Raw genomic sequence first — 57,671 nt, forward strand, 5'->3', positions numbered from 1 at the left:
CTTGTCAGTGGCAAACATCTCATTGGGATTATCCGGCTGTTTGGGCAAGTTGAAAGCCGAATACTTACTGACTTGGGCTGCCTTGCTGGTCGTGGTAGTCGCCGTATTGGGAGACGGCTGCTGGCCTGTCACCAGGACCGGCTCAGGGGTCAGCTCATCAACAGGCACCCATTCACTATCCTTCAGAGCCACCCACTGGTAGTAATAGGAATTGGTCTCGGAACAGATGCCATCAGGATTATCGCTAGTGCTACCGCGCACATTCAGCCAGTACACGAAGAAGGATCGTGCCGGGGCTGTGCCCGGAGCAGTGCCGGCGATTGCCCCAGTAGCAGTGCTCTTATAGTCAGGAAAACCATAGTCGGTTACCATGCCCCAGTTGGCCTGGCTGCCTCCATAAAGATCTGGGTTGCCATCCCAGCCTACCCAAGAATACGGGCCGCTACACTGAAGATCAGCGCCCTTGCCCAGGCATGTCTGCATATACAGGGTGAAATCCTTGCCATCTGCCGTTAAGGTTGAGGTGATATTGGATACCCTGTCCGGCGCATTAATCATGGTGTCAGGATTAAAATTGCGACAATTATCGATTCCAGAGCTCCAACTCCATGAACTACCTGGACGAAGACAGGATAGTGCGTCGTCCTGTTTGCCAACAACTGCGTAGATATTCACCGGCTCGCTGGCCCCACCAGGCTGGTAATATGACGCATCAGCAGTATTCTTAAGCGCCAGATCACCCTCGATGGAAACGGTCAGATAATCATATAAACCGGAATTGATTATCGTGTGCACGGTGAAATACTCATTCCTGTTCTGCGCCCACTTATAGGCTCCGGACCAGGGCTGATTCGAGGATGATGCCGAAGCTATGGTGTTCAGATACTTTATTCTGCGATAAAAGGAAGTGTCATCTGAGCCTTTGTACTGATAGACAAAGGCCAGATTACAGCTGCCCTTGGTGTCGGCACCGTTGGTAGCATCGGCGCAGGAAGGGTCGAACTCGTTGTGTTTCACGCGCAGGATGAAGTCCATGCGCAGCTCATCCTGATAGGAATCAAGCTTGTTGTTGTAGCCCAACATCCGATAAAGCAGAGGTTTCCTGCTGGCCGTCTCATCCTGCCCATCAATGGCATTGGCCTGACCAGCCGAAAGCGCGCTCAGCCCAAGCGGAACAATCATGGCCAACGTCGCCAGAAGGGTTACCAGAACGGCAATTATCGGACGGCTCACACCTTGTGAACCCTTAGCGCCCCGTTCCTGCAAACGCCTCAATACAATACCCCCCAGATCACAATAAAATCATGCTCTAGAACAAATCAACTCTGCTTTTGACTTACCCCAATTAAGGCAACTGCACATAGAGCACAACAATGCATCTAAATTTTTCTTTGCCTTTTCAAGGCTACAGAAATTAAGGGCAATATCTGGGATTCAAATCGGGTGTTTTGCAGCCGTTCAAGTTCTTGACGCTGACAGGCTCGGCAACCAGCCGACGAAAAGCGATAAGTTGCCTTCTCCCAGGCCGGTCCAAATCGGTAGCGAATACTGCTTTGACAATGGCATCAGCACAGGAATTAAAAAAAAAGACAGGGCCCGCGCTCATCTTCATAGAATTGGAAGGATGAGTGCGGGCCCTGGCTTATACTTTCGGGATCAGTGGCGGCTTTCCTGCCTGTTCCTCAGGCAGGCCACAAAGCCGACCAGGCCAAGGGCTATCAGCAGCAGAATTTTGAGCACTGACAGCGGCCATCCGCCGGTAAGCGGCAGGGAGGATGTCGAAGGCCGAAACTCCAGCGCGTGCGACACCGAAGCCGACTGGTTCCCGCCCTGGAATCTGCCCTGGGCATCAGAGCCCTCGGCATCATCGGAAAGCACCTGGGCAGAGAACCCACCCTGATTGATGCCCTCAGGAGGAACCGCCTGCCACGAACCCTGGTCCCCCACAACAACATCCGTGCCGCTGCCGCCGGGCCAAGTCACATGGACCACAGTTCCTTTGGTCTCGGGAACCTTCCTATCCCCGTCCACATACTTATAGGCCTTGCCCGCCACCTGGAAAACGTCGTACCGCTCCAAGGTCAACACCGTGGGCGTCATGTCGACCTTCCGCTCGATGGATGCCGGCCTTGAACGAACGTTCATCGGGTTGATCATCTCAACCTGGAAGGTATAGGTCTGCGTCTCGTCGCTGCCGTCGTAGCCAGTGAACTTACCGGCAGGGATATTCAGCGACCAGGACCAGGTGGAATCCGACGTCTTAGTGAGATTCATCGTGAGGCCCGTCGTGGAATCCGCGACGGAAGACGTGGTGCCCGCTGCCGCATCCCTCTGGAAAGTGTTGGCAGGAGTAGTCAGCAGACTGGTCCAGTCCGAGACAGCATTCTGCTTCAAGGAAACAGCCATCCTCGAATCAGTCATTCCCAATTTCCCCGATGACCAGGCCGTGTACACAGGAGATGCCACACCCTTGAACGTGACCACCGAACCCGCCGGCAGGTTTCCGTTGACCGTATGGGGCACCATGACCGAGAACTTGCTCGCGTCAGGCATGTTTTCGCCCGAGACAAAATAGGCCGTCCCGATATTCGAGAAGAACGAGGTCAGACCGAACCCGGAGGCGGACTCGATCACCCAGGCATGATACCGTCGGTACCCGTCGTACTTGTTGCCTGGATCCGGCGACGGATACTGCTTATTGGTGTCCTGTATCTGCCAGGATCCTCCCTGTTTGCTCTTGGGATCGACCTTGCACTCAACTTCACCAAGCCTGAACCCCCACGTGTCCGCGGTCTTCACTAAGTCTCCGCCGTTCTGGCTCTGCGCATCACTGATGGGATTGGCGGGATCCTCCCCGTAAAGAACAACCTTGTTTGGATGCGTAGCATCCTTGGAGGGCGTGCACTCACCACTGATTACTGGGTCAAGCTTGGAAGTATACACACTGCCCGAAGCATCCAAGCTGCCATCTGCATCATTCTGAATGTTGGTGATCGTCGGGTCCTTAGGGCGGGGCACATCATACTTATAGAAGGCACTATTAATCGTCCAGCCTGCAGCGATATTTCGTTCTATATCCGAGCTGTTCATGCCGTCACGTATTCCGACGAGACCCTTCTGATCAGGGTTGTAGACTTCTGGACCGACGGTACAAGCGCTGCCATCTCGATTGGTGGTAACAGGCCATGTCACCATCTTAAAATAGCCATCAAGATCCTGCTTGGCCTTGGCCTCCTTGAAATCAATTCCTCCATCAGCCTTCTGGGCGGGCATAGGATTGCCGTTCTTGTCAGTGGCAAACATCTCATTGGGGTTTTTCGGCTGTTTGGGTACGTTGAAAGCCGAATAATTAGAGGCTTGAAATTGCTTGCCTGACGTGGTGGTGACCGTATTGGGAGACGGCTGCTGGCCCGTTACCAGGACCGGCTCGGGAGTCAGCTCATCAACAGGCACCCATTGGCCATCCTTCAGAGCCACCCATTGATAGTAATAGGAATTAGTTTCAGAACATATCCCGTCCGGGTTATAGATAGTACTGCCACGATCATTCAGCCAGTACACAAAGAATGACCGTGCCGGAGCTGTGCCAGGAGCAGTGCCAGCGATCGCCCCAGTGCCAAGGCTCGAATAGTTAGGAAAACCATAGTCGGTTACCATGCCCCAGTTGGACTGATTGCCTCCATAGAGTAATGGATTGTTATCCCAGCCTACCCAAGAATACGGTCCACTGCACTGAAGATCAGCACCTTTACCCAGGCAGTCGCCCATAAAGAGTTTGATGTACTTACCATCAGCTGCTAACGATGTTGTAATATTCGATACCCTATCCGGGGCATTAATCATAGTTTCAGGGTTAAAAGTGGTACAGTCATCGATCCCGCTATACCAGTTCCACGAATTACCAGGGCTACTGCAAGACAATGCCCCGTTCTGCTGTCCAACAACCGCGTAGATATTAAGAGGTTCGACGGCCCCACCAGGTTGATAATAAGGTGCATCAGCAGAATTCTTAAACGCCAGATCACCCTCAATGGAAACGGTCAGATAATCATATAAACCGGAATTGATTATCGTGTGCACCGTGAAGTACTCATCCCTGTTCTGTGCCCACTTGTAGGCTCCAGACCAGGGCTTATCCGAGGATGATGCCGAAGCTATGGTGTTCAGATACTTTATTCTGCGATAATAGGAAGCGTTATCTGACCCCTTGTACTGATAGACAAAGGCCAGCCTACAATTGCCCTGGGTGTCGGCACCCCCGGTACCATTGGCGCAGGAAGGGTCGAACTCGTTGTGTTTCACGCGCAGGATGAAATCCATGCGCAGCTCATCCTGCCATGCATCTACCTTGTTGTTGTAACCCATCATCCTATAGAGCAAAGGCTTCCTGCTGGCCGTCTCATCCTGCCCATCAATGGCATTGGCCTGACCAGCCGAAAGCGCACTCAGCCCAAGAGGCACAACCATGGCCAGCGTCGCCAGAAGGGCTACCAGAACGACGATGATCGAACGACGTACATGCAGTGATCCCCTATTGTTCCGTTCCTGCAAACGCTTCAATGCAATACCCCCCCAAACCACAATGAAATCATGCCCCAGACCAGATAGCACAGATCAACTCCGCTTTTGACTTATCCCCAATTAAGACAACTGCATATAGAGCACAACAATGCATCTTCAATTTTTCATTACCGCTCCAAATCGTACAGAGATAGAAGGCGTGATTTGGGATTCAGATAGGGTGTTTTGCGGCTTTCCAAAATCTTGACTCCACCAGGCCCAGCAATCAGCTAACGAGAAGCAACAAGCTGCCTTCTACGGAGGGCACGCTGCAGGCGCAAGTGACGCAACGGCAGCGTCACGGAAATTAAAAAAAACAGTGCCCGCGCTCATCTCCATGGAATTGGAGAGATGAGTGCGAGCCCTGTCTTATGCCGCGAGGGTCAGTGGCGACTCTCCTGCTTGTTCCTCAGGCAGGCCACGAAGCCCACCAGGCCAAGAGCTATCAGCAACAGGATTTTGAGCACGGAAAGCGGCCATCCGCCGGTAAGCGGCAGGGAGGAGGTCGAAGGCCGGAACTCCAGCTCCTGCGACACCGAAGCTGACTGGTTCCCGCCCTGGAACCTGCCCTGCGCATCAGGGCCCTCGGCATCATCCGAAAGCACCTGGACGGCGACATCCCCCTGCTTCATCCCCTCAGGAGGAACCGCCTGCCAAATGCCCTGGCCCCCCACAGCCACATCCGTGCCGGTATTGTCAGGCCAGGTCACATGCACCATGGTCCCCTTGGTCTCAGGAATCTTCCTGTCCCCGTCCACATACTTATAGGCCCTGCCGGCCACCTGGAAGACGTCATGGCGGTCAATGGTCAGCGTGGTGGGCGTCATATCGACCTTCCGCTCGATGGATGCCGGGCCCGAACGGAGGTTCATCGGGTTGACCATTTCAACCTGGAAGGCATAGGTCTGCGTTTCGTCGTCACCGTCGTAACCAGTGAACTTGTCAGCAGGAATGTTCAGCGACCAGGACCAGGTAGAAGCCGCCGTCTTGGTCAGGCTAAGCGTGAGGCCGGTCGTAGAATCTGAAATGGAAGATGCGGTGCCGACTGCTGCATCCCTCTGGAAAGTGTTGGCCGGAGTAGTTACCAAGCTGGTCCAGTCCGAGGCAGTGTTCTGCTTCATGGAAATGGCCATCTTGGAATCAGTCATCCCCAGCTTCCCCGACGACCAGGCCGTATACACAGGCGACACCTCGCCCTTGAATGTGACCACCGAATCCACAGGCAGGCTCCCGTTGACCGTATGAGGCACCGCCACCGAGAACTTGGCCGCATCCGGCACGTTCTCGCCCGAGACGAAATAAGCCGTGCCAACATTCGAGAAGTAGGAGGTCAGGCCGAACCCTGACGTGGACTCAACCACCCAGGCGTGATAGCGCCTGTAGCTGTTGTACTTATTGCCGGGATCCGGCGACGGATACTGCTTATTGGTGTCCTGTATCCACCAGGACCCTCCCTGCTTGCTGCCAGTGTCGGTCTCGCAAACAGCTTCCCCCAGCCTGAACCCCCACGTGTCCGAGCTTTTCACCAGGTCATCGCCATTTGTGCCCTGACCATCTGCAATCGGATTGGTGGGATCCTCTCCATACAGGACAACCGTATTAGGATGCTTGTCATCCTTGGAAGGCGTGCACTCACCGCTGATTACCGGGTCAAGCTTGGTCGTATACACGCTTCCAGAAGCATCCAAGCCGGCATCCGCATCATTCTCGATCTTCGTGATCGTCGGATCATCAGGACGCGGCACATTATACTTATAAAAAGCAGTATCAATCGTCCAACCCGCAGAGAGATTCGTATCCTTTTGCGCGGCGGACATGTTATCGTCAATCCCCACAAGACCAGCGCTCTTGGGGCTGTACACCTCAGGGCTGACGGCTGTACATTCCGTGCCATCAGAATTCCTGGTGTCAGGCCAGGTCACCAGCTTGAAATAGCCGTCAAGATCCTGCTTCTCCTTGGCCTCCTTGAAATCAATCCCGCCATCAGCCTTCTGAGCAGGCATAGGATTGCCATCCTTATCAGTCGCAAAAAGCACGTTGGTGGTATTCGCATACTTTGGGTCGGTCGGATTAACGTTATAAGCGCCATTGGTATTGACCATGCCCTGCAGTCCGTAGGTGGTAGTCAAAGTGTTGGGACTCGGCTGCTGGCCTGTCACCAGGACCGGCTCAGGAGTCAGTTCCTTAACAGGCACCCACTGGCTGTCCTTAAGAGCCACCCACTGATAGTAATAGGAACTGGTCTCAGAACATATGCCATTGGTTTTGTTGCCTGGACCACGCAAGTTCATCCAATACACGAAGAAAGACCGTGCCGGGGCCGTGCCCGGGGCTGTGGCATTTATATTTCCAACCGTACCATCGCTATAAGCCGGAAAACCATAATCGGTCACCATACCCCAATTAGCCTGATGGTTTCGATAGAGATATGGGTTGCTGTCCCACCCAACCCAGGAATATGGGCCGCTGCATTGCAGGTCGTCTCCTCCGCTACCCAAGCAGTCACCCATATACACTTTCATCTGTTTATCCTTCGATAAACTCGCGGTGATATTTGAATATCTATCCTGCAAGTTGCTCATGGAGGCTGGATCGAAAGTTGAGCAGGTTTCGGTACCCCATGCCCACGAAGAACTACCGCAAGACAGGATGGTATTCTGATCACCAACGATAGCAAAGACATTCAAGGGCTCAGGGTGACCACCAGCCACGAACTTTGCGGGATCTTTAGACTTATCCGCAATGTTCATGTCGCCTTCGATGGATATAGTCAAGTAGTCGTATAAACCCGAATTGATTATCTTATGAACAGTAAAGCGCTGCAGATGATTATCAGCCCACGCTGTAGCTCCATCATATGCATACCCAGTTTTGTTATTTTCAAGATAATCATCTGGAGTTATAGTGTTTATATACTTTACACGATGATAATCTGCAGGGTTATCAGAACCAACATACTGATATACAAAAGATAAATTGCAATTTGACTTACCACCGGTGTCTGCCTTACCAAGGTCGACACAATCCGGCTTGAACTCGTTGTGTTTCACGCGCAGGATGAAGTCCATGCGCAGCTCATCCTGATAGGTATCGATCCTGTCGTTGAAGGCCATCATTCTATAGAGCAGAGGCTTCCTGCTCGCCGTCTCGTCCTGTCCATCAACGGCATTGGCCTGACTGGCCGACAGAGCACTCAGCCCTAGCGGGACAACCATGGCCAGCGTCGCCAGAATGGTTACCAAAACGGCGATGATCGAACGGTTCACGTGCAGCGATTCCTTATTGTTCCGTTCTTGCAATCGCTTCAATACGAAACCCCCAAATCCCGATGGAATCATCTGCTAGAACAGATCAGCTTTGTTTTAAGTTGTCCCCAATACCGCCGACTGTATCATAGAGATAAAAAAATCGCACCTTCGCGTTTCCTCGCATGCTTCAAGTGCGACCGGCACTCAGAACATGATCGTCGATGTGTCGCAACCGTTCACCACACGGAAGCTATAAGGATTTATCAGCCTCTAAAGTAGCCGTCCCCCAGCACCCAGCCGATGAGAATCGGCATGATGGCCGCCAAGGCCTTGCCCCTATGCGAAATGGCGTTCTTTTCATCCGAAGTCATTTCCGCCGAAGTCAGCGGCTGCTGGTCGCTGGCACGCCGAGGCTGATCAAGGGGCACGAAGATCGGGTCGTAGCCGAACCCATTATCCCCCCGTGCCTGGCGGATGATGCTTCCGGGCATCTCTCCGACCCTGGTCACTTGACGTCCACGGACGGCATACCCTGGCACATCCGGAACGACCAGGGCGGCAGCACAGACAAACCGCCCTCCCCTCTGATCGTCGGGAATGTCGTTCAGCTGGTTCAGCAAGAGCTCCAAGTTGGCCTGGTCGTCGCCGTGGCGGCCGCTCCACCTTGCCGAAAGGATCCCCGGGGCGGCGCCCATCACATCAACGATCAGCCCCGAGTCGTCCGCCAGCGCGGGCAGGCCTGACTCCCGAGCGGCCTGCCCAGCCTTGAGAAGGGCGTTCTCCTGAAAAGTGGTGCCCGTCTCTACCGGATCGGGCAGACCCAACTGGCCGGCCGAAACCAGCTCGATTTTCTGACCCTCATCGGCCAGGAAACCGCTGAGGATGCGACGAAGCTCACCGAGTTTGCCCTCGTTGTGCGTGGCTACAACCACTTTTTTGGCCTGCCCCATACCGATCCTCCTCGCTGAAATGCCTGCCCCGGGCGTCAGTCAGATGCCAGAGCCTTGCGCTGAGCAGCCTGCAGCTCCTTGTTCCCCTTGGTCGCCAGGTCCAGCAAGAGGCCGAGCTCCTGACGGGTGAGCGGGCGATGCTCCGCTGTTCCCTGTACCTCTATGAAGTCGCCGGTGCCGGTCATCGACACGTTCATATCGGTCATGGCCCTGCTGTCCTCCAGATAGGGCAGATCCAGCATGGGCTTGCCATCGATGATGCCCACCGAGACGGCCGAGACGCAATCCTTGGTCACCTTGTCGGCACTGCGGATGTGATGGTGGTCCTGGGCCCATCTGAGGGCGTCGACCATGGCCACATAGGCACCGGTGACCGAAGCTGTACGAGTGCCGCCATCGGCCTGAAGGACATCGCAGTCAAGCTGGATCTGATTCTCGCCCAAGGCCTTCATATCCACCACGCCACGCAGGCAACGGCCTATCAGCCGGCTGATCTCCTGGGTGCGGCCGCCGACCTTTCCTCGGACCGACTCGCGTGCAGTCCGGTCGCTGGTGGCCCTGGGGAGCATGGCGTACTCGGCCGTGACCCAGCCCAGGCCGGAGTCCTTGCGCCAACGGGGCAGCGTCGGCGTGAAAGAGGCCGTGCACATGACCCGGGTCTTGCCGCACTCGATCAGCACCGATCCCTCGGGAGCCTCCGTCCAATGCCTGGTGATGACGACCGGTCGCAACTCATCAGCCGCCCTGCCGTCAGGCCGCAGCACGGCACCCTCCTGGAGCATGTCCTTGATAGCAACCATCAGTGATGATCCTTTCCCGTTCCGCCCAGGCTCCCCTGGTCTGGTCCCTATTATTCCGTCAGCCGTCTACCGATCAATGGTCAGCGGTGTCTTGGCCGGCAGGATGCGATCAATCAGGAAGATGACCAGCGACAGGGCGAAGAAGACGACCAGGTACTCAGCCATGTTGACCGTCAACTGGGCCCATCCCAAGTGCCCGAGGTCCAAGAAGGCATAGGGATAAGGGTTACCGCCCGCCTCCGGTCCCGAATGGGGCCAGATGGCGGCCCTGATCAGCACAAAGGCTACATAGAAGGGGAAATAGATCAGCCAGGTCAGCACGTTGTGCCAGTGGAAACGACGATGAGGGTCGAACAAGAGGAAGTCCACCGATGCCAGGATGGGGCTGATGACGTGAATCATCCATGTGGTCCGGATGCCCAGGACCAGCTGGTAGTCCGTGCTGTTCAGCCCCAGAACCAGGATGGCCACCAGCCCGGTGATGACGATGTAGAGCGTCAGACATCCTTTGAGCCAGGCGGGAGGCTGGATGCCCTTGAGCAGGGTGGCCGCTCCGGCCCAGAGCATGACCAGACCCAGGGCGATATTGGTCTGGAAGGTAAAATAGACCCACTTGTTGCCGATTCCCAGCAGCCAGGCCTCGTAGGTGCCGCCCAGGCAGAAAAAGGCGATCAGCAATCGGTAGATGCCCACGACGAATCTCATGCGGATCAGCTTAGCCCGACCTTGGGAGGGCAGGGCGAGCCAGTAGGTCGGCAGAGGATTAGACTGGGGGCCAACCAAGGGCTTTTCCACCCACAAAGGGGAAGATATGAACGCTGAAAACAATAGCAAGGACACCGGAACCTCTACGGCTCTGATGACCGACATGTATGAATACACCATGCTGGATGCCGCCTTGCAGGACGGTACGGCCGGACGACGATCCGTCTTCGAGGTATACACTCGGCACCTGCCGGCGGGTCGCCGCTACGGAGTGGTGGCAGGCACTGGGCGGATTCTGGATGCACTGGCGGATTTCCACCTCAGCGAGGACGAGCTTCGCTTCCTGTCCGACCGTCACATCGTCAGCCAGACCGCCATTGACTGGCTGGAACACTTCCGCTTCACCGGAACCATCCGCGGCTACCGGGAGGGCGAGATATTCTTCCCCGACTCCCCCATCCTGCAGGTCGAAGGCGGCTTCGGCGAGTGCACCCTGCTGGAGACCCTGGTCCTGTCCATACTCAACTACGACTCGGCCGTAGCCTCGGCCGCCTCCCGCATGGTCACCGCGGCCAAGGGCCGGCCCTGCATGGACATGGGCGCGCGCCGGGCCAACGAATACGCAGCCGTGGCGGCGGCCAGAGCGGCCATAGTCGGCGGATTCCAAGGGACCTCAAACCTGCTGGCGGCCAAGCGATACGGCTTCAAGGCCATCGGAACCGCAGCCCACTCCTTCACCCTCCTGCATGACAACGAGCGCGAGGCCTTCCAGGGGCAGATCCAGGCCCTGGGCAAGGGGACCACCCTGCTGACCGACACCTACTCCATCGAGGAGGCCGTCAGGACAGCCGTCGAGGTGGCCGGACCTGAACTGGGCGGGGTCCGCATCGACTCCGGAGACCTTGGCTCGCTGGCCCAGCAGGTCCGCGCCCAACTGGACTCCCTGGGAGCCACCAAGGCCACCATCACCGTCACCAATGATCTGGACGAGTACGCCATCGCCTCCCTGCAGGATGCCCCGGTGGACTCCTACGGGGTGGGCACCATGCTGGTCACCGGTTCGGGAGCCCCCACTTGCGCCATGGTCTACAAACTGACCGAGCGCGAGAACTCCGACGGTGTCATGCAGGCCGTAGCCAAAAAGTCGGTGGGCAAGGCCTCGGTGCCGGGACGCAAGCTGGCCTACCGCTCCTATCACAACGGGGTGGCCGACGCCGAGCACGTCATCTCGGGTGCTGAGGATGCGCTGGCAGCCTTTACGCCCCAGCAGGACTGGCGGGATCTTCTGGTCACCTATGTGGACCATGGCCAGAGCAGGCCAGAGTTCCAGGGTGAGCAGGCAGTCCTGGATGCCCGGGAGCACCGGGCCAAGGCCCTGGAGGAGATGCCCATCAACGCCCTCAGCCTGATGAAGGGCGAACCGGTCCTACCCACCTTAGTGAGGAGCATCTGATGAACGCACAATCCGAAACCTACCAGCCTGACCCGAACCGATATGATTGCACAACCTACCGGCGCTGCGGCGACAGCGGTCTGAAACTGCCACCCATCTGCCTGGGCTGCTGGCACAACTTCGGCGACACCACGCCCTTGGACCGTATGCAGGAGCTATGCACGACGGCCTTCGACCACGGCATCACCCACTTCGACCTGGCCGACAACTACGGGCCTGGACCAGGCGCCGCCGAGCGCAACATGGGAATCATCCTGCGCCGGTGCTTCAGCCGCCACCGCCAGGAGCTGGTCATCTCCACCAAGGCCGGTTATGGAATGTGGCCTGGCCCTTATGGGGACTTTGGCTCACGCAAGCATCTGCTGTCCGGACTGGACCAGAGCCTGAAACGTCTGGGGCTTGACTATGTGGACATCTTCTACCACCACCGCCCCGACCCGAACACTCCCCTGGAAGAGACCATGGGCGCCCTGGCCCAGGCGGTCACCAGCGGCAAGGCCCTCTACCTGGGACTGTCCAACTATGACGGGCCGACCATGGCACGGGCTGCGGCCATCCTGACTGAGATGCACGTCCCCTTCATCATCAACCAGAACCGCTACTCCATCTTCGACAGAACCATCGAGGACAACGGGCTCAAAGAGGCGGTGCTGAAAGAGAAGAAGGGACTGATCACTTTCAGCCCGCTGGCCCAGGGGCTGCTGACCGATCGCTACCTGCATGGGATTCCCGAGGACAGCCGGATTCGTGCCGACGGCCGCTTCCTCAAGGAGTCTGCGTTGACCCCCCAGCGGCTGAAGGAGATTCAGGATTTGAACGATCTGGCCCACCAACGCGGCCAGAGTCTGGCAGAAATGGCTCTGGCCTGGCTGCTCAGGGACCCCGCTGTCACCTCGGTGCTCATCGGCGCCTCCAAGCCCGAGCAGATCCTGGACAATCTCAAGGCCGTCCAGTCGGCCGACTTCAGCCAGGAAGAGCTGGAAATGATCGACCGGATCGCCTTGGGCAAGCGGTCCTGAAGCAGCCTGGACCACTCAGTGGCGCTCAGTGGCCGCCGCCGGTCATCTGCTCGTAGATGCGCTTGCAGTCCGGGCAGACCGGGTATTGGGAGGGGTCGTGCTTGGGCACCCAGACCTTGCCGCAGAGGGCCACGACAGGCCGGCCGGTCAGCTTGGACTCGGCGATGCGCTCACGGGAGACGTAGTGGGCGAACCGGTCAGCGTCGCCCTGGTCGCTCAGCCGGGTCTTCTCGGCGGTCTCGGTGTCCGGACGGTCCAGCACGGCCGTGCCAGTGCCCTGGTCAGGGTTCTGCTCCCGCTCCGGATCCTCCATGCGAATGCTCTTGCTTACAGTCATGACATCCATGGTACGGCGGCGAGCTGCACGTTCGCTCCCTATGACGCGCTACGCTGAGAATCATGACTATCGCTGTATGCCCTGGCTCATACGATCCGGTCACCTCCGGCCACATGGACGTGATCGAACGCTGCGCCTGCTTCTTCGAGACGGTCCACGTGGTTGTGGCCGTCAATGCCGCCAAGACCCCCATGTTCAGCGAACAGGAGCGGGTGGCCATGATCCGCCGGGCCCTGGACGAGGACGGATACCCGAACATCACCGTAGCCTCTACCGATGGCCTGATCACCGACTACTGCCGTAAAGTGGGCGCCTCGGTCATCGTCAAGGGACTCAGGCAGAACGGGGACTATGAGGCCGAGCTGGGCATGGCCCTGGTCAATCGCAAGCTGTCCGGGGTGGAAACGCTCTTCCTGCCAGCCGATCCGGTGCGGGAGCATATCTCCAGCACCATCGTCAAGGACGTAGCCAGACATGGAGGGGACATCACCGGCATGGTCCCTGACAGCGTCGTGGATGCACTGATAGACACATTGCACAGGGACACACCGCACACGGAAAAGAGCCAATGATGAACGAGCAGACCCAGGAAAGGGACGATGACGAGCCTATCGACGACTCGACCAGAGCGAGCGCGCCCAAGCCAGCAGTCGACATGAAGGACCTGCCCGACCTGCAGGAGGACCGCAACGAGAGCGGGAACCCCCGATCGGAATTCACCACCGTCTATGACATCATCGATCGGATCCAGGCCATGCTGGATGAGGCCAAGGCCCCCATTTTCAGTCCGGGACTGGTCAAGGTTGACCGAGACGAGCTGACCGACGACCTCAACGAGCTCAAGAAAATGCTGCCAGTGCAGCTGGAGCGAGCCTCGGCGCTCATGAGGGAGGCGGAGCGTCGGCTGAATACGGCGCAGACCCAGGCCAACGCCACCATGTCCGACGCCCAGAGCCGGGCTGCAGACATCGTCAAGGAGGCCGGCGAGCAGGCCCGCTTCCTGGCCGGCCAGGAGAATGTGGTGGCCATAGCCCGACAAAAGGCCCAGACCATCATCGACACGGCCCAGGCCCAGGCAGACCGTCTGGTCCAGGGGGCCGATGGGTATGCCGCCCAGGTCATGGGCGAGCTTGACACCCAGCTGGGCAAGATGAGCCAGGATGTGCGTGCCGGCCTGGAGGTTCTCCAGCAGCGTGAGCAGGAGGCAGCGCGTAGCATGAACGCGTCAGTCTCGGACCAGGGAAAGGAGACGCAGGGATGAGCAGACCGGAAGATTCACCCTGGGCGGTTTCAGTGGCCCAGGTGTCGACTCGGGCAGGGCAGAGCACCCGAGTGGATCGCGATTTTCCAGCCCCGGAGGGCATCGGCGACCAGGTGGTGGGCATCCCGGCAGGAACACCCGTGCATGTGGAGGGCAACATCGACTCCCTGGTGGACGGCCTCTTGTTGCAGGCCCATATCAGCGTACCGCTGAAGACCGAATGCACCCGCTGCCTGAGGCCTGTCGATACCAGCATCCAGGACGATCCGGTGGTCTTCTTCCCCTACAAGGATCCCGAACCGGAGCCGACCCATGGCAAGGAGGAGATTCTGGCCGAGCAGGAGGAGGCCAGCGGCCAGACCTATCCTCTGGCCAGAGGGGGCGCCTTTATGGATTTGGAAGCCCTGCTGCGTGACACCCTGGTGGAGGCCCTGCCCCTGCAACCTCTGTGCCGACCCGACTGCCGGGGCCTGTGCCCCCAGTGCGGCATGGATCTGAACGATCATCCCGATCACCACCACGAGATAATGGACGACCGCTGGGCGGCCCTGGAGGGACTCAAGCAGCGTCTGGAGCAGGAGGAGAACCCCGGCAACGACGGCCAGGCTGGCGAATGACCGGAGGTTGCGGTAGACTGCTCTACGCTTAAGCTCGAAGTATTCGATCGAAACAGAGGACAATATGGCACTGCCAAAGTACAAGACCTCGCGCGCCAACACCCATTCCCGGCGCGCCAACTGGAAGACCCAGGCCGCCGCTACGGTGACCTGCCCCAACTGCGGGGCTCCTGCGCTGCCGCACATGGCATGCCCCAGCTGCGGCATGTACCGCGGGCGCGTCTACCGAGACGCCATTCGCTCGCAGTTCAGCAAGTGAGCCAATCGGCGATCGACACGCAATGAGAAAACCCCGGCCATCGACGGGTGGCAGGGGTTTTTCCATATCATCAGACGGCAAGGCCGAGAAAGCGAGAGGGGCCATGCAGACAGGGCACTCCAGGAAGGATCAGGAAGACCATATGCAGCAGGAGGAACAGGAGCAGGCGAATCCCGGCAACCAGGCGGCTGAGGAGCTCTTCCAGGCCTTGGGCGGCAGGATCAGCCCGGAGCTGCTGGTACACGCTTTGACCCATCGCTCCTTCGCCCATGAGCACCCGGGCATGCCCAACAACGAACGGCTGGAGTTCCTGGGCGACGCGGTTCTGGAATTAGTGGCCACCGAGACCCTATACCAGGTTCACCCGGACATGACCGAAGGCCAGCTGGCCAAGATGCGGGCCAAGGCGGTCTCCGAGGAGGCCCTATCGGCCATCGCCCGGGAGAAACTGCACCTGGGGCGGTATATTCTTCTGGGCCGGGGAGAGAGCGAAAACGGCGGGGCCGACAAGGACTCCATACTCTGCGACACCGTCGAATCGTTGATCGGATCGGTCTTTGTGGAGCACGGCATCGAGGGGGCCAGGACCACCGTCCATACCCTTCTTGACGACACCCTGGCCGAGGTGGCCACCGAGGGGCCGGCACTGGATTGGAAGACCTCAATCACCGTCAAGGCCCACCAGCTGGGCTTGGGCGAGCCCCGGTACGCTATGACGGTCTCCGGGCCGGAATACGCCCAGGTCTTCACCGCCGAACTGCGCCTGGAGGACAGCGGGACCGTGATCGGCAAGGGCCGGGCCAGCAGCAAGCGGAAGGCCCAGCTGGCTGCTGCCGCCCAAGGGTGGAATCGGCTGGACGACCAGGATCTGCTTGCGACCCTGCGCGCCGAGCAATCAGCCTGAAGTTCCTGTCGGAATTCCGGCATGCGGTACTGCGCCAACGCCCCGACCAGACCTCTGTTTAGACTATGGGCATAACCTGGAGGCACGCCGTCACGAACAGCACAGGTGCCTCCTCCTGATCGGGAATCGTCCGCCCACCCCGCCGACGCTCCGACAGGTTCGTATTTCGACATGCACGGCCGCAGGTCGGCGCGCAGTCTGGAGGTCGAGAGGAAACATGAGTCTGCCGACACCTCTGCAAGCATTCAGCTCGGTACCCAAGAACTGGGACCATGACGACAAGGATGTCCCCGCCCAAGGCGAGCCCATGACGGGAGCCCAGGCGCTGATTCGGTCCCTGGAGGATCTGGGGGTCACCCAGGTCTTCGGCGTTCCAGGAGGGGCCATTCTGCCCGCCTACGACGCCATCGACGAGCAGGTGCGCTTCAACTTCACACTGACCCGCCACGAGCAGGCCGCCGGCCATGCGGCCGAGGGCTATGCCGTCTCCACGGGCAAGGTGGGGGTCTGCCTGGTGACCTCCGGCCCCGGAGCCACCAACATGGTCACCCCCATAGCCGATGCCATGATGGACTCGGTTCCCCTGGTGGTGGTGACCGGCCAGGTGGGCGTGGACTCCATCGGCACCGACGCCTTTCAGGAGGCCGACATCGTGGGCATCACCTACCCGGTGGCCAAGCACTCCTATCTGGTGACCAAGGCCCAGGACATCCCCCGGGTCATGACCGAGGCCTACCACATCGCCCGTTCGGGAAGGCCCGGCCCGGTGGTGGTGGACCTGAGCAAGACGGCCCAGAACGGCAAAATGCTTTACTCCTGGCCCCAGGAGATGATTCTGCCCGGCTACAACCCGGTGACGCGGGCCCACGGGCACGTCCTGGACGATGCCGCCCGGCTCCTGGTCCAGTCGCACAGACCGGTCCTCTATGTGGGCGGCGGCGCAGTCCGGTCCGACGCCCGTCGGCAGGTCCAGGAACTCGTCCGAGCTACCGGTGCCCCCATGGTCACCACCCTGCCTGCGCGAGGCATCGTACCCGACTCCGATCCAGCAGTTCTGGGAATGCCCGGCATGCACGGCACGGTGGCCGCCAACGGGGCCATCCAGCACTCCGACCTGCTAGTGGCCGTGGGCACTCGCTTCGACGACAGGGTGACCGGCAGCCTGGAGGACTTCGCCCCGGTGGCTCGGGTCATCCACATCGACATCGACCCGGCCGAAATCGGCAAGAACCGGCAGGCTGATGTACCCATCGTCGGGGACGTGGGCCAGGTGCTGGACGATCTGATTCCGGCGCTCAAAGCAGCCCAACGCACCTGGGGCAAGCCCGACCTCAAGCCCTGGTGGCGGCTGATCGACGGCTGGCGGCACGACTACCCCACCACCTTTGAGCCCAGCCCGGACGGCACCCTGGCACCCCAGTGGGTGGTCCAGACCCTGAGCAACAAGGCCGATCCGGATACCATCTGGGTGTCCGGCGTGGGTCAGCACCAGATGTGGGCCAGCCAGTTCATCGACTTCGAACGCACCCGCTCCTGGGTCTCCTCCTGCGGACTGGGGACCATGGGCTACGGCCTGCCCGCCGCGATAGGAACAGCCATCGGCACCAGGGAAGAGGAGGATCCGCGGCCCGTCTGGCTGATCGACGGGGACGGCTCCTTCCAGATGACCTCCGAGGAGCTGGCCACGGCCGGGCAGGCAGGACTGCCCATCCGCATCGCCATACTCAACAACTCGGTCTACGGCATGGTCCGTCAGTGGCAGACCCTCTTCTACGGCAGCCACTACTCCCAGACCAACCTGGAGGACGGCGGCGCCAAGCCCACAGACGGCAACGGCATCCCCGACTTCGTCAAACTGGCCGAGGCCTATGGCTGCCTGGGACTGCGGGCCTTTACCCAGGAACAGGCCCTGGAGGCCATTGATAAGGCCAACGCAGTGACCGACCGACCGGTCCTGATCGACTTCCGCGTCTGGAAGGATGCCATGGTATGGCCCATGGTCCCGGCAGGCGCCTCCAACGACACCATCATCTACAAGCCGGGCGTGCAGCCCCTGGCCGGCATCCGTCCTGAGCAGGAGCAGCCCGAGCCGCATGAGCAGACCGGAGCCGACCGGGCAGCCATGGCCAGCGACGCCGCCGGTCGCATGAACAAGTAGGAAAGGGGCACCACATGGCCAATTATCCAGCATCCAAGCCCGGTTCCGAACGGCACACCCTTTCCGTCCTGGTCGAGAACCGCCCCGGCGTCCTGGCCAGGGTGGCCGGCCTGTTCGCCCGGCGCGCCTTCAACATCAACTCCCTGTCCGTCTCGTCCACTGAGCGAGACGACATCTCCCGGATCACGGTCACAGCAGATGTGGAAGCAGTCCCTCTGGAACAGATCATCAAGCAGCTCAACAAGCTCCTGCATGTCCTCAAGATCGTCGAGCTCAAGGGCGACGAGGCCGTGGAACGCGAACTGGTCATGATCAAGGTCAAAGCCAACGAACGCAACCGCTCCGATGTGCTGGAGATCGTCAAACTCTTCCGTGTGCGCGTGGTCGACGTCCATCCCGAGTCCCTGACCATCGAGGCCACCGGGGCCGAGGGCAAACTCGAGGCCCTGCTGCGGTTGCTGCGGCCCTTCGGCATCATCGAGCTGGTCAGGTCGGGCGCCGTGGCCGTGACTCGGGGACCCCGGGCCCTGAGCGAGAAGGTGCTGGGCTCCCAGATCACCGACCGCTGACTCATCCTGTAATCATGGAAGGCGGTGCGCATGACTGACGATGTGACGGCGGGAATGAGCCGGACCGGCCGAATCGAATGGGAGCGGATGGTATCCGGCCAGGTCTATCAGGACACCCATCCCGACATCGATCGCCAAAGGGAACGGGCCGAGAATCTCTTCCTTGAATACAACAGGACCGGCCCCGGACAGAAGCAGGAACGCCGACGGATTCTGGAAGACCTGCTGGGCCGGGTAGAGCAGGATGTCGTCATCAATCCTGACTTCAGATGCGAAGTCGGTTGCAACATACGAATTGGCAGCCAGACGCTGATCAATTATGGAGCCGTCATGCTGGACAACGCTCCGATCACCATAGGCAGGAACGTGTGGATAGGCCCCGGCGCAGGGCTCTTCTGCACCAACCATGCCCTGGACTATGAAGAGCGAAAGGCCGGCGCCTGCCAGGCCCGACCCATCGAAATCTGCCAGGGAGCCTGGCTGGGCGGCCACGTAGTCGTCCTGGGAGGAGTGCGGATTGGCCGTGGAGCCGTCATCGGAGCGGGGTCTGTCGTCACCCATGACATACCGGATCAGGTAGTTGCGGTCGGCAACCCCTGCACCGTCCTGCGACCTATCACCGATGCGGACGGAACCGGTTACCTGGACAGAATTCGTCAGCGTGACCAGGAGAACGACCAGGACCAATAAACCCCCTCCCTCTGGAAAGCCCACAGCTCATTCCATCCAAGGTTGGCGGTAGATTGGGGAATCATGCCCATCTATGATCTCGGTCTGGAACACGTCGCTCTATCCTTCGCCACCAAAACCATCTTTACGGATGTGACGCAGGGTATCTTCGAGGGTGATCGGATCGGCATCGTGGGCCGAAACGGCGACGGCAAATCCACCCTGCTGCACCTGCTGAAAGGCAGCCAGGAACCTGACCAGGGCCGGGTGACCATGCGCAATGGGCTCACCTTCGGCATGCTGGACCAGCGTGATCCTCTGAAGGACGAAGACACGGTTCGCAAGGCGGCCTTGGAGAATCGACAAGACTACGAATGGGCTGCCGACCCCAGATCCCGCGAAATCGTCGAGTCCCTTCTAGGGGGCATGGAGCTGGAGGCCAAGGTGGGCACCCTGTCCGGCGGTCAGCGCCGCAGGGTGGACTTGGCCCGGCTGCTCCTCCGGGATTGGGACATCCTGGCCCTGGATGAGCCGACCAATCATCTGGACCTGCTCACCATACACTGGCTGGCCGAGCATCTGAAGAACCGCTGGGCCAAGAATTCCGGAGCCCTCCTGCTGGTCACCCACGACCGCTGGTTCCTGGACGAGGTCTGCAGCTCCATGTGGGAGGTGCACGACGGCACCATCGACCCCTTTGAGGGTGGCTACAGTGCCTACATGCTCCAGCGGGTGGAACGCGAGCGCCAGGCGGATCTGGCCGAGACCAAGCGCCGCAACCTGGCCCGCAAGGAACTGGCCTGGCTGACCCGAGGCGCCCGGGCCCGCTCAACCAAGCAGAAGTTCCATGTCAAGGCCGCGCAGGAGCTGATCGCCGACGTGCCACCCATGCGCAACAGCCTGGAGCTTAAGCGGATGGCCACCTCCCGCCTGGGCAAGCAGGTGGTGGATCTGGTCGACGTGACCAAGATCTATCCAGGGGCCGACTCTGATGCCGACGGAAACCAGAACGACCGGGTCCCCTCCCCCCATGCCGAACGCCCTCTGATGGGATCAGTGACTGTGGCCGCCGATCCCGGCAAGGACCGTCCGGGCACTGCAGCGGCCGACACCCTGACCATCAGCGGGCACAAGGTCCTGGACGATGTGACCTGGCTGATCGGCCCTGGCGACCGGTTTGGCATCGTAGGCGCCAACGGAGCCGGCAAGTCCACTCTGCTGGGTCTGATCGACGGCAGCGTGGCTCCCACAGCAGGACACGTCAAGGTGGGCAAGACAGTCCGCTTTGCGGTGCTGACCCAACGTCTGGACGAGCTGGAGAAACTGGATCGCTATCGGATCAAGGAGGTCCTCAGCCGGTACAAGCCCACCTATCTGGTGGAGGGCAAGGAGGTGTCCCCGAGCCAGCTGATGGAGCGCTTGGGCTTTGAAAGCTCCCAGCTGATGACCAGGATCGGCGACCTCTCTGGCGGACAGAAGCGCCGCATGCAGCTCCTGCTCATCCTGCTGAACGAGCCCAACGTGCTGGTCATGGACGAGCCAGGCAACGACCTGGATACCGACATGCTGGCCGTCATGGAAGACATGCTGGATTCATGGCCGGGCACTCTGATCGTGGTCTCCCACGACCGCTACCTGCTGGAGCGGGTGACCGACCAGCAGTTCGCGCTGATCAACGGCAAGGTGGTTCACCTGCCCGGCGGTGTCCAGGACTACCTGGACATGGTCGAGTCGGCCGACCGGGAAGCTGCTGATGCACCGGATCAGGCATCAGCCAAGGAGACCGGGAATCACAACCAGGCCAAGGCCGAACGTGTTGCCAAGCGAAATCTGAGCAAGCAGGCCTCTGCCATCGAGCGCAAGCTGGCCAAACTGGCTGATCAACGCAAGGATCTTGAACGACAGATGGCTGAGCATGACCCCAGCGACTATCAGGGTCTCAACGAGCTCAACAGCAAACTCAAGGATCTGACCGAGCAGTCGGACCAGCTTGAGGAGGAGTGGCTGACCATCGGGGAGGAGCTGGAGTAGCCTCAGGCAGCGGCCAGCTGGGCGGCCTGGGTTGAGCACCTGGCCGCAAAGGCAGAAAAGATGGCATCGGCCAGGGGCTGCATCTGCGGCATCCCTTTCATAAAATCGTCGCGCATTTTAGCGATCTTGGACTTCTTCATCGTGCCGACCATGCTCGGCACCTGCATCCACTCCTCGAAAATGGGCGCCGTCACCTCCAGGTGGAACTGCAGGCCCAAGGCTGATCCAAGCCGAAAAGCCTGAACCTTGGTTGCCTGGGAGCGGGCCAGGAGCTTGGCCCCCGGCGGGAGGGTGACCTGGTCGGCGTGCCAGTGCAGCACATCTGTGTTCTTGCTCCACATGGCCACGTCGTCGTCCTGCCCCACCCACCGGATGGGCCCCATGCCGTATTCGGGCTCCTGGTCCCGCATCAGGGTGCCGCCCAGGGCCCGCGCCAGAATCTGATGACCCAGGCAAATCCCCAGAATGGGCTTGTTGGCAGCCATTGCCGCCTTGGCCAGCTTGGTCTCAGCCTTGAGTCCAGGGTGATGCGCGTAATCGTCAGCCGACATGGGCCCGCCCATGATGACCAGTCCCGCCAACTCACGCGAGCGCGGCAGCTTGGGCTTCTTCTCGTCCACGATATTGGTGATCTCGGTGTCCAGCCCGCACTCCTGGAGGTTGTCGAGAATGCGACCCGGCTTCTCCCAATCCACATGCTGGACTATCAGCACCCTTGGTTTCGCCATGATTCCATTCTTGCACACATGCCGCCGGACCGGGTCTGCAGGCTCGGCATTTCCTCTTGGACGGTCAGCAAGCCTTGGTAGGCTCAAGGATATGGATACGAGTTCGCAACCGCATGATTCCAAGGCTTCAGTCAGCCTCGCCGCAGCTGGTCTGCGTCTGTACGACACGGCTGATCACCAGGTGAGCCCCTTCCGACCCATCGAACCGGGCAAGGTTGGCATCTACGTGTGCGGGGCTACGGTGCAGAGCTCGCCCCACCTGGGCCACATCAGAACCACGCTGGCCTTCGACGTGATCAGGCGCTGGCTGCTCAGGCTGGGCTACCAGGTGACCCTGATCCGCAATGTGACGGACATCGACGACAAGATCCTGACCAAGGCGGCGGCCAACGGCCAGCGCTGGTGGGAGCGGGCCTACATTTACGAGCGCGAATTCACCCATGCCTATGAGACCATGGGAGTCCTGCCACCCACCTACGAGCCTCGAGCCACCGGGCACATCCCCGAGATGATCGACCTGATCCAGCGCATCATCGACCGCGGCCATGCCTATGTAGTGCCTGACGAACAGGGCCGTCCATCAGGCAACGTCTACTTCGACGTGGCCTCCTGGCCTGAGTATGGTGCCCTGACCCACCAGCAGACCGGCACCCAGCCCGCTGACGAGCAGGCCGCCGCCAACGACCGGCTAGGGCCCAGCATCGACACCGATGAGCAGGCTGCCGACGCCGATGAGGAGCCCGGCAAGCGAGACCCCCGCGACTTCGCCCTATGGAAGGCACCCAAGCCCACCGATCCGCCCACAGCTCGTTGGCAAACACCCTTCGGCACAGGTCGGCCGGGCTGGCATCTGGAATGCTCAGCCATGAGTCACCGCTATCTGGGCGCGGAGTTCGACATCCACGGAGGCGGACTGGATCTGCGATTCCCCCACCACGAGAACGAGATGGCCCAGTCGCACGCGGCCGGCTGGGGGTTCGCCCACCGATGGATGCACACGGCCTGGGTGACCCAGAAGGGCGAGAAGATGAGCAAGTCCCTGGGCAACGGATTGTCCGTGGACCAGGTATTGTCGCAGCATCCGGCCTGGGTGGTGCGCTATGCCCTGGTGTCGGTGCAGTACCGGTCCATGCTGGAGTGGTCCGACCAGTCCCTGCAGGAGGCCGAGGGCGCCTACGAGCGCATCAGCAACTTTGTGGACCGGGCCGGTCGGATCCTTGGAGCGCAGCCCGAGCGCGCCTGCGTGACGGAGCTGAGTGCGGATGATCTGCCAGAAGACTTCGTGCAGGCCATGAATGACGACATCAACGTCTCAGGCGGTATGGCTGCCCTCTATGCGCTGATCCGTCAAGCCAACGCGGCCATGGATGCCCATTCTGAAACTCTGGACCGGAACTGGCTGACCAATGCCCTGCTCCAGGTCAGAGCCATGCTGGATGTCTTCGGCCTTGATCCCCTCGATCCCCACTGGGATGGAGCCGCAGCCAACCGCGACAATAGGGCCTTGGACACCCTGAATGCCTTGGTAAGCCAACAGTTGCAAGAACGCGATCAGGCGCGAAAGGATCACGACTTCGCCCGGGCCGATGCCATCAGAGATCAACTGACGGCGGCCGGCGTGACCGTGGCGGACACACCCGCTGGCAGCACCTGGGACCTGAGCCGCTGAACCCATGTCCGACATACGCGACGTCGCCAGAAGGGCCGGGGTCTCGGTCAGCACAGTATCTTATGCCTTCTCCGGCAAACGTCCCGTCTCTCCGGAAACCTACCAGCGGATCATGCAGACTACCAATAAGCTGGGCTTGGTCACGGTTTCAGGAGGCAAGGTCGGCCCCAGCCCGCTCTTGACTGCAGGACATCTTCGGGACGTACCCCCCCCCCGTCCTCTGTGCTCTAAAGCTTCGGGCCTGCTGACCTGAACCTTGGCCAAGGGTACCCTGACCGATCCGAGACAACCTGGAGCAGCGCCCAGCCATCAGGCCCGCTTGTATCAGATGCCAGAATCGAAAAGCCAACAATCGGGCTTAATCAGAATCCCTCAACGAGGCCGACGATCCCGTTCCCCTGTCTCCAGCACCTTTTGCGGGAAGGGTTGGTGGGGCTCCTGCTGGTACCAATACGCCACGCTGGCCAAGTCGTCCTGACGCTCGAAGTATCCCTGCTCATCCACACCTATCTGTTGCAAGGTCACCTTGATATCACTGGCAAAAATGATGGGGTCGGGTATATGCCAACGGTAGAACCCCCGAGTCACCGGGGTGTCGGCATCCCAGTACTGGGATTCGCGGTTGTCCAACTGCCTGGAGTGGAAGGGGAAGCCCATGTAGGCCCCGCTGTAGGTGGCCTCGTGCATCCGGCCATCCGGGTCCTGCCCGGCAAAGCTCCAGGCACCGCCGAAGTAGTCTTCGCTGCCTGTGGAGCACCAGGTAGGATAGTCCTTGTCTCCGTCCAGGTAGACCTTGACCTCACCCTCGCCCCACCAACGACTCTCCAGAGCAGTTAGAGCCAGGTAGGTGCCCACGTAGGAGCCCCGACCATGCACTCCATCCAGGATGACGTAATCCTGGCCTAGTTCGGTGACCCGCTGACGGCGCCACTGGGCATGGAAGGTCATGACATCCTCGGGCAGCTCGTCCTTTTCCACATAGTCGATTTGGTAGAAGAAAGCCTCAATTGGCTCGTTGTGTCGGTTGCGCAGGACGATCCGTGCCCCGTTATGGAAGGGCATGGGCCAGAAGCAGTTGAACCCGCGGCGCGGGTAGACTGCCACGGGAACGGATTCCACCCGACAGGCCTGGGCATGGCCACAGCAGAAGAAGTCGCCAAGGGGGACGCTGACGGACGGTGTCTGTTCACCATCCCAGTAGCATTCCAAGATCAGATTACGCAATACGTTGGGTCCGGTGGGCGAGGTGGCATCGGTCACAGTCATCCAGATATGACGGATCTCTCCCGCACCGGACAAGTCAGCGAGGATGACGTCCTGTCCCGAGGGAATATTTTTGAGACAGGGAGTCCCTTTCCTAGAGGGACCCAATTGACTGGCCGTCATAGCTGCCCTGCCCTTGCCACCCTGAGGGTTCTCAGCATTGACGCAGCGAGTTCGGTCCGTGGTTGTGCGAGTCAGTGCCTCTAGACCGTTTGCATTGTTCGGCATGGTCATACCCATGATTATGGTTGCCTTTCGTGTTCGGGCCCTCTGCTCTTCTCCCCTGCTTTTGTAGCGGACGGCCATGTTCAGTGTACTTACAGCTTGTGAGTTGCTTGACAGCGCCCTCCACTATTCCTTGTGAACACTTTTGCGGAAATACGATAAAGAAGGTGCCGACAGTCTACCAAGGCACCCACAACAATGGCCGATTTCAAGGCAATCTGGGAGGGAAGGACCCGTATACCATAGAAAACAGCTGGGTACCATAGCAACACAGAAAGTCAAGGGGGTCGATCCAGCAGCACTGCATGCCTCACGCTGTACCCAAAAGAGCGATTCGCTGCAACAGCTAGAGGAAACCGAGCCAAAGCAGTTGGTCGGCTCTTTGTCGACATACAGGTCAAAACGAAAGACATTACCGACTCGTTCGATGAGGCCAGAGGAACTGTCCGTGGTTCAACAAAGATGGTAAAAGAAATGATGACACGGAACCCAGGCCATGAGCAGTGCCGAACGAGATTGCTCGGTTCGACTGTGCCCAAGCTGCCAGTAATCGTGCCGTTTTCGGCTTGGTATTGCAGGCTTACGATGATGGCAACGACTCCAGGCGGGCCCTGAAGTCCGTAGCGGAAAACCCGAAAAGTACCAGAAGCAACGTAGCCGATCTCCTTCCGGAACAATCCGGTCAAGCTCAAGGCCATTCCGGGCCTTTTTCTGGCTTTCATGCCGGCTCCCTGCTCCCTCGCATGCATCGACTACGATTCAAGATGTCAACAAATTTTCGAGGGGAATACATCACAGGATGGCAATCCTCGGAATATGCAACAACAATATCGAATCGTTTCGATTCAGTATAACGTCTGAACCTGGTCTATGTCAATAAACAAGATGTGCTCAAACGGTTTTGTAAGCTCGAGAACGTTCATTTTCTGCGCTTAAGACAGCCGCGAAAGCAATAGGTAGCCAACAGCCAGCAACAAGCAGGAGCACAAGAAAGCAGTCACTATCGCCTTATGCTTGGGGTAGGAAGGCTTATTGCCAGCAGCTACCGGCCAATCTCCCGGCTGACAGGTAGACTTGGGGCATTATGGCAGCATTTTCATCTTTGACCGATCGGCTCTCCCAGGCCTTCACCCATCTGCGCTCCAAGGGGAAGCTGACCGAAACCGACATCGACGGCACAATCCGCGAGATCCGCCGCGCCCTCCTGGATGCCGATGTCTCCCTGGACGTTGTGCGCTCCTTTACCGGGCGCATCAGGGAACGCGCCCTGGGCGAGGAGGTCTCCAAGGCCCTGAACCCGGCCCAGCAGGTGGTCTCCATCGTCTACGACGAACTGACTGACATCCTGGGCGCGGGAGTGGATCGACCACTCAATTTCGCTAAGAACCCGCCCACAGTCATCATGCTGGCCGGCTTGCAGGGTGCAGGCAAGACCACGCTGGCCGGCAAGCTGGGCTACTGGCTCAAGGATGCCGGCCACACCCCCCTGCTGGTGGCGGCCGACCTGCAGCGGCCCAACGCGGTCACCCAGCTCCAGGTGGTCGGCGAACGCGCCGAAGTACCGGTATATGCACCCGAGCCAGGCGTGCAGACCAGCGGATCCGAGCTGGCGACCCCCGGACAGGTCACTGGCGATCCGGTCAAGGTGGCAGCCGACTCGATCAGGGTGGCCAAGGACAAGCTCTACGACGTGGTCATCATTGATACGGCCGGTCGACTGGGCGTGGATCAGGAGCTGATGGAGCAGGCGCGCAATATCCGCGATGCCGTCCACCCCGACGAGATCCTCTTCGTCATCGATGCCATGATCGGCCAGGACGCGGTCGCTACGGCCAAGGCCTTCGACCAGGGCGTGGACTTCACCGGCGTGGTGCTGTCCAAGCTGGACGGCGATGCACGCGGCGGCGCAGCCCTGTCGGTAGCATCGGTGACCGGCAAGCCCATCCTCTTCGACTCCAACGGCGAGGGCCTCAAGGACTTCGAGGTCTTCCACCCCGACCGCATGGCCTCCCGCATTCTGGACATGGGCGACATCCTGACGCTGATCGAGCAGGCGCAACGCCAGTTCGACGAGGAGGAGGCCCGCAAGGCCGCTGGGAAGATGTCCGAGGGCAGCTTCGGCCTGGACGACTTTCTGGAGCAGCTCCAGCAGGTTCGCAAGCTGGGCTCCTTCAAGAGCATCCTGGGCATGATCCCAGGCATGGCCCAGCACCGCAAGGAGCTCGAACAGTTCGATGAAAAGGAAGTGGACCGGACCCAGGCCATCATCCAGTCGATGACTCCCCAGGAACGACGCGACCCCAGCATCATCGACGGATCACGACGGGCCCGGATCGCCTATGGCGCCGGCACTACGGTCTCGGCCGTCAACGGCCTGCTGCAGCGGTTCGAGCAAGCAGCCAAGATGATGAAGCGGATGACCAATGGCAGCCGCTCAATCCCAGGCATGGGCGGCATGGGCGCTGGCGGCGGCAAGAAGGGCAAAAAGGGCAAGAAAGGCCGCAAGGGCTCCCGTTCAGGCAATCCCATGAAGCGGGAGGCCGAAGAGAAGGCGTTACGCGAGCGCCTGTCCGGCAAGGGCAAATCCTCCGGCGGCTCGGCCTTCGCCAAGCGGCCCGAGACTCCGCAGATGCCTGAAGGCCTGCCTGACCTGCCCCCCAACCTTGGCGGTGGACTGGGCGGTCTCTTCGGCGGCCGCTAACCCCCTCCCTCATGCAGGAGACAATGGCACGTGAACACCCTTCTCTGGATTCTCCTGGGGCTCATCGCCTTGTGGATGGCCCTGCGCTTCCTGCCTGCCGGAGCTGACCGGCACCGCCCTCTGGTGGAGCTGATCGCCCTGATCGACCTGTTGGCCGTTCCCCTGTTGGCCATCTTGGTCTGCGCCCTGGTGATCCAGGCCTGGCCACAGTCCGCCCTGGCCATGATCGAGCTGACTCTGGTCACCTTGTGGAGACTGCAATACAGGTTTCACCTGCCCTCTCCCATGGGCTCGGGGCACAAAGATGGGCTGCTTGATACAAAGAACCAAGCAGACGCTGATGCCGACATTCCCGGATCGCATCAGTCCAATCGGGATATAACTGATCCTGCGCTCAGCCTGAAAGTCATGACACTCAACTGCCGCTATGGCAAGGCGGATGCGCAGTCCATCCTGGAACAAGTTCAAAGCCAGAATGTCGACATTTTAGCCCTGCAGGAGGTGAATTCGACGCTGCTAACTCGTCTGCGGAAGGCAGGGATGAGGCAGACCATGCCATACCTCGTGGAGGGACCGCAGACCCAGAATGACAATGGCGGCAGGAACGCCCTCTTCTCTCGTCGGGAGCCCATGTGGTCTCAGCCGGCAGGCCTTGATTTGGAAGCCTCCGCCGTCCCCATAATGCTCTTGCATACCCAAGCTGGAACCATCCGCCTGGCTTCAGTCCATCCCAAGTCGCCCCAGCGCGGCGCCAGACAATGGGGCCTAGGCATCGAGCGCCTGGCATTACTGAACAGCGAAAAGTTGGCGGCCGCCCCAGACATGGAATCGCCTGCATTCACCATCATCATGGGCGACTGCAACGCCAACCTGCACCACCCCACCTTTCGGGCCATGCTGGAGTCCGGCAGGCTGTGCGATGCCTCCCTGTCCTTGAGTCGCGGCATGCATCCGACCTTTCCGCATTGCCAGGCATTGTTGCCACCGCTGATCGAAATCGACCATATCCTGGTCAGCCAAGGCATCAGGATCACATCAATGAAGGTCATGAAAGTCCCGCACACCGACCACTGTGGCCTTTTGGCTCAACTGCGCCTGTGAGCCTGAGCAGAGGCTGCTCACTTATGATCACCGTGCAGGCAAGGGCCCGGTCCGGTGGACTGTCTGCTGATTATCCTGAAAGGCAGAAAACGCGAACTCGGCTTGTCTGCGGACAGAAGGGCCTTGACCCCCTCCACCCCCATACGATGAAAGGCCTGAGTGACGCTGGTTATGGTCGGCCTGACCATGTCCACAATGTCCGTGCCGTCAAAGCTCATGACGCTCACGTCACTGGGCACATCCAACCCCTGGTCCCTGGCCTGATTGATGGCACCCATGGCCACCAGATCGCTGGCACCGATAAGGGCGGTGATTGGTTCCTTCGACTTGAGGCAGTGCTTCATGGTGGCTATCCCATCCTGGTAGAGACATCCCCCACGGAAAACCAGACTTTCCCTATAAGGAATACTGTTGTCCTCCAGGCACTGCCGGTACCCGCTGATGCGCAGGGTTATTGACCCATGTTGAGGAATGCCAGCCAATCCAATCCGTCGGTGACCCTGGTCAATTAAAAACTGTGTGGCTTCATACCCCATCTGATAGTCGTCTGAAGTAATGCAGGGCAGCCGTCCACCACCCACAAAGGATGAGAGCGATATGCAGTCCATCCCCACCTGCTCTATGGTGGCGATCAATGACTCTTGGAGCTCTAGGGAGACCAGAATGATTCCCCTGACGGCACGCTCTACCGCAGTGGTGATAGCCCGCCGCTGAGCTTGCAGATCAGCGTTGCCCGCATGGAGGATCAGCACATCCAAATTCCGCTCCGCAGCCGATTGCTCGATCCCCTCGATGATTGAAGAATCAAAATTGGTCTTGGTGTTGGAGAGGATGACAGCCAAAGCATGGCTCTTGCCCTGTACGAGGTCGGCCGCCGCTGTGTTGCGGATATACCCCATCTCCTTGGCGGTCTCCTTGACCAGACGTACGGTCTGATCCCTGTGTTCACCGGTGTCGGAAAGCGAACGCGAGACAGTGGCCGTCGACAGCCCCAACCGCTGTGCTATGTCTTTTAAGGTCACTCTGGAAGCTTCAGCCATGACCTCCATCTTTCCCTCTGCCGAACCCATGCCGGACCCAGTTGCTATGTCATCGGCCATCATAGCCACACGCCCGGGCATGATAAAGGATAAATGAGGCTGTATACTCATACCGTAAACGTTTACAGTAATTGTTTACAAAAGATCAAAGGAGATACCTTGAGCGCACCTCAAATGACGAGTGATGCCTCTACCAAGAAACGGCATTCGCTACCCGATATCACCATGAAGACCATGTTCGCCATTACCTTCGGCTACTGCGGCGTCAACATGGCCTTCTCCCTGCAGACCTCGCAGATGAGCCGCATATTCCAGACGCTTGGAGCCGACCCCAGCAAGCTTGGATTCTTCTTCATACTGCCGCCCCTGATCGGAATGATCATTCAACCTATTCTGGGGCGATTTTCCGACGGCCACTGGTCTCCACGCTTCGGCCGCCGGATGCCCATCCTGCTTTGGGCCGCCCCTCTGGCTGCCATCGTCATGGTCCTGCTGCCAAATTCCGGTTCCTTCGGTTTCGGCTACGGATCCCTGACTGCTCTATGCTTCGGGGCGGCAGCCATCGTCCTTATGGATTTGTCCAACAACGCCTGCATGCAACCCTTCCGCATGATCATCGGCGACATGGTCAACGAGAAGCAGAAGGATCAGGCCTGGTCCTGGCAACAGTCCTTCAGCAATCTGGGAGGCGTCCTAGCCAACCTCTGCCCCTTCCTCCTGACCGGGCTGGGCATAGCCAACATCGACAAGAAGGGAGTGGTCCCCATGTCTGTCCGGCTCTCCTTCTACATCGCGGCGGCTGTCCTTCTGGCCACCTCCATCTACACCATCCTCTCGGTCAAGGAATACGATCCTAAGACCTACGCCCAATACCACAACTTCGAATATGAGGAGAAGAAGCCGCAGAAGTCCTACTGGACCCTTCTCAAGGAGGCTCCTAGCACTTTCTGGCAGGTTGCAGTCATTCAGTTCTTCGCCTACTTCGGTGTCCAGTACCTCTGGACCTACACCACCGGAGCCATCGCCCAAAACGTCTGGCACACGGCCGACTCATCCTCAGCCGGATTCCAGGCCGCCGGCAACTGGTATGGCATCCTCACCTTCGTACAGTCCATCGTGGGCATCATCTACGGATTCCTGGTTCTATCCAGGACCAGCCAGTACAAGCGCAAGTTCTGGTACCGGATTGGCCTGCTCTGCGGGGGTCTGGGAATGATCTGGACCGCTTTCTCCCACAACCAGTACGCTCTGATCGGCTCCTTCACATTGATCGGCATCTGCTTCCTGACCATGCATGCCGAGCCTTTCGCTATTTTCACCACGGAAACCGACGGGGCCAACGACGGGGCCTACATGGGACTCTTCAACATCTTCATCTGCCTCCCGCAGATAATCGCCTCAGTCAGCAGCTTCGCGATCTTCCCGCTGGTGGGCAGATCGATGCCGACCATGCTCCTGATCGGGGGCATCTCCTGGCTGATCGGCGCAGCCCTGATGGACATCATCAAGAGCCGGAAACCCGAACCCAACGAGGCCTAAGGAATATTACGAAAGGAAAACGTCTGTCATGATGAACCTGCATTACACCGTGAAAGGTCAGACCGTCACCCTGACCTCCGACCAGGGAGCATTGATCCTGACCGTACTGACGGACCAGATCATCCGGGTCTTCCAGGACCGGGGCCGTCACACCAACTCCTACGCCATCGAAGGCGAGAAGAAGGTAGAGACTCCCTTCGATCTGAAAGAGGTCGGCGACCATCTGGAACTGTCCACAGGGCAACTGACCGTCACAGTCGGGCCTGATCTGCTCTTGGACGTCTTCGACGCTCAGGGCAACCCGTTGATCCTGGACTACCGTGGCAAGAGGCGCCCCATCGCCAAGACGATTGATGCCGCCCACCAAAGCATCATGCGGGCCGAAGGCCACGAGGTCTCTGGCGTCAGCCAAACCGAGGACCGTTACTACCAGGTGGTCAAGGCCCTGGATCCCGACGAGCAATTCTATGGTCTGGGCGACAAGACCGGCTATCTGAACAAGCGGTCCTATCACTATGACAACTGGAATTATGACGAGCCGCGCCCGCACATCGAGACCTTCACCAACCTCTATAAGTCCATCCCCGTCCTCTTCGGACTGAAAAAAGGCCGCCCTTGGGGGATTTTCTTCGACAACACCTACCGGAGCCATCTTGACCTGGGCAGGGAGAACGCTGACTACTACTTCTACTCGGCCGTGGATGGAAACCTGGACTATTACATACTGGGCGGGTCCTCCTTGAAGGAGGTGGTCTCCAACTACACCTATCTGACCGGCCGGGTCCCTCTCCCCCAGCGTTGGATGCTGGGTTATCAGCAGTCTCGTTGGGGCTACAGCATGAGCCAGGACCGGGTGGAGCAGATCGTCGACACCTTTGCCAAGTATCACCTCCCCCTGGAAGCTATCCACTTCGACATCGACTACATGGACGGCTACCGCGTCTTCACCTGGAACAAGAACATCTTCAAGGATCCCGCCGGGTTCCTGGCAGACGTGAAAAAGCGGGGAGTCAGGGTCATTCCCATCCTGGACCCAGGAGTCAAAGAGGATCCCGACTACCGGATATATCAGGAAGGTCTGGATAAGGGATACTTTGCGACCAACCCGGACGGCAGCGTCTATGTCAACAGGGTCTGGCCCGGCAAATCGGTATTTCCTGACTTCGGTCGACCCGAGGTCCGCGACTGGTGGGCCGGGCATTGCCGTTTCCTGGTTGACAGCGGGGCAGCCGGCATCTGGACAGACATGAACGAACCCGCCGTATTCGACGGAGAGATACCAGAGGACACCGTTTTCAGCGATGAAGATCAGAAGTCCGACCTTGCCAGGATGAACAACGTCTACGGTCACAACATGGCCAAGGCCACCTATCAGGGACTGAAAAAAGCCACCGGCAGACGGCCCTACGTCATCACACGCGCGGCCTACGCGGGAACGCAGAAGTACTCAACGGTCTGGACCGGCGACAACCAAAGCCTCTGGCCACATCTGCAGATGTCGATCCCTCAGCTCTGCAATATGGGGATGAGCGGATTCAGCTTCGCCGGGGCCGACATCGGTGGATTCAGCGCCGATACGACCCCGGAGCTGCTGACCCGATGGATTGAGGCCGCCATCTTCAGCCCGCTTCTGCGCAACCATTCCGCTCTCCAGGCACGAGACCAGGAGCCTTGGGTCTTTGGTCCGAAAGTCCTGGACATCTACCGGCATTTCCTGCACCTGAGGTATCACTTCATTCCCTACCTCTACGATTGCTTCGCCAAGCAAATGAACGATGGCCTGCCGGTTATGCGTCCCCTGGTCCTGAATTACCCGGAGGATGCACGCACGCGGAACTTGAACGACGAATATATGGTCGGCGACCAGGTTCTGGTGGCACCCGTGGTAGAGCAAGGGCAGGTCTCACGAATGGTCTATCTGCCCGAAGGCGATTGGGTGGACCTACGCACCATGGTCACTTACGGCGGCCACCGAGATATTTTGGTTGAGGCCCCTCTGGACCAACTGCCCGTCTTCGTCAGGGCCGACTCCGTGCTGCCTTGGGGTCGACTGGTGGAGCACATGGACGACCAGCCCGAGGAGTCCATGACGTTCAGACTCTTCGGCCAACATGGCGACTATACCCACTATCAGGATGACGGATACAGCTTCGACTACGAGCAGGGGGCCTACAACCTCTATCAGATCCATATGGAGAACCAGGGCCAGTGCTCGGTAACCGTGACCCATCATGGATTCAAGCCTGTCTATCGCAGGATCCGACTGGTCCTGCCTGAGCGAACCTTGACCCTGAGCCTAGACGACAAGAGCCAGGCCCCGGTCTACAGGGAGACCGAGGCCTAGACTTTAGGTCAGCACAGGTTGGAGGAAAACCAGATTAAGGGTCTGTTGAGGCATATGCCCCGGCAGACCCTTAATCCTACGGTTGAGGTATACTTTTGCTGTTATTCATGTCCGGAGGAGCCCTCTCATTCCGACGGCCGTGAGGAACACGCCAGGAGCGCCACCATGCCCCACATGGAGACGCCGCCGGGCACACCAAGTACCAAGGAGAGCCGTTTTGGCAACCAGAATTCGTCTGAAGAGAATGGGCAAGAAGTTCTACCCCTTCTACCGCGTGGTCGTGGTCGATTCCCGCAAGAAGCGCGATGGCAAGGTCATCGAGGAGATCGGCACCTACGATCCCAACACCCAGCCCTCTTCAATCAAGATCGACTCCGAGCGCGCCCAGTACTGGCTGGGTGTGGGCGCTCAGCCCAGCGACCCTGTCTTCAACCTTCTGAAGATCACCGGCGACTGGCAGAAGTTCAAGGATCTGCCCGGCAAGGAAGGCACTCTGAAGGTGCCCCAGGCCGAGATCGATGCCCAGGCCCGCATTGAGCAGGCACAGAACGAAGCTCAGAAGCTCAAGGCTGCCAAGTCCGAGGCTGACGCCAAGGCCAAGGCCCAGGCGGAGAAGGAAGCCCCCAAGGCCGATGAGTCGGCAGATGCCGCCCAGGCCGAGCAGGCAGCTGAGTAAGGCACATTTACTGAGGATTGGAAGGACCGGCTATCATGCTTGCACAGGCCGTTGAGCACCTGATCAGGAACATCGTGGACTTTCCCGATGACGTGTCGGTCAAGTCCCACGAGAACTCTCGCGGAGAACTGTTGCGGGTGCGGGTCAACCCCGAGGATATTGGCCGCGTGATCGGCAGGGGCGGCAGGACCGCCAACGCCATCCGCACCGTGATCCAAGCGCTGGCAGACCACAAGGTGCGCGTCGACATCATGGACGTGCGCCGGTGAGCCCCAGCCGGTCCACCAATCACGACCCGCAGGGTCCGGACCCTCAGCAGCGAAGGTTGCTGAGGGTCTGCCGTATTGGCCGCGCCCAGGGACTCAAGGGCGAGGTCAACGTATATGCCTACACCGACGAGCCTGAGCGGCGCTTCGCCCCCGACTCCCAGTTGCAGACCAAGGACGGGCAGGTTTTCACGGTGGTCTCCTCCCGGCGCTTCAAACAGCGTTGGATCGTCCTCTTCAAAGGGGTGGAAGACAGGAACGCCTCCGAAGCGCTGAACGGCCTCGAACTGTATGTCCAGGCTGATCCAGCACAGGAGCTGGCGCAGGAGGATGCCTGGTATCCCGAGGATCTGATTGGACTCGAGGTTCGCATGGCTCCGGGCAACTCTCTGGGCGAGCCCTCCGGACGAGTGGTCGGCCAAGTCAGCGACGTGCTGGACGGCGTAGCCCAGCAGCAGCTGCAGATCCGCATGACCACCAAAGAAGACGACGAGGAGGCGGAAGGGCTGATACCCTTCGTCGAAGCCCTGGTACCCCAGGTTGACATTGAAAACGGGTACGTGGCCATCGACCCACCTGGAGGGCTTCTGCCTGGCCTGGTCTGAACCCGTCTTTCAGCAGAAGCGTATGTGGGGGGTCAGCGTCCTTCTTCGAGCCGCTGACCCCCCACATATGGGAAATGCGCCCTGCCTAAGCAGGAAATCTTATTGAGCTACATGTCTTCAACCACCAGATATGTCATATCCAGGGGGCCATGTACGCCCACCACGATCACCATCTCGATGTCGCCCGTGTTGGAGGGGCCCGTGATGAAGTTGATGTTGGAGGTCTTGAGCTCGCCCGAGACTAGAGCCGGGTCGTAGTAGTCCATGGCCTGCCGGGTTCGGGGCAGGATCTTGGACTTGCGGATGATGCTCAGATAGTGCACCGGCAGGAAGTGGAAGGCACGACCCTGACCCGGGGTGGTAGCTACGGTGATGGTGCCCGACTCAGCCAACAGGAAGTCCGCAAAGGCGATGGCTGTACCGGACTCGTCGGCGGTCTTGATATTCTCCTCGCGGCTGGCTCCCGGCTTCCAGAAAGTGGCGGGCGGGTTCAGACCATCCCTCCACTCCTCCAGACCGAAATCCGCAAACAGGTCGGAGGTGGGCAGCATCACATGGTCGCTGTCGTCCTTGCGCGAATCGATGAACTCGTCCAGGGCGGTGGGCAACTCGGCCTTGGTGCAGGTTCGGAAGTCCACATGGACGGCCTCGCTGCTCTTCCGGGCGATCTCCAGCAGCTCGTCCTGGGTGTGGCCTGACAGGGTGGTCTCCGGCAGATCGTTGACCGGCACCAGAGGGTGGTCCTTGAGCTGGTGACGGGGCCGTCCGCTCTTCTTGGCCAGGTAGTCCAGGAATACCTCACGATCGGTCATGCCTGCTGCTCCTTCTTGTGATGAGCGAACCAACTGCGGAAGTTCTGCCCGTGCTTGGGCGGATCCGGCAGATCACGAACCTTGGTCCATCCGCCGAAGACGAAGGGCATCCACTCCACGTGCCGATCGCTGGCGAAGAGGTTCTTGGCCGTCTCCGGCTGCTTCTTGGATATGGGTGTCAGCATGGTGTGATCCACCCCTAGGGCGGTACGGAAGAGCGAGGAATGGCCGGTGCCCAGACCCATGACCCTCATGACCGTGTCATCGATCAGATTGGCCTGGGACTGGTCGTCCATCATGATCCGCCTGTGCTCGATCATGAGCTGATGCAGGGGGATCTTGACCGGGCAGGTGGCCGTGCATGCTGCGCACAGGCTGCAGGCGTAGGGCAGATCCCCGAAGTCGTCGTAGCCTCCGTCCAGCACCGGCGAAAGCACCGAGCCCACAGGACCGGGATAGATGGATCCGTAGCCGTGACCGCCGATGTGCCGGTAGATGGGGCAGACGTTCAGACAGGAGGCACAGCGGATGCACTGGAGGATGGGCTCGAAAACCGTTCCCAGAGCGTTGGAGCGCCCGTTATCCAGAATGACCACATAGACATCGTCCGGTCCATCCGACTCCTGGCCGGTGCGTGGCGCAGTGTAGGTCAAATAGGAGGTCAGCTTCTGGCCGACGGCGGACCGGGCCAGCATGTTGTCCATGGTCTCGGCCTCCTTCATGGTCGGCACCAAGCGCTCCATGCCCATGACCACCACCTGGGTCTTGGGAATGCACATGGCCAGGTCGGCGTTGCCCTCGTTGGTCACCAGGTTGATCATGCCCGTGTCTGCCACGGCGAAGTTGCAGCCGGTGATGCCCATGTCCGCCTCGAGGAAGTGCTTGCGCAGAACCTTGCGCGAGAACCGAGCCATATGCTGGGGATCGTTGTCACCCTTGTAACCCAGCTTCTTCTCGAAAACCTGCCGAACCTGCTCGCGGTTCTTGTGCAGGGCGGGGAAGACCAGGTGTGTGGGCTGGTCCCAGTCGTCCTCCTCCAGGATGAACTCGGCCAGGTCGGTCTCCAGCACTTCCAGGCCAGGCACAGTCATCAGCGTGGGATCCAGGTTGATCTCGCTGGTCACCATGGACTTGCTCTTGACGACGTGCTTGGCCTTCTTTTCGATGGCGATCTGCTTGATGTACTGGGCAGCCTCATCATCGGTCTGGGCAAAGAAGACATGGCCGCCGCGCTTCTCCACGTTGTCGGAGAACTCCTCCAGGTAGTCAGGCAGGTAGCGGATGACATGCTGGCGAATCTGCTCGCCCAGGTCTCGCCACTGTTCCCAGTTGCCCAATTCCTGTCGGGCAGCCTCCCGCTTGACCCACTGTGCATCCTGGGCCTTGGCCACGGCCTGCTGGGCGAATTTGTCCTGCTCGGACTCTTTGACCCTAGTCAGGAAGGGAGCCTTGCTGGTCCGCAGATACTGCGCGGCCTTCTTGCCATTGACCATGCTGCTCATACCAGAGCCCCCTCTTCCTTGGCAGCCCTGACCGAACCCACAGCCCCATCGCCAGCAGAGCGGCCTTCCACGTACTTGACGCGGCTCATGTCCACGTTGTGATTGAGCACCTCAGCCAGGTGCATGATGGTGATCTTCTCGCCACGCCGGTTGAATCGGCCGCCGATGTTCATCAGGCAGCCCGGATCGCAGGAGATGAGGACGCTGGCATTGGTGCTGAGCACGTCGTTCACCTTTTCATCCACCATCTGCTTGGAGATCTCAGGCTCTTTCATGGAGAACATGCCACCGAATCCGCAGCAGTTCTCGATATGGGGCAGGGGGATCATGGTCAGGCCCTTGACATGGTCAAGCAGGACGAAGGGACTGGTCCGCTCCCCCAGCAACCGGGTCATGTGGCAGGAGCGGTGGTAGGTGGCCACGGTATCAAGCTCAGCGCCCGCATCCAGCACACCCAGCACACGATAGAGGAACTGCGAGAACTCATAGGTCTTGTCAGCCATGGTCTGGGCCTTGGCGGCATAGACCGGGTCGTTCTTGAGATGGAAGGGCAGCTCCTTGAGCATATTCACGCAGGAGCCCGCTGGACCCACGATGTAGTCGGCATCCACGCTCAGCAAGGCATCGACCTCGTTGCGCATGACCTGCATGCTCTCCTTGACATACCCGCTGTTGAAGGTGGGCTGGGCGCAGCAGATCTGCTCCTTGGGAAGGTAGGTGTCGCAGCCAAACCGCTCCAACACTTCCACCATGGCCTTCCCCACGTTCGGAAACATGAGGTCCACCACGCAGGTGGAGAATATCACTACTTTCATTACCACACCTCTCTACAGCCTTGTACGCCAGGTCCGAACCATCTCCTGAGCGCGGAGGAACCCAACATCACTTGAACCCCTGATCCTCCCAACGCATCGCTGCCTTGCGACCAACCACGCCCATGCAGGCACCGATGTGCAATCCTGAGAGGACCCATCATTATCATGGTCTCGACTTGGAATTCGCACCGTCGGGAATCGCCCACCCTCAGCTTTTGAACGTGTGAGATTTACCACATATATGGTACCACGGCAGGCTGGGAAGCGGTGGCATGTCAAGGACGAGCGGCGGCTCATCTATTCGCTACAGTGGAATACAACCCTGCCAGTTCGTCCTCGGGAAGGGGAATCACGGCATGACCAACTACCTGCAGCTCCTCCTGCTCTATGCACCCGCCATCATCTTCGGCCTGCTCTTCCTCTGGGACCTGCACAAGGAGCCACGGCAGTTCCGCAATGCCATCTGGTTCCTGCTCCTGCTGCTGACCCTGGGCGGAGCGCTTCTTCTGCAGTTTGGGATGCGCTGGCTGATTCTGCCCCTGGTCATCCTGCTCATTGCCTCGCCCCTGCTGGTGGTCGCCTTCCTGCTGGCCAACACGGTCATCGTCATCCGGCATGAGGGGATTTCCCTGACCACCCTGCTGCCCGGACTGCTGGCACTGGCCGTGGTAGCCTACATGATTCTTTCGCCCCTCCTGGCTGGGTTTGGCGCCCCCTCATGGCTGCAGAAGCTGGCTGGGCTGATCGACCTGGAAGCCACCTGGTTCTTCTTCTCCTTCCTGGCCCTGCTGCTCTATTCCAGCTTGTACAGGCTGCTGCCCCGCAAGCGCCGCTACGACTACATCATCATCCACGGAGCCGGCCTGCGCGGCGAAGAACCCACCCCTCTGCTCCGCGGACGGCTGGACAAGGCTGTAGACCTCTGGAAGCGGCAGGGACGCCTGGGGCGCTTCGTGGTCTCCGGCGGGCAAGGCCCGGACGAGGTCATCAGCGAGGCCAGGGCCATGGCTCAGTATTTGCGTAACTCCTGCGGGGTGCCAGCCGAGGCCATCATCATGGAGGACAGATCGACCACAACCCTGGAGAATCTGCGCTACTCCAAGCAGATCCTCGATGACCGCTACGAGACGGGCACCGGGCCTGAGCATTACCGGGTGGCCCTGGTCACCAGCGACTACCACGTCTTCCGGGCCAGCGAATACGCCAGCAAGGTCGGGCTGAATGCCGACGGCATCGGTTCGCACACCAAGGGCTACTACTGGCCGACTGCCTTCATCCGAGAGTTCGTGGCCATCACCCGCATGCACTGGTGGCCCTACCTGGTCCTTGCACTGGGCTGGGCCGTCTGGGTCGGCATCTCATTCCTGAATTGACACCGGTGGCTTTCCAGAAGGAATCAGCGGTCATACAACCTGAACCTCTTCCCTATCCTGACCGGCCAGGCTGCGCTCTAGGAACCATGCCACCAGAAGGATGCCCAGGACGATGAGCAAGACGAAAACGAAAGCCCAGACGGCTCCGAACTGGAAGGCCTGAGGGCCGCCATGGATTCCTCTGGCCTTGGGCACGCCAGTGATGATGGCGGCCAAAACCCCAGTCGAAGCCGCGCCTGAATACTGCTGAAGGGTGTTGAAGAGGGCGTTGCCGTCAGGCACCAGTTTCGCAGGGATATGCTGCAGACCGACCGTAAGCAGGTTGTTGAAGACGCAAGCCTGACCGACCATGTAGCAGGCGTAGAGAAGAACCATCAGGGGGACAGACAAGCGCCGACTGAGGATCATGAAGCCTAAGGCGGAGAGGATGAAGGCCGTGCTTCCCACAGCGAGCAGTTCACGCAGGCCATGACCGTCCAGATAACCGCCTGTGATGGGCTGGCAGAGGGCTGAGAGCAGGCTCCCCGGCAGCAGCAAGAGGCCGGCCACGGTGGAGGTCTCCCCTAGGACGGACTGGGCCATATTGGGCAGGATGAACGTCAGGCCAATCTGAACGAATTGGACCAGGAAGTAGAGGATCAGAGCAAGGGTGAAAGTGCGGTTGCGGAAGACCGCAATGTTGATCAGCCTGGTGCGCTGATGCCCAAGGATCCAAACCCCTGCGACCAGGGCCAAAACGCCGACGAACATGGACAGCCAGGTGATAGGACCGTGCACATCCAAGGTGCTCAGACACAGGGTCAGACCGGTCAGGAACGTACCCAGAAGAAGGAACTGAAGCCAGGCGAAGGGGCCGACATGGGCGCTCTCCCTGTCTACAGAGATGAGGGCGATGAGCCCGAAGACCAGCTCGATGGGCAGCACGATCAGAAAGATGGCCCGCCAGGATAAGGCCTGGATAACGGCTCCACCAAAGGTCGGCCCAAGTGAGGGCGCCAGGGCTACCGCCATGCCGGCGCTGCCCACGTAACGACCCTGGATGTGAAGAGGTATCTTTTTCATGATCAGGGAAAAGACCAGAGGAAGAACGATACCAGTGCTGATGCCCTGCAGGAGGCGCCCCGCCATAAGGAGGGGAAAACATGGAGCAAGGATGCACATCAGGTCGCTGCCCAGGAATATTCCCACGCTGGCAAGAATCAATGCGCGGGTGGTGAATGAATGCTCCAGCCAGGCAGCGGCCAGAACCGTCAAGGCCACCACCAGCAGATAGCCGGTAGTCAGCCATTGGACCGTGCCCAGCCCGGTGTTGAAGTACCGGGTCATCTCCGGAAAGGTGACATTGAGCGAGGTCTCCAAAAGGACCCCGCAGAAGGCGAGCCCGGCAGTGCCGGTAATCAGCAGTTGTGTTCGCTTATCAACATGGTCGACCATGGACCGTCCGCTCCTCACGCATCAGACTGTTCGCATAGCCATCACCACGGATCCGTACGGCATGGCATCATCAGATGCCGCTCTCATTGCTGTTTACGCAACGGTTATAGCTCTCTGGCTGCGTTGATGACGTCTCCCAAAGTGGCGCCGGACTGACAGCCGCATGCTGCGGCGAGCCGGTTCACCTCCACGACTTTTGAAGACCCAGCTAGTGTAGCACCCGCAAAGGCACCAATCCGTGTCCACTTCGGACCTAAACAGGCTTGGGTAGAGTTGATGACATGCAAATCGATATCGTCTCCGTCTTCCCCGAGTATTTTGACGTGACTGGACTCAGCCTGCTTGGCAAGGCCCAGGAAAAAGGCCTGGTAACCATCCGCGCCCACAATCTGCGCGACTGGACCCATGACGTGCACCATTCCGTGGACGATACGCCGGTTGGCGGCGGAGCAGGTATGGTCATGAAACCCGAAGTTTGGGGTCAGTGCCTGGACGATCTGCTGGGCATGCCAGATGGACCGACTCAGCAACAACCGCCTTCGGGCCAGACAGCCAACACCGCTGATGTTAATGGACAAAAAGAAGCGATGAAGAGGTCCGGCGAGAAAAGCGATGGCACAGCAGCCGAGGCCGATTCACCGGCAGACAGCTACAAGGCTGGTGCGGCCGGTCCAGTCCTGATCTTCCCCAACCCATCCGCACCCCTGTTCACCCAGGCCGATGCGACCGCGCTGTCACGGGCGAAGAGGCTGATATTCGGCTGCGGCCGTTACGAAGGCTATGACGCACGCATCCCCGACTACTACCGGAATCAGGGGGTCGACGTCCGGGAGTACTCCATCGGCGACTATGTGCTCAATGGGGGCGAGGTGGCCGTTTCGGTGATGCTGGAGGCGATCACCCGTCTTCTGCCCGGATTCATGGGCAATCCCGAATCCATCGTGCAGGAATCTTACACAGGTGATGAGCCGCTGCTGGAATATCGCCAGTACACACGCCCCACCACCTGGCGTGGCATGACCGTGCCCGCGATACTGACCAGCGGTGACCACGGGAAGGTGGACCGGTTTCGACGCGATGAAGCCATCAAGCGAACCAGTCGGATCCGTCCCGACCTGATCGCCCGATTGGACTGCCCTACCCTGGATAAGCATGACCGCCGTCTCTTGGAGGACCTGGGCTGGGATACAAGGGAAACCCATCCGAGACCTGTGGACCAGCCTTCAAATTGATTAGCCGTCAAATTTGCAGGGCTTATCAGCGGGCCGTCAGATAGTAGACTGCTGTCTCCCCATAGCTGCGAGCCTGATCAATCGCCCATCCTTCAGGAGCTGTGGGCGGCGGGGTGCGTGTCGATCGTTCCAGAACGATCATGCCCCTATCGTCCACCATTCCTCGGCCAGTCAGACCGGTCATAATACTTTGGCAATCCTCAGTCGACAGGTCATAAGGCGGGTCCATAAAGACCAGGTCGAAACAGGCCTCGGACAGACCGGCATCCTCATGGCCAGAAGAGAGGGGACGAACAAAGCGCTCGGCACGATTTCTGCTGACACGAATATCCATGGCTGGGTCCCAAGCCGGATGGTGACGCAGCCCTGCGGCCGAACGTGACAGCAGCCCAGCGACACGACCAGAAGACTCCACAGCCACCAGGCTCTGGGCACCGCGGGAAAGGGCCTCGAATCCCAAAGCCCCGGTGCCGGCGAACAGGTCCAGGACCCGAGCACCGGACAGCAGGCCTTCGGACTCCAAGTGGGAAAAGATGGCCTCCTTGGTGCGATCGGTGGTGGGCCGGGTGCCCTTGAGGGCTGTGGGAATGGGGAATCCCTTGAAGCGGCCGGCGATGATGTGCATATGGTCTGTTGTCCTTTCAGCTGGAGACCAGGAAACCTTCGTTGCCCCTCATGAAATCCAGAACGGCGCCAGCCAGCTCGGGCTGTCCGGCCAGGGTGGGGTCGGACTCCAGGAGTTGGCCTGCCTGGGTCCTTGCACGGACGATCATGGGCGCATCGGTGACCACCCGCAGAAGCTTCAGGGAGGAATGACCGCCGGACTGGGCATCGCCCAGCACGTCGCCGGCACCCCTGATGCGAATGTCCTCCTCGGCGATTTTGGCCCCGTCAGTAGTGTCGCGAATGACCTCGAGCCGCTCGGCAGCCGGGGAATCCGCAGGAGCGCGCGAGATCAGGAAGGCCCATGAATCGGTGCCGCCGCGCCCCACCCTGCCGCGCAGCTGATGAAGCTGGGAGAGTCCGAACCGATCGGCATCGAAGATGACAATGCAGGAGGCTTGTGGCACATCCACCCCCACCTCCACCACAGTGGTGGCTACCAGCAGGGGCGTGCGACCCGAGGCGAAGTCCGCCATGACGGCATTCTTGGTGGCATCGTCATCTCGTCCGGTCAACGTGGCCATGGCAATGCCTTGGAACTGCGGCAGGGCGGCCAGGCGCTGGCTCATTTCGACCACCGAGTGCAGAGGCGGGCGCTGGCCATCACCTTGGCCCTCCTCAACAAGAAGCTCAGGCTGAGCATCGGATCCGCCAGATTGACCAGGTCGGTCAGAGGCGGCCGAGAGGTCGTCCTCCTCGTCGATGCGGGCGCAGATGACATAGGCCCGCTCCCCAGCCTCGATCCGTCGGCGCAGATGCAGGAACATGGCACCCATGGTCGCTCCGTCGGACTCGGCGATGACGTGGGTACGGACCGGTTTGCGGTTGCTGGGCAGCTCGGTCAGGGTAGAGATGTCAAGGTCGCCGAACCAGGTCATGGCGGCTGTACGCGGGATGGGCGTGGCGGTCATGATCAACAGGTGGGGAACGCGTTCGGATTTGCGACGCAGCTCCTCACGTTGCTCAACCCCGAAACGATGCTGCTCGTCGATGACGGTAAGAGCCAGATTGGGGGCTTGGAAGGTCTTGGAGAAGGCCGCATGGGTGGCGATGACAATGCAGGGACGGCCCGAAGCCGAGACAGCCAGGGCAGAACGGCGCTGGGCCAGTCTCATACCGCCGGTCAACAGCACCAGAGGAAGAACCAGCTGATCCGTCATACGAATCATGGTGACGTTGTCCACAGGCTTATGGCGGCCTTCTACGGCAGTGGCGGTCACATCAGTGCCCATGGTCTTAAGCATGCCGCCGATGGAGGCATAGTGCTGCTCGGCCAACACCTGGGTGGGAGCCACCAAGACAGCCTGATGACCGGCCTGGACCGCCTGGAGCATGGCCGCCAGGGCCACCACGGTCTTGCCAGAGCCGACCTCGCCCTGCAGAAGCCGCTGCATGGGCTGATCCTTGGCCATGTCGACACCGATATCATTGATGACCTGACGCTGGCCATCGGTTAGCTGGAACGGCAGGGAGTCGATGAAACGGGCAGGCAGGGTGTCTGGATGGTCGGCGCCCGAATCCGCGCATGGATAAGTAGGCTGCTGCTGGGTCTGGCGACGGGTCTGCAGAAGCGCCGTCTGCGAGACGAAAGCCTCCTCGTAGCGCAGGGTTTTGCGCGCCGCAGCGAAGTCGTCAGGGCTGTCGGGCGCATGCATGCCCAAGAGGGCGCGGGCACGATGCATCAGCTTCTGGTCGACACGGACCTGCTCGGGCAGCACATCAGGTATGGCTCGGCCCAGGGCTTCCGGATTAATGCGGACCTCGGCATTGGGCTGCCCCTCTTCGAGGGCACCCGCTACAGGCAAGGATTCAGGTGAATCACCAGCCTGTGCCAGCAGACGCAGAAACCCCAGAATGACGTCGTGAATATGGTCCGAGGAAATGCGGGAGCTGGCATGATACACCGGCCGCGGTCGACGGACGCGTTCCAAGGCCTCGTCAAGGCTGGCTGCATCGGGTCGGGAAGCCTCTGCCAAAACTTCCCGATCGGCATCGGCAACAACCAGGGTCTCCGGATGGGTGAACTGGAGCTGGTCCATGTAGACACCGGGCTCGCCGGCCACGACCAGATCCGCCCCTACCTGCAGCCGACGGACCATCCAGTCCATATAGGGCTTTTTATGGGAGAAGAAGACCAGTCTGACCGCCAGCGGAGTGCCGCCTTGGCTACTGACGAAGGCTGCATCGTCCACCATCACGTCCAGCCGAAAACCCCGGTGGCCACTCAGTGGCACCAGACGCACCTGATCCACCCGGGCGGCGAAGGCGCAGGGCTCGCCAAGGCGAATGCCGGCAATAGTGGTGACCTGCATAGGATCAGTGATGCGGAAAGGATAGTAGGTCAGCGCATCCCCGACTGTGACCACGCCCAGAGCCTTGAGAGCACTCACCCTACGCCTGTTGGCCACCAGCGAGGCCACGGTGCTGTGCAGACCAACACGAGCCACTGCCGACATACCCGATCACCTCCCGCATGCGCCGACCATCATCCCTCAGGATGACAAGAACCCCCGGAGCTTTGCCCCCGGGGGTCCCAATACGACCGACAAACCGCACTCAGGCGGCGATGCGCTGCACCTTGCCTGCCTTGAGGCACTTGACGCAGACGCGCAGACGCACGTTCTGGCCATCAACGGTGGTGTGCACCGACTGCAGGTTGGGGCGGAAGATGCGCTTGTTCCGGATATGCGAATGAGAAACACTGTAACCGGTCTGCGGGCCCTTGCCGCACACCGCGCAACGAGCTGCCATGTTGACTTCCTTTACGTTGTTTTCCAAGTCGTCCCAGGTGTTCTTGCCCGCAACGCAAGGCTGCGGATGAACACACAACTTTGTTAGACTACTACATCCCATCAAAGAAGGCAAATCAGCTGTCTCAGGCACGAGGAGGCTTGCGGAAGATGCCAATCAGGGACTGAAGCACTCCGCAAAATACCCCGCCGATAATCCAAATGGCCCAGAATGGGATGCGCCACCCGAAGAGGTTGTCGTAATTGCCGGAGAAGAGCATGGTCAGGGCCACCAGCGTGCAAAGACCCATGATGGTTCCGCTGATGGCATTGCTTATCCGGTGCTCATACCGATAGGTGTCCCAGCGACCGTCATCAACGGAATCAATCTGCCTGTTGTAGGCCCGGAGGTTCATCATTCTATGGCTCGTTCCCGCATGGACTAGCAGGAAGATCCCTAGAGCCAGAAGGAGGAAGAAGACAAACCCTCTGACCTGATCGGACCAGCCCCAGATCAGGTATCCGGCAGAGTTGATCCCCACATCCAAGAGCACGACAGCCAGACCGCAGACCAGCTCCCAGGTTGCCTGCCGGTAAACTCGCGAGCGCTCCTCATCGGTGTAGAAATCCGCTACATAGGGATGCCGGCGGCGAAAATCCCTTCTAGCGGAAACCGCCGGTATCAGACAGGCCAGGCCCAGGACGATGCCGATCATCAGAGCAAGGAAGGCCAGACCATTCTGTGCGTCGGTCGGCTGGCTGACTGCGGCGAAGAGACCACCGAAAGCCAGTCCCAGCATGATAAGGGCGATGCCGAAAGCCATCCGCAGGCTGTAGGCATTGCTGAAGGAGGCGTAGCCGGTCACGTCTTCCGCAGCAGACTGAACAGGTATAGTCGTGTGCGTTGTCGAAGTCGTCTGCGCGGCATCCTGATGGTCAGGCTTGGACGCACGCTGCCCGGAACCCGGATGCCGAACATCGCCTAGAACCAGGTCATCAAGAGTGCAGCCGAAGAGGTCACAGATGGCCAGGAGCTTGTCCATCTCAGGATAGGCCTTGTCCGACTCCCACTTGGACACCGCCTGACGGGATACCCCCACCAGCATGGCCAGCTGCTCCTGAGTCATGTTGCGCTGCGAACGCAGATATTGCACATTGGTTCTGAAACTCATAATGTTCTTTCTCCAGATCGGCAGATTGCCGATTCAACCAGCAACGAGACCATGATGAAACGTGCAGGGCTCCGACCGCCACCAGCTTTGGGTTGCACCCGACAAAGACACCAATATTTGCTGTCAACCGACGGTTGCATCCTTGCAATTCCAAGGAAACAAGTGGTCGCTGAATCCCCATCAGCCCCCCTCCGGCAAGCAATACGTCCCCTCTATGTTCACGATACATACCCTTCAGGAGGGAATGCGAATCCTGCAGACCACAACCCTGAATCGTCCCCGATTCGACCCTGAAAACACCCTGACAGGAGCCCTGTCCATGGTCTTATAGAGGTAGGAACCAGGCAGATGATGACTGAAAGGAAGGCAACGATGCAGCATCGGGCGATCAAGGATCCATACGCGCAACCGCTCATTCTGGACAAGATCTGCTACGACTACGGAACGCGGCAGAAGCAGGGCGCCCGGGTGCTGGACGAGATCAGTCTGGAATGCCAGGCGGGAACCTGGACGGCCATCATGGGTCCTTCGGGCGCCGGCAAATCAACCCTCCTCTATTGCGCCGCGGGACTGCTCCAGGTCAGACAGGGCAGAGTGGCCATCGCCGGGGAGGACCTGACCCGGATGAAAGAGAAAGAGCTGACCAAGCTCCGGCGCGACCACATCGGCTTCGTTTTCCAGGACTACAACCTGGTCAACGCCTTCACCTGTCTACAGAACACCATGCTGTCCAGTCTCTTCGGCGGCAGGAAAATCTCCACCCAAGCGGCCCTGTCTGCCCTGTCGAACGTCGGCTTAGAGGGATATGCCAACACCTATCCAGCTGACATGAGCGGAGGCCAGCAGCAGCGCGTGGCCATCGCCAGATCCCTGGCCGCCAGCCCGGAGATCATCATGGCCGACGAGCCCACCGGTGCCCTAGACACCCATAGCTCGCGGGAGGTCATGGACCTGTTCGACCTGGCCGTCCGCAGCGGCCAGACCATTCTCATGGTGACCCACGACCCCAACGTCGCCGCCCGCGCCCACCGGGTCATCTTCCTCCAGGACGGGCGCATTCAGGCTGCTTGCCCGGGCGGAGACCCACAGACCATAGCCCAGCAGCTGGCCAGCATGGATGCTGCGCCAAACCAGGAGGCCTTCAGCCCTCCTCTGGCAGTTCCATCCGATCAGCCTCGGTGATGGTACGAATTACCCGGCAGGGCACACCCACGGCCAGGGAGTCAGGTGCGATGTCATGGGTGACCACGGATCCGGCCCCGATAACCGCACCATCGCCGATGGTCACTCCCCCGGCCACAGTCACGTTTGATGCCAGCCAGCAGTTGGATCCGATGGTTATTGGAGCGCCCAACTCGTAGTCGTAGAGGGAGCCATCCTCATGGCGCCTCAGATTCCGCTCCTGCCACCGCAGGGGATGCAGGGGGGTGGCCAGTGTGACATTGGGGCCGATCATCACATCATCGCCGATCAGCACAGGGCAGGTATCCAGAACCGTGAAGTTGAAATTGGCGAAAATGCGGGAGCCCAGCTTGGTGAAGCATCCGTAGTCGAAGTAGATGGGCCCCATACAGTCGACATCCTGACCGTGTTCGGGCACCAGATCATCCAGAAGCCGGCTGCGCAGGTCCCGCTCCTGCTCAGAAGATGCGTTGAAAAGACGGCAAAGTTCGTGGGCCTTGACCCGCAGCTGGCTCAATTCAGGATCCGAGGCATCATAGAGCTCGCCAGATAGCATCCGCTCCCGCTGCGAGCGCCGATTCCCTTTAGCGACTCCGGCAGTCGCACCTGTCAGTTTCGAGTCCTCGTCCATGGCCATCCCATCGTTCCCGCGTCACTTCAGTGTCATTGCTGCAAGCTCACACTGCTTGCAGAGTCCTCATCCATGTAATCGTCTGGGTCAGACAGCCGACAGTCGCAGGGACCGTTCGTCGTCCGGTTGCGGACATCCGTTCATGCCGAGGGTCAAGCTTGGTAGATTGGAGACAGCGGAGGACCATGGCGAGGAGGAAGCATGCGGTATGAGGTGAGCGAGGCCATTCCCGAGGATGCCAAGGCCATCCGTAAGGCCGTATTCGTAGAGGAGCAGGGCTTTCACAACGAATTCGACCGAACCGACGATGCCAGCCTCCATATCGTGGCCTATGAAGGGGATGAACCCGTCGGAGTATGCCGAGTCTTCCCCGACCAGGGCCAGACATGGACCCTTGGCCGGTTGGCGGTGCTGAAATCCTACCGCGGTCAGCATCTAGGCGCCAATTTGGTAGCCAAGGCTGAGGAAACCGCTCGGAGCCACGGGGCCGACCAGCTCACACTTCATGCCCAGGAACGGGTAGCAGGCTTCTATAAGTCTTTAGGCTATAGGGACATGGGCATTCACGACCAGGACGAGGGATGCCCGCATATGTGGATGGACAAGCCTCTAACGAACAATGCTGGCTGCGAGTCAGAGGACAGAGCCTCATGAACCAGACCGTCAACTTTGCCAGCACAAGCGTCAATCCGGACAAGGATCCCATGGGAAGATCCGAACAGGCCATTTCCAGCTTCAGCGATGCCGTCATCTACTGGTTCCGCCAGAATTTCGGAAAGATCATCTTTCTGATCGTCGTGGCTGTCTGCGCCGCATTGATCTCCAAGATCGTAGCGGCGGCCATGCGACGTGCCCTGGAACGAACCAACCTGCCCAGTGCCTCCATCTTCGTCAACATCGTCCGCGCCCTGATCTGGATCTTCGCCGCTGCCACAATCCTGCAACCCGTCTTCGGAATCAACCCATCCACGGTGGTCGCCGCCCTAGGCGTCAGCGGCCTGGCGCTCTCTTTCGGATTGAAGGATACAATCGCCAACATCGTCGGCGGCTTCGGGCTCATGGTCAGCAAGGTGGTCCAGCCCGGTGACATCATCACCATCCAAGGCACCACCGGAACAGTCCGCGACGTGACCTGGCGCCACACCATCGTCATCGACAGGACCGGCAACCAGCTGCTGATCCCCAACTCCATCCTCAACACCACGGCGCTTGAGAAGATCACCGAGGCCGGCGAGGCCGCCACCACGGTTCCCTTCACCCTGCGGGGGGATGCCAATATAGCCAAGTCCTCCCGTTCCATTGCACAGGTGGTGGCCCAGGCAACCAAGGGCATGGCCATGCCAGCCAACCCACCCATCGTTCAGCTCCAGGGCTTCACCCCTTACGGCATCAAGGGCCAGGTGGTCATGTTCGCCAAGCAGGGTGTCATCGCCGCCGATATGCAGGATGCCGCCACCCGCGCTTTGGCCGGCCAGGACTACCTGGTCCAGGAGGCCGAGCTCCAAACAAAAGACGTTGAGTATTAACCAGATGATCCTCTCATCCTGCGGAAGAAATGCAAAACGGCATCTTTCCTCTCACGAGACGCCTCAAACTCCGCAGGCGACTCCGCGTCAGGCAGATACACCCTCAATCAGATCGGTAATCAGATCGGTGTAGGTGATCCCAGTGGCCTCCCAGGCCTTGGCATACATGGAGATAGGCGTGAAACCAGGCATGGTGTTGATCTCGTTGACAATGACTCTGCCCTCAGGCGTCACAAAGCAGTCGACACGGCTCAGACCGGCGCCATCCACGGTTCTGAAGGCCTTGGCAGCCAGGTCGCGAACCTTCTGAAGAGTCTCCTCTGGCAGGTCTGCGGGGACCTCCACGTGAGAGGCGGAGGAGTCCACATACTTGCTGTCGAAGTCGTAGAAGGCCTCGTCCCGATCAGCCTTGTCCAGCACCACCTCGCCAGGCCAGGCTGTACGGGGCTTTCTGTCCTTGCTTGAGGCGAGCACGGCGCACTCGATCTCCCGCCCTTCAATGCCCTCCTCTATCAGGACCCGCCAGTCATGCCTTGCAGCCTCGGCGACCGCAGCAGCCAGGGCTTTGCCTTTGGGCTCTTCTACCTTGACCACACCAAAGCTGGATCCTGCGCGGGAGGGCTTGACGAAGAGCGGGTAATGCAGCTCTGCCTTCTCCACAGCGGCCAGCAGGTCGGCTCCGGATCGCTGTTCACGGGAGTCAACAGTGATGCCAGGAGCCACAGGTATGCCGGCCTGGCTGAGCAGAATCTTGGTGTAGTGCTTGTCCATGCATGCAGCAGAGGAGAAGACCCCGCATCCGACGTAGGGCAGGCCCATCATTTCAAGCAGGCCCTGCAGGGTGCCGTCCTCACCGTATGGGCCGTGCAGCACCGGAAAGACCGCGTCAACACACCCTAAAGGCTCCAGGGAACCGACGGTCCTGGAAGGCTCTGCTCCAGAAACCAGATCGGCATGGTCACCAATCAGAAACCCATCCCTGCCGCGAGCCATGTCGAGGATGACCGGACGGCTGCCTTCGGTTATCTGTACGGTTGGCAGACTGGCATCGCCCAGACCCCACTGCCTGGGATCCTGGCCGCCGATGGTCCATCGACCGTCCTTGGTGATGCCGATAGGAATAGGCTCGTATCGGTCGGTATCAATGGCATTGAGCACGCCGGCCGCTGACACGCAGGATATGGAATGTTCGTCAGCACGCCCGCCATAGAGCACCACAACACGTTTCCTGACCATCATCCCTCGGCTTTCCTCATCCTGGACATGCATTCGAACCTCACGCATCTGCTCGGGCAGATACACCACTCAAGACAGCAGAATATCCCCTTGGCGGGCAGCAAGGCCTGGTCAGGGTCGCTCATCCACAAGCTTGGCACGAACGGACGTAACGGGGCAGAAGCAAGGACCAGATAAGTCAGACACGCGATTGATTTGGAAAACCGTTTATCATCGAGCAGAAGGTTGAGAGCACCGGCTTCAAAGCCTTCGCACCCTCGATAGCCTTCAGAATGTTCTGACGGCCACCAGACTCACTCTGTGGTGATCTGCCCGCCGAAGAGCTCGTCGATCATGCCCCGGCAGCTCAGACCCTGACTCAGCACATGGCTCATGGCCGTAGCCAGCGGTGTCGCCACCTGGTAACGCCTGCCCAGGGCGACGACAGCATCGGTGGTGGGCACGCCCTCGGCGACACCCTTGCTGACGCGGGTAGCCTCTTCAATGCTTTTGCCCTGACCCAGATTAAAGCCAAAGGTGTAGTTCCTGCTCAAGGACGAACCACAGGTGGCCACCAGGTCGCCGACTCCGGCAAGACCGGCGAAGGTCTTGGACTTGGCCCCGCAGGCCTCCCCCAGGGCCGTGAGTTCAGCCAGACCCCTGGCCTGAATCATGGCGGCCGTGTTCTCCCCGAACCCAGCCCCCCGTGACATCCCCACGGCCAGTGCAGTGACGTTCTTCTGCGACCCGCACATCTCCAGGCCGATCACATCGTCAGAGACGAAGGCCTTGAAATAGTCGGTCGTACATGCACGGGCCACGCTCATGGCAGCATCGGCATCAGCGCTGGCGACCACGGTAGCGCTGGGCTCACGTGCGGCCACCTCCTTGCTCAGGTTGGGGCCGGAGACGGCCGCAAACCTGACCGGGTCCAGGTCCAGCGTCTGACAGACCACCTGATCCATCCGCCGGTCAGTGCCCCGTTCAATCCCCTTCATCAGGGAGACCACAATGGCATCATGACCCAGCAACCCTTTGAATTCCGTCAAGGCCTCACAGGCGTGCTGCGCGGCTATGGCCACGATCACGATTGCTGCCCCCGAGACAGCCTTGGCCCGGTCACTCTCAGCGCTGATGGCATCAGGCAGCTTCTCCACGGTCGGCAGGCGGCGGGCATTCGAATGCTTACTGTTGATTTCGTCCACGACATCCGGGTCGATGTCCCACATGACCACCTGATTGCCTGCGTCAGCCAATACCTGGGCAAAAGCGGTTCCCCATGCGCCTGCTCCCAATACCGCGATCTTCGTCATCATTCTCCTTTGCATAATGCCGTGCGCACGGGAACGCCGACCAGCAGCCTCATTCTTGTCTCTACCATCCTATGACACGACCGCCGGACAGGGGAATTGGATGTGGGTTCCGGCCTTATTGCTCGCTTCTAGGCCGACGGGTCATGGTCACGTAGTCGAAGTACCCAGCCGCTGGGGGCTCTTCGCCGCGAATCTCGGCCATGACCTCCTCCATTCGGTTGCGCAGGCGGACACAGAGGGCATGCACGGACTGCTTGGGGGGTTCCGCGCCCCACTGATCCATGTCTTCCAGAAGGTCGGCATAGTCAAAGAGCCGGTCATAGCACATGACCACGTTCTTCCGAGGCCAGGGCCACTTGTGGTTGATCGAAGCCGCCCCCCAGGTGATGCTGGGATACAGGGGAACCATGCGACCCAACTGCCGCGAGGCCTCCAGGGCGATGAATCCGACACCAGGCTTGAGCGACATGGGCCACTTCAGAGGATCACGGGTCACCGTTCCCTCAGGCCAAATGGTCAGGGGCCTGCCCGAGGTGATGATGCTGATCGACTCCTCCTCAATCGACCTGGCCTTGCCGGACTTGCGCTCCACCGGCTGCATGCCCACCATGCGGAACCAGCTGCCGATCAGGGGCCAATGGGCCATCTCGGCCTTGGCCATATAGCGGGGACGACGACCCAGGTGGAAGAGGGACATCATGGGAATGAACACGTCGAACTGGGTCACATGGGTGGCTGCGGTGATAAAGGGCCCGGTCTCCGGCACCCGCTCCAACCCCCAGGCATAGACCCGGCAGGAGTCACGCACCACCTGGGAGACCCCGCGCAACAGACGGGTGGTCCCCACAGGGTGCTGGCCGTCTATCTCGTCCAGGGCCGGTATGCGGTGTCCGGTGGGATAGTAGCGGGTTGGATCCATCAACCTGTGCCGCTGCGCCAGCAACGCCACCTGCTGGTCGGACAGAGCGGGCACCGCAGACCGTGGAGAGGGTTTGCCTTTGGAAGCCATCTATGCCTGCCGGATCAGTCGATCTGCGCGTCCAGGGCCAGCAGCTTGTCGCGGAAGTCCTCGTAGCCGCGGTCGATCAGGGAGATGCCGTGGACGGTGGAGGGGCCGGATGCCGTCAGTGCGGCGATCAGGTGGCTGAAGCCGCCACGCAGGTCGGGCACGTCGATGTCCTGGCCAGTCAAGGGGGTGGGACCGAAGATGACCGCCGAGTGGTTGAAGTTGCGCTGCTGGAAGCGGCAGGGCAGGGATCCCAGGCACTCCTTGTAGAGCTGGATGGTGGCGCCCATCTGAATCAGCGGCTCGGTAAAGCCGAAGCGGTTCTCGTAGACGGTCTCGTGAACGATGGAAAGACCCTTGGCCTGGGTCAGAGCGACCACCAGGGGCTGCTGCCAGTCGGTCATGAACCCGGGGTGCACATCGGTCTCAATGGCCACGGGCCGCAGGTCGCCGCCCGGATGCCAGAAGCGGATGCCGTCGTCGCGCACGTCGAACTGGCCGCCGATCTTGCGGAAGACGTTCAGGTAGGTCATCATGTCGGGCTGGTGGGCGCCCTTGACCATGATGTCGCCATGGGTGGCCAGGGCGGCGGAGGCCCAGGAGGCGGCTTCGATCCGGTCGGGCAGGGAGGTATGGGTGAATCCCTTGAGGGAGGGCACACCCTCGATGCGGATGGTCCGGTCCACGTCCACGGAGATCTGCGCGCCCATCTTCTGCAGGACCGCCACCAGGTCCATGATTTCGGGCTCGGTAGCCGCCCCTGACAGCTCAGTGCGTCCCTCGGCCATGACGGCTGCCAGCAGGGTCTGCTCCGTGGCGCCCACCGAGGGGTAGGGCAGGTGAATCTTGGCCCCATGCAGACCATCGGGCGCTGTGATGTGTATGCCGGCCTCATGCTCCTTGTCGACATTAGCCCCCAGCTTGCGCAGGGTCTCCAGATGGAAATCGATGGGCCGGCTGCCGATGCGGCATCCACCCAGAACGGGGATGAACGCCTCCCCCATCCGGTGCAGAAGCGGTCCGGAGAAGAGGATGGGAATACGGGAAGAGCCCGACAGGGTGTCTACATCAGCCACGTCGGCCAGCTCCACATGACTGGCATCGATGGTGACCACACCCTCCTGGGGACGAACATCCACCTTGACCCCGTGCAGCCTCAGCAGGTCCGAGACCACATGGACATCGCGGATCTCGGGAACGTTCTTCAGCACTGAAACACCAGGAGCCAGAAGGGCCGCCACCATGGCCTTGCTGACGAAGTTCTTGGCCCCGCGGACCTGGATGGTACCGTGCAGGGGTCTGCCGCCCACCACATGCAGCACATCATTCTGTGTATTCACCTTGGGCATATATCGGCTTCCTTCTCATATCTGCTCAGAGCCGGGCTTTGGCACATCATCGGCCCTATCTGCAAGTCTGCCACAAGGGGTGTGGGGACACCGTGAATTGTCGCCTCGGGCATAGAGCGTCCACCCAGTCAGATACTGGTCAGGCGCCAGCTGAAACGAAGGGGGTCAGCATCGTGAAGCCCATGATCAGCAGCAGCATGATGAAAAATGGGCAGGCCCAGGCACCGTAGACGTTCGTATAGGTGCGGTTTTCACACAGAAAAGCGACAATCCGATGACGGCCCAAGTAGAGGACCAGGACGGCCGCCAGCAATCCTGCCAGCATCATGAGCACGTTGACGTAGGAGGCCATGTTGTCGCTCATAAACCCGAGAAGGAGTTCCAGCCCGTCGCTGACAACCAGGTTGTTGAACACGTGCAGGGCTATGGACCAGAAGATGGAGTATTCGCAGGCCAGATAGCCCAGGAGCAGACCCATGATGAAAGCGAAGAACCCCTGGCCAAGGTCGCCATGGAAGAAACCGAACATGACCGCGGAGGTGACGATGGCGAAGACGTGGCCGTAGGGCTTCAGCGCATGCAGGATGGCACCTCTGAAGACCAGCTCCTCGATGACGGGGGCCAGCAGGCTGACGTAGATGAACATGGGAATGGTACCCGAGGCCTGCTGGATCTGCTCAGTCGTGGTCCAGGACTGCTGCACTCCCAGCCGCACCGTGGTCCAGTCCATGCCTGACTGATACCAGTCGGCCAGGGTCTGCCCGGTCAGCGTCAGCGCAAAGCATCCCAGCAGCACCTGCCAGGTCATGGGGTGCAGATCCGTGTGGAAGATGCCCAAGGGACCGGAATCGCAGATCTGCCGACGTCGTGTGAAAACCAGGAAGCAGAGGCCGGTGCAGGCGGCGATCAGATTGATGATGCCCCCATACTCCTTGTCGGCATGGCTCATCACATAGATAAATCCCGAGTGGGCAGGCACTGGATCAAACACGGCATTCCACTCCATCTGAGCCAGAACACCGAACAGAAGGCCGACACTGTTAATGATGAGCAGGTAGACCAGCAGCAGGGCGGCCTGGCGGTTGAGCATACCTCTGGCCTTACTCATCCATGCGCGATCCGCCATGCCTCGTCTGGGCTTTTGAGTCTGCCCAGTCCCTGACGCGTCGGCTGTCGTCGCTGTCTGCCCCATGTCACCATGCCCTTTCATGATCCTCTGCAGGTTTGGCCATCCGGCATTGACCTCCAGATGGTCCAAGTTTACGCCACCACCGGTGGCATCAATGCGTCATGCTCTAGAGCAGACCAGGCACGAATTTGAAGACTGTCAGCAGCAGGCAGAGCAGCAAATAGAGCAAGAACCAAGGCTGCCTCCAGGAAACGTATGTGCCCTTAGGGGCTCGATAGCGCCGCCGGTAGTCCAAGAGGCTGGCGCGGTGCAGGAAGAACATGAGCAACCCAGCCAGAACCAAGACCAGCGCCACTGCCAAAATCGACAGACGAGCAGTTCTCGGAGCGCTCATCAGATATCGATTGGGCAGGCCGCTGAAGAGCAGATCACCGAGCACACGGGCTCCGACGGCCCAGATCAGACCATATTCCAGGGAGCAGTATCCCAGCGCCAGCCCCAGCAGGAAGATCCAAAGCCCAGAGACCGGGTCACTCTGCAGCAGGGCGCAGAGCAGGGATGAGGTCAGGATGGCAAAAACCCGGCCATACCGACGCAGCCCGTTGAGGATGACGCCACGGAAAACCAGCTCCTCAGCCAGGGGAACCGCCAGGAGGGCATACAGGGCCATCATCGGCGAGGAAGCGCCGGTGACCAGCAGGCTGTGCGAGGCCAGGGAGGGAATATGCAGGAGCAGACCGAAGTGATTGAAGAACTTATTCAGTTCATGAACCATCCCCTGGCCCAGCAGGAGCACCGCGACCAGGGCCAGCAGAGCCGCCAGAGTCATTCTTCTATCTGTTCGCCAGCGGACGGCGTCCTGTCCTCGCTGACCCACACCTCGAATGACGC

The 57,671-nt window shown here is 60.0% G+C and carries 49 protein-coding genes and 1 pseudogene (2 of these 50 running past the window's edge); 25 read left to right on the forward strand and 25 right to left on the reverse strand.

Annotated features, from left to right (window positions below):
* The 6 genes from H3T92_RS06295 to H3T92_RS06320 all read right to left on the reverse strand — a co-directional run.
* A protein-coding gene (locus H3T92_RS06295; RefSeq protein ID WP_332460624.1) for a hypothetical protein crosses the window boundary here: on the reverse strand, window positions 1-1,233 show its beginning. 1,629 nt of this gene lie to the left of the window's left edge; only the first 1,233 of its 2,862 coding nucleotides appear in the window; the start codon lies at window positions 1,231-1,233; the stop codon falls past the left edge of the window.
* A 423-nt stretch (window positions 1,234-1,656) separates the two neighbouring features.
* Window positions 1,657-4,611: a hypothetical protein gene (locus H3T92_RS06300; RefSeq protein ID WP_332460623.1), complete on the reverse strand. Its 2,955-nt coding sequence runs from the start codon at window positions 4,609-4,611 to the stop codon at window positions 1,657-1,659.
* A 332-nt stretch (window positions 4,612-4,943) separates the two neighbouring features.
* Window positions 4,944-7,898: a hypothetical protein gene (locus H3T92_RS06305; protein ID WP_198189614.1), complete on the reverse strand. Its 2,955-nt coding sequence runs from the start codon at window positions 7,896-7,898 to the stop codon at window positions 4,944-4,946.
* 173 nt (window positions 7,899-8,071) lie between these two features.
* Complete coding sequence (rdgB, locus tag H3T92_RS06310) at window positions 8,072-8,758, reverse strand: RdgB/HAM1 family non-canonical purine NTP pyrophosphatase (protein WP_198189615.1); 687 nt, start codon at window positions 8,756-8,758, stop codon at window positions 8,072-8,074.
* Between the two features lie 35 nt (window positions 8,759-8,793).
* Window positions 8,794-9,558: a ribonuclease PH gene (gene rph, locus H3T92_RS06315; RefSeq protein ID WP_198189616.1), complete on the reverse strand. Its 765-nt coding sequence runs from the start codon at window positions 9,556-9,558 to the stop codon at window positions 8,794-8,796.
* Window positions 9,559-9,624: 66 nt separating this feature from the next.
* Window positions 9,625-10,263, reverse strand: a complete 639-nt coding sequence (locus H3T92_RS06320; RefSeq protein WP_033511228.1) for a Pr6Pr family membrane protein — start codon at window positions 10,261-10,263, stop codon at window positions 9,625-9,627.
* A gap of 106 nt (window positions 10,264-10,369) precedes the next feature.
* Here H3T92_RS06320 and H3T92_RS06325 point away from each other — a divergent pair, with 106 nt between their 5' ends.
* Together H3T92_RS06325 and H3T92_RS06330 are read left to right on the forward strand one after the other, a co-directional pair.
* On the forward strand, window positions 10,370-11,716 hold the full coding sequence (locus tag H3T92_RS06325) for a nicotinate phosphoribosyltransferase (RefSeq protein ID WP_198189617.1): 1,347 nt from the start codon (window positions 10,370-10,372) through the stop codon (window positions 11,714-11,716).
* Entirely contained in the window at window positions 11,716-12,735 is a 1,020-nt protein-coding gene (locus H3T92_RS06330) for an aldo/keto reductase (RefSeq protein WP_198189618.1), read from the forward strand. Before H3T92_RS06325 ends, H3T92_RS06330 begins: the two co-directional genes overlap by 1 nt.
* A gap of 25 nt (window positions 12,736-12,760) precedes the next feature.
* Here H3T92_RS06330 and H3T92_RS06335 read toward each other — a convergent pair whose 3' ends face one another.
* On the reverse strand, window positions 12,761-13,072 hold the full coding sequence (locus H3T92_RS06335) for a DUF3039 domain-containing protein (protein WP_198189619.1): 312 nt from the start codon (window positions 13,070-13,072) through the stop codon (window positions 12,761-12,763).
* Window positions 13,073-13,134: 62 nt separating this feature from the next.
* Here H3T92_RS06335 and coaD point away from each other — a divergent pair, with 62 nt between their 5' ends.
* From coaD to H3T92_RS06380, 9 genes are all read left to right on the forward strand, one after another.
* Complete coding sequence (coaD, locus tag H3T92_RS06340) at window positions 13,135-13,644, forward strand: pantetheine-phosphate adenylyltransferase (RefSeq protein WP_045923959.1); 510 nt, start codon at window positions 13,135-13,137, stop codon at window positions 13,642-13,644.
* Entirely contained in the window at window positions 13,641-14,333 is a 693-nt protein-coding gene (locus tag H3T92_RS06345; RefSeq protein ID WP_198189620.1) for a cell division protein, read from the forward strand. Before coaD ends, H3T92_RS06345 begins: the two co-directional genes overlap by 4 nt.
* Window positions 14,330-14,950: a YceD family protein gene (locus H3T92_RS06350; RefSeq protein ID WP_198189621.1), complete on the forward strand. Its 621-nt coding sequence runs from the start codon at window positions 14,330-14,332 to the stop codon at window positions 14,948-14,950. The genes H3T92_RS06345 and H3T92_RS06350 overlap by 4 nt, the downstream gene beginning before the upstream one ends.
* A 64-nt stretch (window positions 14,951-15,014) precedes the next feature.
* On the forward strand, window positions 15,015-15,209 hold the full coding sequence (gene rpmF, locus H3T92_RS06355) for a 50S ribosomal protein L32 (protein WP_015021378.1): 195 nt from the start codon (window positions 15,015-15,017) through the stop codon (window positions 15,207-15,209).
* 142 nt (window positions 15,210-15,351) lie between these two features.
* Window positions 15,352-16,113: a ribonuclease III gene (rnc, locus tag H3T92_RS06360; RefSeq protein ID WP_198189622.1), complete on the forward strand. Its 762-nt coding sequence runs from the start codon at window positions 15,352-15,354 to the stop codon at window positions 16,111-16,113.
* A gap of 217 nt (window positions 16,114-16,330) precedes the next feature.
* A complete protein-coding gene (locus H3T92_RS06365) occupies window positions 16,331-18,271 on the forward strand; it encodes an acetolactate synthase large subunit (RefSeq protein WP_198189623.1) in 1,941 nt (646 codons plus the stop codon).
* 14 nt (window positions 18,272-18,285) lie between these two features.
* Window positions 18,286-18,840, forward strand: a complete 555-nt coding sequence (gene ilvN / locus H3T92_RS06370; RefSeq protein WP_029677724.1) for an acetolactate synthase small subunit — start codon at window positions 18,286-18,288, stop codon at window positions 18,838-18,840.
* 30 nt (window positions 18,841-18,870) lie between these two features.
* Window positions 18,871-19,530, forward strand: coding sequence for a sugar O-acetyltransferase (locus tag H3T92_RS06375; protein ID WP_144085331.1), 660 nt, complete (start codon window positions 18,871-18,873; stop codon window positions 19,528-19,530).
* A gap of 63 nt (window positions 19,531-19,593) precedes the next feature.
* The gene (locus H3T92_RS06380; RefSeq protein WP_198189624.1) at window positions 19,594-21,540 is read left to right on the forward strand and encodes an ABC-F family ATP-binding cassette domain-containing protein; all 1,947 of its coding nucleotides are present in this window, start codon (window positions 19,594-19,596) and stop codon (window positions 21,538-21,540) included.
* Window positions 21,541-21,542: 2 nt separating this feature from the next.
* On the opposite strand, the gene H3T92_RS06385 is transcribed toward H3T92_RS06380, so the two are convergent.
* Window positions 21,543-22,268, reverse strand: coding sequence for a type 1 glutamine amidotransferase (locus H3T92_RS06385; RefSeq protein WP_144085329.1), 726 nt, complete (start codon window positions 22,266-22,268; stop codon window positions 21,543-21,545).
* Window positions 22,269-22,359: 91 nt separating this feature from the next.
* Here H3T92_RS06385 and cysS point away from each other — a divergent pair, with 91 nt between their 5' ends.
* Entirely contained in the window at window positions 22,360-23,937 is a 1,578-nt protein-coding gene (gene cysS / locus H3T92_RS06390; protein WP_144085328.1) for a cysteine--tRNA ligase, read from the forward strand.
* A gap of 4 nt (window positions 23,938-23,941) precedes the next feature.
* Window positions 23,942-24,190, forward strand: coding sequence for a LacI family DNA-binding transcriptional regulator (locus H3T92_RS06395; RefSeq protein ID WP_144085327.1), 249 nt, complete (start codon window positions 23,942-23,944; stop codon window positions 24,188-24,190).
* A 119-nt stretch (window positions 24,191-24,309) separates the two neighbouring features.
* On the opposite strand, the gene H3T92_RS06400 is transcribed toward H3T92_RS06395, so the two are convergent.
* Complete coding sequence (locus H3T92_RS06400) at window positions 24,310-25,440, reverse strand: glycoside hydrolase family 172 protein (protein WP_186279359.1); 1,131 nt, start codon at window positions 25,438-25,440, stop codon at window positions 24,310-24,312.
* A gap of 1,069 nt (window positions 25,441-26,509) precedes the next feature.
* Here H3T92_RS06400 and ffh point away from each other — a divergent pair.
* Window positions 26,510-28,126: a signal recognition particle protein gene (gene ffh, locus H3T92_RS06405; RefSeq protein ID WP_144085325.1), complete on the forward strand. Its 1,617-nt coding sequence runs from the start codon at window positions 26,510-26,512 to the stop codon at window positions 28,124-28,126.
* 30 nt (window positions 28,127-28,156) lie between these two features.
* The gene (locus tag H3T92_RS08335) at window positions 28,157-29,227 is read left to right on the forward strand and encodes an endonuclease/exonuclease/phosphatase family protein (RefSeq protein ID WP_198189625.1); all 1,071 of its coding nucleotides are present in this window, start codon (window positions 28,157-28,159) and stop codon (window positions 29,225-29,227) included.
* Between the two features lie 17 nt (window positions 29,228-29,244).
* Here the strand turns inward: H3T92_RS08335 and H3T92_RS06415 are convergent, their stop codons facing one another.
* Window positions 29,245-30,267, reverse strand: a complete 1,023-nt coding sequence (locus H3T92_RS06415) for a LacI family DNA-binding transcriptional regulator (protein WP_186279358.1) — start codon at window positions 30,265-30,267, stop codon at window positions 29,245-29,247.
* Window positions 30,268-30,426: 159 nt separating this feature from the next.
* Here H3T92_RS06415 and H3T92_RS06420 point away from each other — a divergent pair, with 159 nt between their 5' ends.
* From H3T92_RS06420 to rimM, 5 genes are all read left to right on the forward strand, one after another.
* Window positions 30,427-31,806: an SLC45 family MFS transporter gene (locus H3T92_RS06420; RefSeq protein WP_198189626.1), complete on the forward strand. Its 1,380-nt coding sequence runs from the start codon at window positions 30,427-30,429 to the stop codon at window positions 31,804-31,806.
* A gap of 28 nt (window positions 31,807-31,834) precedes the next feature.
* Window positions 31,835-34,150, forward strand: coding sequence for a glycoside hydrolase family 31 protein (locus H3T92_RS06425; RefSeq protein WP_144085322.1), 2,316 nt, complete (start codon window positions 31,835-31,837; stop codon window positions 34,148-34,150).
* A gap of 217 nt (window positions 34,151-34,367) precedes the next feature.
* Window positions 34,368-34,826 carry a 30S ribosomal protein S16 gene (gene rpsP / locus H3T92_RS06430; protein ID WP_045923945.1) on the forward strand — a complete coding sequence of 153 codons (459 nt, stop codon included), beginning with the start codon at window positions 34,368-34,370 and terminating at the stop codon, window positions 34,824-34,826.
* A 35-nt stretch (window positions 34,827-34,861) separates the two neighbouring features.
* Window positions 34,862-35,095 (forward strand): RNA-binding protein, encoded by a 234-nt coding sequence (locus H3T92_RS06435; protein ID WP_015021362.1) that lies wholly within the window; start codon window positions 34,862-34,864, stop codon window positions 35,093-35,095.
* Window positions 35,092-35,697, forward strand: coding sequence for a ribosome maturation factor RimM (gene rimM / locus H3T92_RS06440; RefSeq protein WP_198189627.1), 606 nt, complete (start codon window positions 35,092-35,094; stop codon window positions 35,695-35,697). Before H3T92_RS06435 ends, rimM begins: the two co-directional genes overlap by 4 nt.
* Window positions 35,698-35,804: 107 nt before the next feature.
* Here the strand turns inward: rimM and H3T92_RS06445 are convergent, their stop codons facing one another.
* From H3T92_RS06445 to H3T92_RS06455, 3 genes are read right to left on the reverse strand one after another with little or no spacing between them, the layout of a single operon-like run.
* On the reverse strand, window positions 35,805-36,509 hold the full coding sequence (locus H3T92_RS06445) for a LutC/YkgG family protein (protein ID WP_045923943.1): 705 nt from the start codon (window positions 36,507-36,509) through the stop codon (window positions 35,805-35,807).
* Window positions 36,506-38,011 (reverse strand): LutB/LldF family L-lactate oxidation iron-sulfur protein, encoded by a 1,506-nt coding sequence (locus H3T92_RS06450; RefSeq protein ID WP_144085319.1) that lies wholly within the window; start codon window positions 38,009-38,011, stop codon window positions 36,506-36,508. The genes H3T92_RS06445 and H3T92_RS06450 overlap by 4 nt, the downstream gene beginning before the upstream one ends.
* Window positions 38,008-38,826, reverse strand: coding sequence for a (Fe-S)-binding protein (locus tag H3T92_RS06455; RefSeq protein ID WP_144085318.1), 819 nt, complete (start codon window positions 38,824-38,826; stop codon window positions 38,008-38,010). The genes H3T92_RS06450 and H3T92_RS06455 overlap by 4 nt, the downstream gene beginning before the upstream one ends.
* 356 nt (window positions 38,827-39,182) lie before the next feature.
* Between H3T92_RS06455 and H3T92_RS06460 the strand changes: the two genes are divergently transcribed.
* Window positions 39,183-40,199 carry a YdcF family protein gene (locus H3T92_RS06460; protein WP_144085317.1) on the forward strand — a complete coding sequence of 339 codons (1,017 nt, stop codon included), beginning with the start codon at window positions 39,183-39,185 and terminating at the stop codon, window positions 40,197-40,199.
* 30 nt (window positions 40,200-40,229) lie between these two features.
* Here H3T92_RS06460 and H3T92_RS06465 read toward each other — a convergent pair whose 3' ends face one another.
* Window positions 40,230-41,633: an MFS transporter gene (locus tag H3T92_RS06465; protein ID WP_144085316.1), complete on the reverse strand. Its 1,404-nt coding sequence runs from the start codon at window positions 41,631-41,633 to the stop codon at window positions 40,230-40,232.
* 281 nt (window positions 41,634-41,914) lie between these two features.
* Between H3T92_RS06465 and trmD the strand changes: the two genes are divergently transcribed.
* Window positions 41,915-42,865: a tRNA (guanosine(37)-N1)-methyltransferase TrmD gene (trmD, locus tag H3T92_RS06470; RefSeq protein ID WP_144085315.1), complete on the forward strand. Its 951-nt coding sequence runs from the start codon at window positions 41,915-41,917 to the stop codon at window positions 42,863-42,865.
* Window positions 42,866-42,890: 25 nt separating this feature from the next.
* Here trmD and rsmD read toward each other — a convergent pair.
* The 4 genes and pseudogenes from rsmD to H3T92_RS06490 all read right to left on the reverse strand — a co-directional run.
* A pseudogene (gene rsmD, locus H3T92_RS06475) lies at window positions 42,891-43,496 on the reverse strand (16S rRNA (guanine(966)-N(2))-methyltransferase RsmD); the annotation flags it as partial.
* A gap of 10 nt (window positions 43,497-43,506) precedes the next feature.
* Window positions 43,507-45,984 (reverse strand): ATP-dependent DNA helicase RecG, encoded by a 2,478-nt coding sequence (locus tag H3T92_RS06480; protein ID WP_144085313.1) that lies wholly within the window; start codon window positions 45,982-45,984, stop codon window positions 43,507-43,509.
* Window positions 45,985-46,084: 100 nt separating this feature from the next.
* The gene (rpmB, locus tag H3T92_RS06485) at window positions 46,085-46,279 is read right to left on the reverse strand and encodes a 50S ribosomal protein L28 (protein WP_015021347.1); all 195 of its coding nucleotides are present in this window, start codon (window positions 46,277-46,279) and stop codon (window positions 46,085-46,087) included.
* A gap of 124 nt (window positions 46,280-46,403) precedes the next feature.
* Entirely contained in the window at window positions 46,404-47,429 is a 1,026-nt protein-coding gene (locus H3T92_RS06490) for a helix-turn-helix transcriptional regulator (RefSeq protein WP_144085312.1), read from the reverse strand.
* Between the two features lie 372 nt (window positions 47,430-47,801).
* On the opposite strand from H3T92_RS06490, the gene H3T92_RS06495 reads away from it, so the two are divergent.
* Window positions 47,802-48,611, forward strand: a complete 810-nt coding sequence (locus tag H3T92_RS06495) for an ABC transporter ATP-binding protein (RefSeq protein ID WP_198189628.1) — start codon at window positions 47,802-47,804, stop codon at window positions 48,609-48,611.
* Here the strand turns inward: H3T92_RS06495 and H3T92_RS06500 are convergent.
* Window positions 48,571-49,242, reverse strand: a complete 672-nt coding sequence (locus H3T92_RS06500) for a sugar O-acetyltransferase (RefSeq protein WP_198189629.1) — start codon at window positions 49,240-49,242, stop codon at window positions 48,571-48,573. The genes H3T92_RS06495 and H3T92_RS06500 overlap by 41 nt on opposite strands.
* A 201-nt stretch (window positions 49,243-49,443) precedes the next feature.
* Between H3T92_RS06500 and H3T92_RS06505 the strand changes: the two genes are divergently transcribed.
* Together H3T92_RS06505 and H3T92_RS06510 are read left to right on the forward strand one after the other, a co-directional pair.
* On the forward strand, window positions 49,444-49,896 hold the full coding sequence (locus H3T92_RS06505) for a GNAT family N-acetyltransferase (RefSeq protein WP_198189630.1): 453 nt from the start codon (window positions 49,444-49,446) through the stop codon (window positions 49,894-49,896).
* Window positions 49,893-50,768 carry a mechanosensitive ion channel family protein gene (locus tag H3T92_RS06510; protein WP_232341916.1) on the forward strand — a complete coding sequence of 292 codons (876 nt, stop codon included), beginning with the start codon at window positions 49,893-49,895 and terminating at the stop codon, window positions 50,766-50,768. Before H3T92_RS06505 ends, H3T92_RS06510 begins: the two co-directional genes overlap by 4 nt.
* 87 nt (window positions 50,769-50,855) lie before the next feature.
* Here the strand turns inward: H3T92_RS06510 and H3T92_RS06515 are convergent, their stop codons facing one another.
* The 6 genes from H3T92_RS06515 to H3T92_RS06540 all read right to left on the reverse strand — a co-directional run.
* On the reverse strand, window positions 50,856-52,004 hold the full coding sequence (locus H3T92_RS06515; protein WP_186279395.1) for a D-alanine--D-alanine ligase family protein: 1,149 nt from the start codon (window positions 52,002-52,004) through the stop codon (window positions 50,856-50,858).
* 293 nt (window positions 52,005-52,297) lie between these two features.
* On the reverse strand, window positions 52,298-53,299 hold the full coding sequence (locus tag H3T92_RS06520) for an NAD(P)H-dependent glycerol-3-phosphate dehydrogenase (protein ID WP_186279357.1): 1,002 nt from the start codon (window positions 53,297-53,299) through the stop codon (window positions 52,298-52,300).
* Between the two features lie 112 nt (window positions 53,300-53,411).
* Entirely contained in the window at window positions 53,412-54,305 is an 894-nt protein-coding gene (locus H3T92_RS06525) for a lysophospholipid acyltransferase family protein (RefSeq protein WP_144085307.1), read from the reverse strand.
* A gap of 14 nt (window positions 54,306-54,319) precedes the next feature.
* Window positions 54,320-55,651: a UDP-N-acetylglucosamine 1-carboxyvinyltransferase gene (murA, locus tag H3T92_RS06530; RefSeq protein WP_144085306.1), complete on the reverse strand. Its 1,332-nt coding sequence runs from the start codon at window positions 55,649-55,651 to the stop codon at window positions 54,320-54,322.
* A gap of 139 nt (window positions 55,652-55,790) precedes the next feature.
* Window positions 55,791-56,759 (reverse strand): CPBP family intramembrane glutamic endopeptidase, encoded by a 969-nt coding sequence (locus H3T92_RS06535; protein ID WP_186279356.1) that lies wholly within the window; start codon window positions 56,757-56,759, stop codon window positions 55,791-55,793.
* A gap of 187 nt (window positions 56,760-56,946) precedes the next feature.
* Window positions 56,947-57,671, reverse strand: partial view of a CPBP family glutamic-type intramembrane protease gene (locus H3T92_RS06540; protein ID WP_186279355.1) — the 3' portion only. Its footprint extends 1,789 nt past the window's final position; 725 of the gene's 2,514 nt are visible here — the last part of the coding sequence; its start codon lies off the right edge, out of view — the gene reads right to left on this strand; its stop codon occupies window positions 56,947-56,949.

The organism is Bifidobacterium sp. W8112 (assembly GCF_016101425.1).
Taxonomy (GTDB): Bacteria; Actinomycetota; Actinomycetes; order Actinomycetales; family Bifidobacteriaceae; genus Bombiscardovia; species Bombiscardovia apousia.

Bases quoted from the DNA above. Each gene is read 5' to 3' on its own strand.
- H3T92_RS06305 (WP_198189614.1), bottom strand. From the start codon at position 7,898: ATGATTCCATCGGGATTTGGGGGTTTCGTATTGAAGCGATTGCAAGAA.
- rdgB (WP_198189615.1), bottom strand. From the start codon at position 8,758: ATGGGGCAGGCCAAAAAAGTGGTTGTAGCCACGCACAACGAGGGCAAA.
- rph (WP_198189616.1), bottom strand. From the start codon at position 9,558: ATGGTTGCTATCAAGGACATGCTCCAGGAGGGTGCCGTGCTGCGGCCT.
- H3T92_RS06320 (WP_033511228.1), bottom strand. From the start codon at position 10,263: ATGAGATTCGTCGTGGGCATCTACCGATTGCTGATCGCCTTTTTCTGC.
- H3T92_RS06325 (WP_198189617.1), top strand. From the start codon at position 10,370: ATGAACGCTGAAAACAATAGCAAGGACACCGGAACCTCTACGGCTCTG.
- H3T92_RS06330 (WP_198189618.1), top strand. From the start codon at position 11,716: ATGAACGCACAATCCGAAACCTACCAGCCTGACCCGAACCGATATGAT.
- H3T92_RS06335 (WP_198189619.1), bottom strand. From the start codon at position 13,072: ATGACTGTAAGCAAGAGCATTCGCATGGAGGATCCGGAGCGGGAGCAG.
- coaD (WP_045923959.1), top strand. From the start codon at position 13,135: ATGACTATCGCTGTATGCCCTGGCTCATACGATCCGGTCACCTCCGGC.
- H3T92_RS06345 (WP_198189620.1), top strand. From the start codon at position 13,641: ATGATGAACGAGCAGACCCAGGAAAGGGACGATGACGAGCCTATCGAC.
- H3T92_RS06350 (WP_198189621.1), top strand. From the start codon at position 14,330: ATGAGCAGACCGGAAGATTCACCCTGGGCGGTTTCAGTGGCCCAGGTG.
- rpmF (WP_015021378.1), top strand. From the start codon at position 15,015: ATGGCACTGCCAAAGTACAAGACCTCGCGCGCCAACACCCATTCCCGG.
- rnc (WP_198189622.1), top strand. From the start codon at position 15,352: ATGCAGCAGGAGGAACAGGAGCAGGCGAATCCCGGCAACCAGGCGGCT.
- H3T92_RS06365 (WP_198189623.1), top strand. From the start codon at position 16,331: ATGAGTCTGCCGACACCTCTGCAAGCATTCAGCTCGGTACCCAAGAAC.
- ilvN (WP_029677724.1), top strand. From the start codon at position 18,286: ATGGCCAATTATCCAGCATCCAAGCCCGGTTCCGAACGGCACACCCTT.
- H3T92_RS06375 (WP_144085331.1), top strand. From the start codon at position 18,871: ATGACTGACGATGTGACGGCGGGAATGAGCCGGACCGGCCGAATCGAA.
- H3T92_RS06380 (WP_198189624.1), top strand. From the start codon at position 19,594: ATGCCCATCTATGATCTCGGTCTGGAACACGTCGCTCTATCCTTCGCC.
- H3T92_RS06385 (WP_144085329.1), bottom strand. From the start codon at position 22,268: ATGGCGAAACCAAGGGTGCTGATAGTCCAGCATGTGGATTGGGAGAAG.
- cysS (WP_144085328.1), top strand. From the start codon at position 22,360: ATGGATACGAGTTCGCAACCGCATGATTCCAAGGCTTCAGTCAGCCTC.
- H3T92_RS06395 (WP_144085327.1), top strand. From the start codon at position 23,942: ATGTCCGACATACGCGACGTCGCCAGAAGGGCCGGGGTCTCGGTCAGC.
- H3T92_RS06400 (WP_186279359.1), bottom strand. From the start codon at position 25,440: ATGGGTATGACCATGCCGAACAATGCAAACGGTCTAGAGGCACTGACT.
- ffh (WP_144085325.1), top strand. From the start codon at position 26,510: ATGGCAGCATTTTCATCTTTGACCGATCGGCTCTCCCAGGCCTTCACC.
- H3T92_RS06415 (WP_186279358.1), bottom strand. From the start codon at position 30,267: ATGGCTGAAGCTTCCAGAGTGACCTTAAAAGACATAGCACAGCGGTTG.
- H3T92_RS06425 (WP_144085322.1), top strand. From the start codon at position 31,835: ATGATGAACCTGCATTACACCGTGAAAGGTCAGACCGTCACCCTGACC.
- H3T92_RS06435 (WP_015021362.1), top strand. From the start codon at position 34,862: ATGCTTGCACAGGCCGTTGAGCACCTGATCAGGAACATCGTGGACTTT.
- H3T92_RS06445 (WP_045923943.1), bottom strand. From the start codon at position 36,509: ATGACCGATCGTGAGGTATTCCTGGACTACCTGGCCAAGAAGAGCGGA.
- H3T92_RS06450 (WP_144085319.1), bottom strand. From the start codon at position 38,011: ATGAGCAGCATGGTCAATGGCAAGAAGGCCGCGCAGTATCTGCGGACC.
- H3T92_RS06455 (WP_144085318.1), bottom strand. From the start codon at position 38,826: ATGAAAGTAGTGATATTCTCCACCTGCGTGGTGGACCTCATGTTTCCG.
- H3T92_RS06460 (WP_144085317.1), top strand. From the start codon at position 39,183: ATGACCAACTACCTGCAGCTCCTCCTGCTCTATGCACCCGCCATCATC.
- H3T92_RS06465 (WP_144085316.1), bottom strand. From the start codon at position 41,633: ATGGTCGACCATGTTGATAAGCGAACACAACTGCTGATTACCGGCACT.
- trmD (WP_144085315.1), top strand. From the start codon at position 41,915: ATGCAAATCGATATCGTCTCCGTCTTCCCCGAGTATTTTGACGTGACT.
- H3T92_RS06480 (WP_144085313.1), bottom strand. From the start codon at position 45,984: ATGTCGGCAGTGGCTCGTGTTGGTCTGCACAGCACCGTGGCCTCGCTG.
- rpmB (WP_015021347.1), bottom strand. From the start codon at position 46,279: ATGGCAGCTCGTTGCGCGGTGTGCGGCAAGGGCCCGCAGACCGGTTAC.
- H3T92_RS06490 (WP_144085312.1), bottom strand. From the start codon at position 47,429: ATGAGTTTCAGAACCAATGTGCAATATCTGCGTTCGCAGCGCAACATG.
- H3T92_RS06495 (WP_198189628.1), top strand. From the start codon at position 47,802: ATGCAGCATCGGGCGATCAAGGATCCATACGCGCAACCGCTCATTCTG.
- H3T92_RS06500 (WP_198189629.1), bottom strand. From the start codon at position 49,242: ATGGACGAGGACTCGAAACTGACAGGTGCGACTGCCGGAGTCGCTAAA.
- H3T92_RS06505 (WP_198189630.1), top strand. From the start codon at position 49,444: ATGCGGTATGAGGTGAGCGAGGCCATTCCCGAGGATGCCAAGGCCATC.
- H3T92_RS06510 (WP_232341916.1), top strand. From the start codon at position 49,893: ATGAACCAGACCGTCAACTTTGCCAGCACAAGCGTCAATCCGGACAAG.
- H3T92_RS06515 (WP_186279395.1), bottom strand. From the start codon at position 52,004: ATGGTCAGGAAACGTGTTGTGGTGCTCTATGGCGGGCGTGCTGACGAA.
- H3T92_RS06520 (WP_186279357.1), bottom strand. From the start codon at position 53,299: ATGATGACGAAGATCGCGGTATTGGGAGCAGGCGCATGGGGAACCGCT.
- H3T92_RS06525 (WP_144085307.1), bottom strand. From the start codon at position 54,305: ATGGCTTCCAAAGGCAAACCCTCTCCACGGTCTGCGGTGCCCGCTCTG.
- murA (WP_144085306.1), bottom strand. From the start codon at position 55,651: ATGCCCAAGGTGAATACACAGAATGATGTGCTGCATGTGGTGGGCGGC.
- H3T92_RS06535 (WP_186279356.1), bottom strand. From the start codon at position 56,759: ATGAGTAAGGCCAGAGGTATGCTCAACCGCCAGGCCGCCCTGCTGCTG.